37 protein-coding genes (2 of these 37 cut by a window edge) are annotated in these 57,671 nt (G+C 73.7%); 10 read left to right on the top strand and 27 right to left on the bottom strand.

Annotation, left to right across the window (positions count from 1 at the left end; genetic code table 11):
• The 5 genes from FB455_RS03725 to FB455_RS03705 form a co-directional block, all read right to left on the bottom strand.
• Positions 1 to 970: the 5' portion of an FG-GAP repeat domain-containing protein gene (locus tag FB455_RS03725; protein WP_013477248.1), read on the bottom strand. It extends 896 nt beyond the left edge of the window; 970 of the gene's 1,866 nt are visible here — the first part of the coding sequence; its start codon is at positions 968 to 970; its stop codon lies off the left edge, out of view.
• Between the two features lie 69 nt (positions 971 to 1,039).
• Complete coding sequence (locus FB455_RS03720; RefSeq protein ID WP_013285673.1) at positions 1,040 to 1,984, bottom strand: DUF1702 family protein; 945 nt, start codon at positions 1,982 to 1,984, stop codon at positions 1,040 to 1,042.
• 29 nt (positions 1,985 to 2,013) lie between these two features.
• Positions 2,014 to 2,259, bottom strand: coding sequence for a hypothetical protein (locus FB455_RS03715; RefSeq protein WP_013285672.1), 246 nt, complete (start codon positions 2,257 to 2,259; stop codon positions 2,014 to 2,016).
• Positions 2,260 to 2,287: 28 nt separating this feature from the next.
• Entirely contained in the window at positions 2,288 to 3,151 is an 864-nt protein-coding gene (locus tag FB455_RS03710; RefSeq protein WP_013477250.1) for a class I SAM-dependent methyltransferase, read from the bottom strand.
• A 79-nt stretch (positions 3,152 to 3,230) separates the two neighbouring features.
• A complete protein-coding gene (locus FB455_RS03705; protein ID WP_013285670.1) occupies positions 3,231 to 5,003 on the bottom strand; it encodes a DPP IV N-terminal domain-containing protein in 1,773 nt (590 codons plus the stop codon).
• Positions 5,004 to 5,286: 283 nt separating this feature from the next.
• On the opposite strand from FB455_RS03705, the gene FB455_RS03700 reads away from it, so the two are divergent.
• Positions 5,287 to 5,868, top strand: coding sequence for a nitroreductase family protein (locus FB455_RS03700; protein WP_145752215.1), 582 nt, complete (start codon positions 5,287 to 5,289; stop codon positions 5,866 to 5,868).
• Positions 5,865 to 6,683 (top strand): class I SAM-dependent methyltransferase, encoded by an 819-nt coding sequence (locus tag FB455_RS03695; RefSeq protein WP_145752212.1) that lies wholly within the window; start codon positions 5,865 to 5,867, stop codon positions 6,681 to 6,683. The genes FB455_RS03700 and FB455_RS03695 overlap by 4 nt, the downstream gene beginning before the upstream one ends.
• 27 nt (positions 6,684 to 6,710) lie before the next feature.
• On the opposite strand, the gene FB455_RS03690 is transcribed toward FB455_RS03695, so the two are convergent.
• Positions 6,711 to 7,565 (bottom strand): SRPBCC family protein, encoded by an 855-nt coding sequence (locus tag FB455_RS03690; protein WP_145752211.1) that lies wholly within the window; start codon positions 7,563 to 7,565, stop codon positions 6,711 to 6,713.
• Positions 7,566 to 7,696: 131 nt separating this feature from the next.
• On the opposite strand from FB455_RS03690, the gene FB455_RS03685 reads away from it, so the two are divergent.
• Positions 7,697 to 8,308, top strand: coding sequence for a PadR family transcriptional regulator (locus FB455_RS03685; RefSeq protein WP_013477253.1), 612 nt, complete (start codon positions 7,697 to 7,699; stop codon positions 8,306 to 8,308).
• 57 nt (positions 8,309 to 8,365) lie between these two features.
• Here FB455_RS03685 and FB455_RS03680 read toward each other — a convergent pair whose 3' ends face one another.
• Positions 8,366 to 8,986, bottom strand: coding sequence for a nuclear transport factor 2 family protein (locus FB455_RS03680; RefSeq protein WP_030268730.1), 621 nt, complete (start codon positions 8,984 to 8,986; stop codon positions 8,366 to 8,368).
• A 293-nt stretch (positions 8,987 to 9,279) separates the two neighbouring features.
• On the opposite strand from FB455_RS03680, the gene FB455_RS03675 reads away from it, so the two are divergent.
• Together FB455_RS03675 and FB455_RS03670 are read left to right on the top strand one after the other, a co-directional pair.
• Positions 9,280 to 9,924: a hypothetical protein gene (locus FB455_RS03675; RefSeq protein ID WP_013285664.1), complete on the top strand. Its 645-nt coding sequence runs from the start codon at positions 9,280 to 9,282 to the stop codon at positions 9,922 to 9,924.
• A gap of 14 nt (positions 9,925 to 9,938) precedes the next feature.
• Complete coding sequence (locus FB455_RS03670) at positions 9,939 to 10,970, top strand: hypothetical protein (protein WP_030268728.1); 1,032 nt, start codon at positions 9,939 to 9,941, stop codon at positions 10,968 to 10,970.
• A gap of 78 nt (positions 10,971 to 11,048) precedes the next feature.
• On the opposite strand, the gene FB455_RS03665 is transcribed toward FB455_RS03670, so the two are convergent.
• The 7 genes from FB455_RS03665 to FB455_RS03635 form a co-directional block, all read right to left on the bottom strand.
• Positions 11,049 to 11,432: a VOC family protein gene (locus tag FB455_RS03665; protein WP_013285662.1), complete on the bottom strand. Its 384-nt coding sequence runs from the start codon at positions 11,430 to 11,432 to the stop codon at positions 11,049 to 11,051.
• 127 nt (positions 11,433 to 11,559) lie between these two features.
• Positions 11,560 to 12,969: a peroxidase family protein gene (locus tag FB455_RS03660; RefSeq protein WP_486481494.1), complete on the bottom strand. Its 1,410-nt coding sequence runs from the start codon at positions 12,967 to 12,969 to the stop codon at positions 11,560 to 11,562.
• A 215-nt stretch (positions 12,970 to 13,184) separates the two neighbouring features.
• The gene (locus FB455_RS03655; protein WP_013285660.1) at positions 13,185 to 13,934 is read right to left on the bottom strand and encodes an SDR family NAD(P)-dependent oxidoreductase; all 750 of its coding nucleotides are present in this window, start codon (positions 13,932 to 13,934) and stop codon (positions 13,185 to 13,187) included.
• Entirely contained in the window at positions 13,931 to 15,403 is a 1,473-nt protein-coding gene (locus FB455_RS03650) for a DHA2 family efflux MFS transporter permease subunit (protein WP_145752207.1), read from the bottom strand. Before FB455_RS03650 ends, FB455_RS03655 begins: the two co-directional genes overlap by 4 nt.
• A 28-nt stretch (positions 15,404 to 15,431) precedes the next feature.
• Positions 15,432 to 16,781: a cytochrome P450 gene (locus tag FB455_RS03645; protein WP_013477256.1), complete on the bottom strand. Its 1,350-nt coding sequence runs from the start codon at positions 16,779 to 16,781 to the stop codon at positions 15,432 to 15,434.
• A 181-nt stretch (positions 16,782 to 16,962) separates the two neighbouring features.
• Entirely contained in the window at positions 16,963 to 17,550 is a 588-nt protein-coding gene (locus tag FB455_RS03640) for a copper resistance CopC family protein (protein WP_013477257.1), read from the bottom strand.
• Position 17,551: 1 nt separating this feature from the next.
• On the bottom strand, positions 17,552 to 18,130 hold the full coding sequence (locus FB455_RS03635) for a hypothetical protein (RefSeq protein ID WP_071095617.1): 579 nt from the start codon (positions 18,128 to 18,130) through the stop codon (positions 17,552 to 17,554).
• A 240-nt stretch (positions 18,131 to 18,370) separates the two neighbouring features.
• On the opposite strand from FB455_RS03635, the gene FB455_RS03630 reads away from it, so the two are divergent.
• Positions 18,371 to 19,525, top strand: coding sequence for a carboxypeptidase-like regulatory domain-containing protein (locus FB455_RS03630; RefSeq protein ID WP_145752205.1), 1,155 nt, complete (start codon positions 18,371 to 18,373; stop codon positions 19,523 to 19,525).
• Here the strand turns inward: FB455_RS03630 and FB455_RS03625 are convergent.
• From FB455_RS03625 to FB455_RS03605, 5 genes are all read right to left on the bottom strand, one after another.
• Positions 19,464 to 19,844, bottom strand: coding sequence for a VOC family protein (locus FB455_RS03625; RefSeq protein ID WP_013285654.1), 381 nt, complete (start codon positions 19,842 to 19,844; stop codon positions 19,464 to 19,466). The genes FB455_RS03630 and FB455_RS03625 overlap by 62 nt on opposite strands.
• A gap of 18 nt (positions 19,845 to 19,862) precedes the next feature.
• The gene (locus FB455_RS03620; RefSeq protein ID WP_013477259.1) at positions 19,863 to 20,105 is read right to left on the bottom strand and encodes a DUF5988 family protein; all 243 of its coding nucleotides are present in this window, start codon (positions 20,103 to 20,105) and stop codon (positions 19,863 to 19,865) included.
• Positions 20,106 to 20,304: 199 nt separating this feature from the next.
• The gene (locus FB455_RS03615; protein WP_145752202.1) at positions 20,305 to 21,042 is read right to left on the bottom strand and encodes an ABC transporter permease; all 738 of its coding nucleotides are present in this window, start codon (positions 21,040 to 21,042) and stop codon (positions 20,305 to 20,307) included.
• Positions 21,039 to 21,980, bottom strand: coding sequence for an ABC transporter ATP-binding protein (locus FB455_RS03610; RefSeq protein WP_013285651.1), 942 nt, complete (start codon positions 21,978 to 21,980; stop codon positions 21,039 to 21,041). Before FB455_RS03610 ends, FB455_RS03615 begins: the two co-directional genes overlap by 4 nt.
• Before the next feature lie 304 nt (positions 21,981 to 22,284).
• A complete protein-coding gene (locus tag FB455_RS03605) occupies positions 22,285 to 22,950 on the bottom strand; it encodes an HAD-IA family hydrolase (RefSeq protein ID WP_091328771.1) in 666 nt (221 codons plus the stop codon).
• 199 nt (positions 22,951 to 23,149) lie between these two features.
• Between FB455_RS03605 and FB455_RS03600 the strand changes: the two genes are divergently transcribed.
• Entirely contained in the window at positions 23,150 to 24,562 is a 1,413-nt protein-coding gene (locus FB455_RS03600; protein WP_123109858.1) for an acyl-CoA synthetase, read from the top strand.
• On the opposite strand, the gene FB455_RS03595 is transcribed toward FB455_RS03600, so the two are convergent.
• Positions 24,559 to 25,221 carry a 4'-phosphopantetheinyl transferase superfamily protein gene (locus tag FB455_RS03595; protein ID WP_145752199.1) on the bottom strand — a complete coding sequence of 221 codons (663 nt, stop codon included), beginning with the start codon at positions 25,219 to 25,221 and terminating at the stop codon, positions 24,559 to 24,561. The two genes, FB455_RS03600 and FB455_RS03595, sit on opposite strands and share 4 nt — an antisense overlap.
• A gap of 156 nt (positions 25,222 to 25,377) precedes the next feature.
• Here FB455_RS03595 and FB455_RS03590 point away from each other — a divergent pair, with 156 nt between their 5' ends.
• Positions 25,378 to 25,875, top strand: a complete 498-nt coding sequence (locus FB455_RS03590) for a cold-shock protein (protein ID WP_030268717.1) — start codon at positions 25,378 to 25,380, stop codon at positions 25,873 to 25,875.
• A 42-nt stretch (positions 25,876 to 25,917) separates the two neighbouring features.
• Here the strand turns inward: FB455_RS03590 and FB455_RS03585 are convergent, their stop codons facing one another.
• Positions 25,918 to 27,294: an AMP-binding protein gene (locus tag FB455_RS03585; RefSeq protein WP_145752196.1), complete on the bottom strand. Its 1,377-nt coding sequence runs from the start codon at positions 27,292 to 27,294 to the stop codon at positions 25,918 to 25,920.
• A gap of 1,274 nt (positions 27,295 to 28,568) precedes the next feature.
• On the opposite strand from FB455_RS03585, the gene FB455_RS03580 reads away from it, so the two are divergent.
• Both FB455_RS03580 and FB455_RS03575 read left to right on the top strand, forming a co-directional pair.
• Positions 28,569 to 31,424 (top strand): AAA family ATPase, encoded by a 2,856-nt coding sequence (locus FB455_RS03580; RefSeq protein WP_013477266.1) that lies wholly within the window; start codon positions 28,569 to 28,571, stop codon positions 31,422 to 31,424.
• A gap of 513 nt (positions 31,425 to 31,937) precedes the next feature.
• Positions 31,938 to 34,760 (top strand): LuxR family transcriptional regulator, encoded by a 2,823-nt coding sequence (locus FB455_RS03575; RefSeq protein WP_145752194.1) that lies wholly within the window; start codon positions 31,938 to 31,940, stop codon positions 34,758 to 34,760.
• A 121-nt stretch (positions 34,761 to 34,881) separates the two neighbouring features.
• Here the strand turns inward: FB455_RS03575 and FB455_RS03570 are convergent, their stop codons facing one another.
• The 6 genes from FB455_RS03570 to FB455_RS03545 all read right to left on the bottom strand — a co-directional run.
• On the bottom strand, positions 34,882 to 35,721 hold the full coding sequence (locus FB455_RS03570; protein WP_013285643.1) for an ABC transporter permease: 840 nt from the start codon (positions 35,719 to 35,721) through the stop codon (positions 34,882 to 34,884).
• Positions 35,718 to 36,770, bottom strand: coding sequence for an ABC transporter ATP-binding protein (locus tag FB455_RS03565; protein WP_013285642.1), 1,053 nt, complete (start codon positions 36,768 to 36,770; stop codon positions 35,718 to 35,720). The genes FB455_RS03570 and FB455_RS03565 overlap by 4 nt, the downstream gene beginning before the upstream one ends.
• Positions 36,771 to 36,857: 87 nt before the next feature.
• On the bottom strand, positions 36,858 to 42,293 hold the full coding sequence (locus tag FB455_RS03560; protein ID WP_486481503.1) for a type I polyketide synthase: 5,436 nt from the start codon (positions 42,291 to 42,293) through the stop codon (positions 36,858 to 36,860).
• Positions 42,294 to 42,363: 70 nt separating this feature from the next.
• The gene (locus tag FB455_RS03555; protein WP_145752190.1) at positions 42,364 to 51,861 is read right to left on the bottom strand and encodes a type I polyketide synthase; all 9,498 of its coding nucleotides are present in this window, start codon (positions 51,859 to 51,861) and stop codon (positions 42,364 to 42,366) included.
• 47 nt (positions 51,862 to 51,908) lie between these two features.
• Complete coding sequence (locus FB455_RS03550; protein WP_145752188.1) at positions 51,909 to 56,903, bottom strand: type I polyketide synthase; 4,995 nt, start codon at positions 56,901 to 56,903, stop codon at positions 51,909 to 51,911.
• Between the two features lie 36 nt (positions 56,904 to 56,939).
• A protein-coding gene (locus FB455_RS03545; RefSeq protein ID WP_486481502.1) for a type I polyketide synthase crosses the window boundary here: on the bottom strand, positions 56,940 to 57,671 show its final stretch. Its footprint extends 10,254 nt past the window's final position; the window shows 732 of its 10,986 coding nt (coding positions 10,255-10,986); its start codon lies beyond the right edge, outside the window; its stop codon occupies positions 56,940 to 56,942.

Here is a 57,671-nt window from a genome sequence, read left to right as displayed (position 1 = left end):
GCACCTTCGACTTCGGCGTCGACGCGGTCCGCTCGCCCCGGACCGGGCGCAGGTCGAGCCGCCCCGGCCGGGAGTGGTTCACCAGGAGGTGGTCCGGGCCGAAGTCGTTGGCGAGGTATACCTCGGGCCGCAGGTCCCCGGTCAGGTCCTGCATCCCGATGGCGAGCGTCCAGGAACGGGCGACCCGGTCGGGCACTCCGGTGGACGCGTCGAGCCAGGCCGGCGCCGTGTCGGGGGCACCGGGGCGGGAGAGGAAGGCCCGGTTCGTGCCGCCGTTGCCGGCGTCCGCCATGCCCGCCTGCATCCGCATCCGCCCGTCCCCGGCGGCCTCCGGATCGAGCACCCGGGCACCGTCCGGGAAGTAGTTGCCGACCAGGATGTCGGCCGCGCCGTCACCGTCCAGGTCGCCCACCGCGAGCGCGGTGGTGTTCCACACCTGCGGCGGCTGGACCAGTTCCACCGGGCGCCATCCCTCGGCGACCCGCAGGAACTGCACCGGGGAACGGCCCCAGTAGTAGACGACGAGATCGCTGTCGCCGTCCGCGTCGAGGTCCGCCGGGACGCAGCCCATCGGTGCGACGCGGTCGATCGGGCCCGGCGGCGCGACGAGCGACGCCGGCGGATAACGCTCCCCGGTGCCTGGTGCCGGGAAGACCCGCACCGAGTCGTCCCGCGGATCGACGAGGCACACGTCGTCCTGGCGCCGGTTGCCGTCGGCGTCGAGGAGCGCGACCGCGGCGCCCACCGCGGAGATCCAGGACCGGATGCCCGACAGCTCGGGCGCGACGTCACGAACGTTCCTGGCCCCGGCAGGGGCGGTGTTCAGCGGGCGTACGTCGAAAGCGAAGCGGGCGGCCAGCACGGCGGCCTCGCGAGGGCTCGGCGACGGCCGGACGGTGAGCACGCCGAGGACGGCGACCAGCACGATCACCAGTGCTCCGGGCAGCATGCGACGCGGTGACAAGGACATGGGGTTTCTCCCTGCTCGTGGCGGCGGGCGCCGCCGGCGGGTGCGGATCGGGACCGGTGGAGCCGAGGCTCAGCCGGCCGCCGCGGTTGCCCGGCGGCGGATCTCCCGCTGCCACCACCGGTAGGAGTCGATCTCAGGGCCGAGGGCGAGGGCGGAATCTCGGGAGTCCCGTGCCCAGTTGGCGGCCGTGTCGGCCGGTACGCCGGTGAGCGCGGCCACGGCCGCCGCCGTGTGCGCAGGCACATGACCGGCGGTGCGCCGGGCCTCGGCCGCGAAGGCGGCGCCCTGGGCCAGCGCGGCGCGCTCCTTGCCGTCCAGCGTCTGAAGGTGTTCGAACTGGCGGTCCGAGCAGCCGCCCGCGTAACAGACGGCAAGGCCGACACCGGCCCACAACTCGGGCCGCAGGCCCGGTGGGAACCCTTCTATCTGCCGGCCGATCGCCGGGACGTCACCACACTCGACGAACCACAGGCTGCGGCCCAGCCCTTGCCGGAGCACCGTCTGGACGGGATCGTCGCGGTCCGGCCGGCGGGCCAGCCGGCGGATCGCGCCCGGCCCGCCGAAGAAGCCGCGGGCGAACCCGGCGCCGTCCAGGGCGAGCCAGCGCAGCAGCGGGTCGAGCGGCAGCCGGCGGTGGACGGTCCGCCAGGGCAGCACGGCGGCCGCCCAGCCGGCCCCGACGTGGACGAGGTGGACGAAGCCCGCGCCGGGGCCGTCGAGCAGGTGCCCCAGCCGGGTCTGCCGGCCGTCCCGGCTCCCCGGTGCCGGGGCCCGGCGCGGCGTGGCGAGGTCGGCCAGGGCCGCGGCCAGCGCGGCCCCCTCGTACGCGAACCCGCGGTTGACGGGTTCGATCAGTGCCAGTTCCTCGTGGATGTCGCGGCGTCCGGCACGCCGCAGCCGGTAGCCCTCGACGAAGGCGAGCGCGCGGGTCTGCAGGAGCAGCCGGCTGGTCACCTCCCCGCGCCGGTGTCGCCGCCCGGCGAGTTCGACGAGCGCCGGCGACAGGGGCGGCACGAGTAGACGCCCCTGTCCCCTGCCGCTTGTCACCGGTAGGACCGATCGTCGTCCGGCCCTCCGCCGGCGGGGGCGAGCCGCCGGCCGTGCGCGTCCCGGGGGTCGCTCAGGGGCGTCACCAGCCGGCGGGTGATCACACCGAAGGCGGCGGCGACAGCGGCGTTCACGGCAGCGATCTGGGCGCAGGACCACCCGATCACCCCGAACGCGGCCAGGAGGTTGAACAGGGCGAAGAGTGCCACCTGGAGGATGACGGGCTCACGCTTGAAGATCATGTCTGCTCCGTTCGTTGTCGAGGGCGGGTCAGGCCGCCTGGCGGGCGGTGGCCCGACGGGGCCGACGGGCGAGCCCGTGCCAGTACGTGAGCTGCCCGCTCCGATAGGCGTCGAGATAGAAGTCGGTGGCCGTGCGCCACTCCGCGAGTTCCTCCGCCGTCACCACTGCGGCGAGTTCGCCGGCCCGCTCGGTGGTCGCGTCGGCGATGGTCTGGAAGCAGGCGACGGCGGTGTCGGTCGCGTCGACCAGGTGCACGTCCACCAGGCCCGCCGCGGTGAACAGGTCGTCCGACCGCGAACCGCCGGGCAGCGGGCGCAGCCCGTCGAGGTCCCAGGCGCGGCGTTGCGTCGCCGCGGTCATCTCCGGCCCCGCCAGGGTGTCCGCGAAGACCAGCCACCCGGCCGAGCACAACGCCCGGCGGGCGTTGCGCAGCGCCGCCACCGGGTCCGACAGCAGGGACAGCGAGTCGACGACCAGCGCCAGGTCGTAGAGCCGGTCCGGTTGCCACCTGGTCACGTCGCCCTCCACGAACGACACCCGGGCCATCCCCGGGCCCGCCTCGGCGCGTGCCCGGCGGGCGCAGGCGAGCTGGGCGGCGTTCAGCTCCACGCCGGTGACGGCGCACCCGGTCCGCTGGTTGAGGTACCGTGCGACCGCGCCGGTGCCGGAGCAGAGTTCGAGCACATGGGTCAGCGGGCCGACCCGGAAGGTCGCCGCGACGTCGTCGAGCAGGCGTGCCCCGGCGATGTTGGTGAACTCCCACCCGCCGTGGACCGGCTCGTAGACGGTCGTCCGCCAGAGCGGGCCGGTCACGGTGTCGTAGATGCGGTTCTTGTCGTCCTCGTCCGGGGCGGCGTTCTCCCGCGACGCCCCCGGCGGTGCTCCGGTCATCTCCTGCTCCTCCTGTCACACGCGTCGGCTGATCGCGCGGTCATCGCCCACCCGACCGGATGGGACGGCGTCACATCCGTCATCTGCGGCGGGTGTCGACGGGGCTGCGCACCGGACCGAGCGGCGGCTGCTCGATCACCCCCGCCGGCGCGGTCGCGGCGACCAGCGGGCGGCCGAGCGGCGCGAGCGGCGAGTCGGCGGCCCAGACGTTCTCCGCGAGCCAGTACTCGACTGTGGTGCGGGTACGGGTGAAGAGCACCTGCTCGCCGTCGGCGGACGGCACGGGGTAGCGGACGCCCGGCCCCGCCTCGGTCACCACCCGGCCGGTGCCGTCGGGTAGCTGCTCGTACAGTTCCTCGACCTTCGAGGCGACCATCGTCGACAGGATCCGGCCGTCCGCCGTGGACCGCGGGTTGTTCCGCTCCACGTAGTCCGGACCGGCCAGCGTCAGCAGTTCCCCGCTGTCCAGGTCGATGCGGTAGAAGCCCCAGGTCCAGTTCCCTCCCCGGGTGGACATGAAGACGACGCCGCGCCCGTCGGGGGTGAAGGCCGGCGCCTCGTCCCACCAGCTGTCCTCGGTGAGGTTGGTGATCCGGCCGCTGTCGAGGTCGAGGACGAGCAGGTTCGCCTCGAACGGCTCCGTCTCGCTGCGGAACACCAGGCGCCGCCCGTCCGGCGCGAAGGAGACGGGCGCGTGCAGTCCCCGCAGGTCGTCACGGTCGGCCGTCCAGACGCGCGGCTGCCCGCCCGCCACGTCGACCGTCGCGATCTCCCATCGCGAGGTGGGATCGGGCCGGAGCGCGCAGGCGATCGTCCGGCCGTCCGGGGACCACGAGGGGAAGGCGGCCTCACCGGCCGGCACCGGCTGGGACACCCCGGTCGCCAGGTCCAGGATGCGCAGCGCCGAGCGGCCGTCCGCCTCGGTGCCGTACACGATCCGGCGGCCGTCCGGCGCGAAGGACGCGTACCGGGGCTTCTCCTCGGCCGGCACGAGTTCCCGTACCGCCTTCGTCCGCCGGTCCCACACCGCGATGCCCGCGCCCTCGTCGACCAGCCGGTGGAAGAAGAGGTGGTTCCCGTCCCGGGTCCAGGTGGGCCACCGGTCGTCCGCGCCGGTGACGACGAGCGGCCGGCCCACCCCGTCGGCGAGCCGCTGCACCCAGATGACGGACCGCCCCTCGTCGCTGCGGGAGAAGGCGACCGCCGGCCGGGTCGGGCAGATGGTCGGCTTGTAGTCCCACGAGGAGCCGTCGGTGACCGGGATCGCCTCCCCGGTCCGGCTGTCCAGCAACCACACCGCTCCCGCGCCGGTGTCGTACGAGTGGCAGACCAGCCAGCGTCCGTCCGGCGCCCAGGAGCAGGCGCCGGCGCGGCCGGGCTCGGTGGTCACCCGGCGAGGCGCGCCGCCGTCGGCGGACACCACCAGGAAGTGCCGCCTGCCCCAGGGCCCGCCGACGTAGGCGACGGTCCGGCCGTCCGGCGACCAGGAGGGGTACTCCTCCTCGTGTCCGGCCGAGGTCAGCTGGCGGGTCTGGCCGTCGCTGAGCCGGTACAGCCAGATCGCCTTGTGACCACCGCGGGAGGAGGTGAAGGCCAGCTGCTCGTTGTCCGGCGACCACTGCGCCTCGATGTCGTCACCGGTGCCCCAGGTGCCCTGCTGCCATTTCCCCGTACGCAGATCGAAGAACCACAGATTGACCGATCCGTTTCGCTTGGAGGAGGCGACGAATCTGGTTCCGTCGGGCGATATCGCCCCGTCCCCGGAACCGTTCGGATCGGCGGCGAGAAGCCGGAGGCGGAATCCGTCCGTTCCCGCTCCGGCGATTCCTGCGCCCCGGGCCGCCCGCTTCACGACACCGGCCGGTCACGACGGACCGAACCATCGGATCGGCGACGGGCCGCTGAACTGAATCGCACGCCAAACCTCCCTGAATCACACGTCACTGGCTTGCGGCGGCATCCCGGCGCAGCGATCAATTCGTACCGGGGCGACGCGAGCCCGAACTTCTCGGATCTTGCTCGTATCGACGGACGACGCTTGAGCAAGATGCGAGTGGAACGCCGTCGTCCGGCGGCCTTGAATGGTGCGGAACCGCCGGGCGTCCGGCCGGCCGACCAGGGAGGGATCTCCACGCGTGAATGGACTTTCGGCCACGAACGGCGTGGTGCACCCGTTACTCACGCCCCCGGCCAGCACGCAGATCTTCGACGGTTCGGCGCTGCCCTGGACCCGGTTGGCGGGACTGCTGGAGGCCGCCCGGTGGACCGCCTCCAGCTGGAACCGGCAGCCCTGGCGCTTCGTCGTCGGGCGCAACGGCGACCGCACCTTCCAGGAGATGCACGGCGCGCTCACCCCGGCGAACCGCACGATCGCCGGCGACGCCGGGGCGCTGGTCCTGGCCCTGCGTCAGGTCCGCGGCGTCGACGGCGCTCCGCTGATCGGCACCGAGTACGAGCTGGGCCTCGCGGTCGCCCGGCTCAGCGTGCAGGCACGGGCCACCGGCTGGCACACCGTGCAGCTCGGCGGCTTCCGCCGTCGTGCCCTGGTGGCGGCGTTCGAGGTGCCTGCGGAGTTCGAGCCGTTCGTCGTACTCGCCGTGGGGCGGGCCACCGCCGACCCCTCCCGGACTCCCGTGCCCCGCTCCCGGCTGCCGCTGGCGGACATCGTCTTCACCGGCAGCTGGGGCGCGCCGTCGGTCGGAGAGGGGCTCTCGTGACCGGCACGCCCGACACGGCCGCACCGGCCACCGCCACCCCGGCCGTCTGCGCGCCGGCCTGGCCCGGCGACTGGGCCACCGACGGCCTGTGGCGGCTGATCTGGTTCGGGCCGGCCCACCAGGGCTGGGAGTTCGGCTCGTACGCCGGTCCGGCACTGCTCGACCGGGCGGTCGAGGAGCTGCCGCTGCACGCCTCGGACCGGGTCCTGCACCTCGGCTCCGACGGCGGGGAGACGTCCCGGTACCTCGCCCTGGGGGCGGGCTGTGCGGTGACCGCTGTGGAGCCGGACCCGGTCCGGCGCGGTCACGCCCGGCGCCGCGCCCGGGCGTTGCCGCCCGACGTCGCCGCGCGCGTACGGATCGCCGGATCCACGTCGGAGGGCGCCTCCGGCCCACCCTTCGACCGGGTGCTGGTGCTGCAACCGGCCCGCACCGGGGACGACCTGGGGGCAGTGCTTCGTCAGGCCGCCCTCGCGGCGCGCCCCGGGGGACGGATCCTGCTCGGCGAGCTGGTCCACCATCGTCCCGGCCGGCCCCGCGGCGCCGCCCCGAACGGGTTGGAGATCCGGCTGCGGCAGGCCGGCTTCGCCGGACCGCGGTCGGTCGACATCACGGACGAAGCGGTGGACGCGCTGCGCACGGCGCAACTGACCCTGATCCGGCGCCGCCACGAGGTGCTGCGTCACCTCCCGCCCGCCGCCGCCGACCAGTTCCTCGCACTGATCCTCACCGCGCAGGCCGACCTGCGCGAGGGCCGGTCCCGGTTCTGGGCGGTGAACGCGACCCGGACGTCCCCGGTACCCGGCCGGGTGTGACCCGTCGCCGTGCGGGCGGGCGCCGCGTCAGCCGACCGGCTCGTCCTGCCACACGCTGCGCTGCCAGTCCTGGCCGGACGCGAGCATCCGTTGCAGGTCGATGAGGAAGTTCTCCCAGCCGATCTGGTGTCGATCGGCCGGGCGGCCGCCCAGGTCGTGCTGCACCCGCACGGTGGTGCCGCGCCCGCAGGGACGCAGCGTCCACCTCACGACGCTGTCCCGGTGCCCACGTTCCCGCCAGGTGTACGCCAGCGACCGGGAGGGCTCCAGGTCGACGATGGACCGGGGACCGAGGTCGTCCCCCCAGCCGAAGTCGTACCGGCCGCCGACCCTGGGCGAGACCACCGCGGTGGCGGCGATCCACCGCTCCAGCTCCGCCGGCACCGTCAGCGCCGCGTACACCCGCCGGGCGGGGACGGCCAGTGTCGCCTCTGCCCGGGCGGTGCCGTGCCGGGGCCGCGCGAAGTCGTGCCGGACGACCGGGCGGCCCTCCAGGTGGTTGGCGAGGTTGCCGGCGGCCAGGCACCAGAAGTCCAGGGCGGAGGGGTCGTCGGGGCCGCCGCCCGGAGGTGACCACTGGACGAACCGGACGCCGGTGCGCCCGGTCGGCACCGACACCAGCTCGATCTCCACCGGCGAACCGGCGCCGGCCTCCCAGCAGAGCGCCAGCCGCCGGCCCGGTTGCGCATCGATCGTCCGCAGGGCGCCGCTGGCCCATCTCGGGGTGAAGCTTCCATCGGTACGGAAGCAGCCCGCGTCGGGCTGCGTCTCCACCCGCTCGGCGAACCAGCCGGCCAGCGCCTCGTGATCGGTCAGCGCGGCGTAGACGGCCGACCGGCGGGCGTTGACGGTCGTGGACACCATCAGACGTGCCGGTGCCATGGCAGCTCCCTCCACCGAGCGGTCCGACACGAGGTGGGAAGATCCTCCGGCAACTTCGCATCCCGCCGAGCGCCGCACTAGGACTAATAGTCATAGTGGAAGCCGCAGCCGCCCACCGCAAGGAGGACATCGTGGCAGATCCCCATCGGCCCGGGGCGCCCGGCCTGCCGGCCACCGCGTACGCGGTTCTCGGTCTGCTCTCCTTCGGGCGCGAACTGACCGGTTACGACCTGCGCAAGTGGTCCATGAACATGCGCTTCTTCTACTGGAGCCCGGCGCAGAGCCAGGTCTACAGCGAGCTGCGCCGGCTGCTGGCCCAGGGCTACATCAGCGAGCGGCAGGAGACGCAGCGCGGCTCGCAGACCAAGCGCCACTACCGGATCACCGACACCGGGGTGGCGGCCCTGCGGGCATGGCTGAGCCGGGACGAGGTGGATCCGCCGGTGATCAAGCACAGCGTGATGCTGCGCCTGTTCTTCGGTCACCAGGCGGACCCGGAGGAACTGCACCGCGCGCTGCACGGCTACCTGTCCTGGCTCCGGGAGCAGCGTGCCGACCTGGGCGAGGTCGGGCGTGGGCTGCTGCCCGACTTCCGGTACCCGCATCTGGTGGCCGTGTGGGGCCAGGCCTACTACGCCGCGGAGACCGCGGCGGTCGAAGCCGTGCTGGCCGAACTCGAACGTCTCCGGCCGCCGGCGACGCCGGCCGGGCCCTCTGCACCGCCGGGACCGCAGGACCACTGAGACCCTGGGCGCGCGACCGGGGCCCGTCCGTCCGGACGGGCCCCGGCGGGTCCGGCGTCAGTCCCGGGCGGATGCGCCACCCGGTGCCGGCCGGGAGGCCGCCGCGCCGGCGGACGAGCCGGCGGTGCCCGACGTCGGCGGCGCAGTGGCCGGGCCCCCGGCGGGCGCGGAGGACCCGCCCGCCTCGGGGCCCAGCAGCTGCGCGGCGAGCGCCGCACCGTCGTAGTAGACGCGCCACCGGAAGATCCGCCCGTCCCGGAACTCGAAGGTCTCGGCCACCTCGGCCTTCACCAGCCGGTTGGTCGGCGGGACAGTGCCGCCCGGCACCTCCAGCGGGCCGGTCTGCAGACCTCCGCCGGCGTGCTCACTGGCCACCTTCTCGCCGTCGGCGATCAGGTTGGTGATGAACAGCCGCGCCTCGGGCAGCGCGGTCTTGGAGATCGAGAACCAGCGGCGCAGTCCGTCCGGCCCGCGGTAGATCTGCCCGGCCGGCACGTCGTGCAGTTCGAAATCGTCGGTGACGCTCTCCACGATGGAGTCGAGGTCACCCTGGTTGTACCACTCGAAAATCTGGTGGATGAGTCGGCTGTTGCGCTCCGGTGCGCCGGGGTCCCCGAATCCCAGCAGCCCACTGAGCAACGTCCGGAGTTGTTCGCCGAACACGCGCAGGTCATTCACGTGGCTCTCCTATTCTGCTGTGCCGCTCCTCCATTCGTACGGCCGCCGCGGTCATCGAACTTCTCGCAGCTTGCCGCGCTTTCCGGGCCGGACGCGGACGGCCGGCGGACGGCCGCGCAGCAAGGGGGAAGAAGCCGCACGGGCGGTGCGCACCTACCAATGGATGGAGATCGGTGTGCCACGTCTCCGAACGGAGATCGGTAAACGATTCTTCAAGTCGGCTGAGGAGCGGCCCCGCCGATCTTCCTGGGGAAGCGCCCGCCCACGGCCGCACAACTGTGAGGAAGGACAGAATGCCTGCACTGCTGCATTCCCACGAAGTCAGCCAACTTCTCGAACTGGTCCAGGACCAGCCTGGTTCCACCTCCGTCTTCCTCGACCTGCTCGGCCAGATCAAGGACCGGGTGGCCGCCGCCATCGACGCCGACCCCCTGGTCGCCGAGCGTCTGGGCGGCAACCGGCACCGGCTGATCGACATCGAGTTCCGCGAGGAGGAGCAGAAGGTCGCCGACGCCCAGGTGTCGGTCCGCCTCGCCGAGGCGGTCATCTACGACTACGACCGCAGCGTCCTCATCATCGCCGTGCTGGACCTGCGGGCCGGCGTGGTGGAGGCGATCGTCGAACGGCCGGGCATCCAGCCCGCGCTGACCGCGGAGGAGCGGGAGGAGGCGTACGAGCTGGTCGTCACCGACGACCGGTACGAGGCGCTGCGTGCCCGCGGCCCGGTCGACATGGTGGCCCTGCCGGCCCGGGCGGCCCAGATCGAGGAGAACCCCCGCTTCGGCCACCGGCTCTTCCAGCTCTACTTCTGGTCCCGCGGTGACGCGCCGGCCCGGGTCGGGCAGGCGGCGGTCGACCTGAGCACCCGCGAGGTCGTCCCGACCGACGAGGCGCGGGGCACCGCGTCGGGGCCGCAGACCCAGGCTCCCCACAACTGACGAGGAGACAACCAATGCCTGGCGGTTACATCACCCACGCCAACTGGACCTTCGGATACTCGATCAACACGATGCAGGGCACCGGGCTGCGGCTCGCCCACGCCCACTTCGACGGCCGACCCGTCCTGTTCCGGGGCGAGCTGGCCTTCACCCTGGTCGACCACGGCCCGACCCACGGCGTGGCCAAGAACGGCCTCGGCGCCCGGGGCGGCGGGTCGCCCCTGGTGCCGCTGCTGCCCACGGCGCCCAACGCGGCCGGGAGCGACCTGCCCCCGACGGCGATCGCCACCAACGACAGCCAGTACGACGCCGCCGCCAATCCGACCGGCGCGGTCCACGTCGAGCGGTACGGCCCCAGCGGCATCGAGCCGGCGAAGGTCGCCTTCTGGGCGAAGTTCCAGGCCGGTGACTACCAGTACGTGCACCGCTGGGAGCTCTTCGAGGACGGCGTCATCGCCGCCTCGGTGGGTGTCGGCGGGCGGCCGGCCGCCGGCCCGGTGGCGGGCCTGCCGCACACCCATCACCACTACTACCGGCTCGACCCGGACGTGGCGACGATCGGCGGGAACACCGTCCAGCTCGGCACCCGGGGCGGGGCCGCCGCGACCCAGTGGCAGAACGTGGCGCGTGGCGCCCACACCCTGGAGCCCGGCTCCCGGCTGCGGGTGGCGAGCGAGGCGCCCAAGCCCAACGGCCTGCTCCGTTCCTACGAGCTGCTGCCGGGGTCGAACATCGGCCCGGACGGCCGCACCAGCAGCGCCGACCTCTGGGTCGCGCCCTACCGGGGCAACCTGGACGACGGCTACGAGGTCGGCACCGACGACAGCGTTCTGACCTCGAGGTACGCGGCTGAGACGGGCGCCTCGGTGGGCGAGGAGAACGACCTCAGCCTGTGGTACGCGCTGCGGCAGCACGTCGAGCCGCGGACGGCGGGCGAGGAACACCGGATCGTGCCCTACCGCTTCACCGGCTTCCGGCTGGACCCGCGCGACTTCCTCGACGACACTCCGAACCGGCTGTACCGGACCTCACCGCCCTCGCCGTGAGGCGGGCGGCCTGATCCGAGGTCGAAAACAGGGGTGGGGCCCTCGGCGGCCCCACCCCGTCGTCGCGTCCCCGGACGGTCAGCCCGTCGGCGGCTTGAGCCGGTCGGGGGCCGGCTCCCACAGCTCGATCCGGTTGCCTTCGGGGTCGATCGCCCAGCCGAACCGGCCTTCCGGATAGTCCTCGGGCTCGGGGCTGACCTCCACGCCGGCGGCCCGCAGCTGCGCGAGCATCGCCGCCATGTCCCGGACGCGGAAGTTGAGCCGTACCGCCTGCCCGGTCTCCTCCTCGACGTCGGCGCCGTACGGCGCGAAGACGGTGGGGCCCTGCTCCTGCCACCAGTCCCGGTCCTCGTCCGGAGTGGGCGGTGGCGTGAGGCCGAGGTGGTCGACGTACCACTTCGTCATCGCCGTCGGGTCCTTGACCCGGAAGAAGAGACCACCGATGCCCGTCACACGTTCCACAGGGAACCTCCGTCTGATCCGCCCCGCACCCGACGGGGCCGGGCGCTCACGTCTCGTGCACTATGACTGTCAGTCATAGTGCACGAGACGCACGATCCACGCCAGCCGGACACGGGTGGGCGGGCCGTCAATCTCCGGAGCCGCGCCCAGCCGGCACCAGACCGGCGAACCGGAGCAGTTCCACCATGCCGAAGACACCGTTCTGACCGGCCAGAGTGGGTCGCCAGGCGGGGTAGGCGGAGCAGTACGACATCGGGTCTCCCTTCAGGATTCCCAGCAACACCTCCGCCACCAGCCGCCCGCCGACCGGGCCGAGCCGGTGCCCGCCGGTGAGCACCTCCGCCTCCTTCAGGATGTAGTACCAGAGGTAGGCGGGACCGTCGAAGTCCAGCAGCTCGTCGGAGAGCGGCACCTCTCCCATGGCGCGTGCGACGTCCTGGCCCGACGGCAGCTGCTGCGCCTCGCTGCGCAGCATGTTCCGCACGGCCAGCGAGCCGAGCGACTTCGCGAGCGCGCCCTCCTTCGCTCCCGGCACCGCGCTCACCGGCAGGTTGAGCAGCGCCGACGTGAGCGAGGCGCCGAACGCCTTGGCCCGCTGGGGTACCCGGTTCGGGTCGGTCCGGAAGAACAGCGACCAGTCGATCGAGTGCTCGGGCAGGATCCGCCCGCCCCGCAGGTCCGCCCGCGGACTCGGGGGCGCGTTCCGGTCGGCCGGGAACAACGGCGCGCTGAACTTCTCGTTGATCTGGTAGCGGGGCAGGATCGTCGAGTGCATCACCCGGAACGCGGCGACCGCGAACTCCACCGGGATGTACGGCACCGGACGGGGGTCGTAGAAGCGCAGGCCGTTCTCGAAGATGTCGTCGACGATGTGCTGCCCGACGAAGAGCGGCAGGTACTCGTGCACCACGATCCACTGGAAGTGCCAGCGGACCAGCTGCTGTGCCTTGTAGGTGAGTTCGTTGTAGTAGTTGTCGAGGGAGAGCAGATCGTCGAGCCGGCCGGCCGGCGCGTCACCCGGGGCCGCCGGTCGTGACCGGACCCGGTCGCCGACCGCGTCGGTGAGGCTGCCGTCGGCCAGCCCGTCCACCACGCGGTTGTGGAACTTGATGAACGCGAGGTGGATGTGGGCGATCAGCATGTTCTCGTCGTTGCGCGGATCCCCGATCAGCGGCACCCCCTCGGCGGTTCGCGCGAAGTCGGTACCGCCCGGCCCGAGTACCAGTTTGGTGCCGTGCGACGCCTGGTCGTAGAGGTAGGGGTCGACTGTCGGCCCGGCGCCGTAGAGCGCGTCGAGGTCGAGCCGCGGCGGCCGGAACGCCTGGATGGCCTCCGGGTCGACCTGCTGGTTCAGGACGGTGGTGGGGTCGAAGGTGATGTTGTGGTCGATGAACTGGGCGAGGTAGACGAAGCCGGTGTCGACCGGGCCGAGCTTGTCCGGGGTGATCTTTCCCGCGTCCAGCCGGCCTCCCGGAAGCCCGTACTCCTCGGCCAGCGGCAGGCCGGTCGGGCGACGGGGCGGCAGGTTGGGAAACATCCGGCCGAACCGGCCGTGCTGTGCGGTGTTCCCCGGGGGAACGTGGAGGCCGCGGTGCTGTGTGACGCCGTGACGCATGGCAGTCCCTTCATGAGGCTGACGCGAAGGGGCGCGACACCTGGTCGCGCCCCTTCGCCATTGATAGCCACCGTCGGGTGCCGGGGTCTTCTCCCGGCTTGCGGATCCGCCACGCAGCCGCGGACGCGCCCGGCCGCTCAGCCGGCGAGGAAGCCGCCGTCCACGGCGAGCACCGCGCCGGTCACGTAGCTCGCCTCGGCCGAGGCGAGGAAGACGGCCGCGCCGACCAGGTCCTCCGGCTCCGCCACCCGGCCGATCGGGATCCGCTGGGCCAGCATGGCCTGGACCTCGGGGGCCTGCAGGAGCGGCTCCATCATCGGCGTCCGGGTCGCTCCGGGGATCAGCTCGTTGACCCGTACGCCCTGCGGGGCGAACTCGGCGGCCCAGCTCACCGTCAGCATGTGCAGCGCCGCCTTCGCGGCGGCGTACACCGCACCGCCCGGAGAGCCCCGGTGGGCGCCCGCGGTGGTCACGTTGACGACCGACCCGCCGCGCTCCACGAGGGACGGCAGAGCGGCCCGGGTGACGAACAGCGGCGCCTTGAAGTTGATCGCCAGGACCTCGTCGACGTTCTCCTCGGTCACCTGGCCGGCGGTGCCCATGCTCATCACGCCGGCGTTGTTCACGACGACGTCGACCCCGCCGTGGCTGTCCAGCACCGCCCGCACCAGCCGGCCGGCCTCACCGGGCCGGGACAGGTCCGCGAGGACCGCCTCGGCCCGCCCTCCGGCGGCCGAGATCCGCTCGACCACGGCGTCGGCGCGTTCCTTGTCCCGGCCGTGCACGACCACAGTGGCGCCCTCGGCCGCGTATCCCGCGGCGATGGCCCGGCCGATGCCGGAGGTGGAGCCGGTGACCAGCGCTACTCTTCCCTCGAGACGGTTCATGACGGCACTCCGATCGACGTGTGGTCCGGGCTGTCGGTCCGGTCCGGCGACGCGGTGGGTCGCGGCGGCCGGATGACGAGGGTGAGCAGCGCGGCCGCGACGAGGATCACGGCCGCGACCTGGAAGGCGAGCACCGTGCCGCCGATGGCGGCGGCGTCCTCGCCGGCGCCGTCGGAGACCATCTGCCGCGACCTCAGCCCCGCGAGACTGACCAGCAGCGCCAGGCCGACGGCACCGCCGATCTGCTGGGCGACGGTCAGCATCCCCGAGCCGAGGCCGGCGTCCTCGGCGGTGGTGGCGGACATCGCGGCGGTGGCGAGGACCGGCACGGCGAGCCCGGCGCCCAGCGCGACGAGCACCATGCCGGGCAGGATGTCCGGCAGGTAGCGTTCGGTCCCGTCGATCCAGGACAGGTAGAGCAGTCCGGCCGCGGTGAGCAGCGGTCCCACGAGCAGCACCGGCCGGGGGCCGAGGCGCCCGACCAGGCGCTGCGAGAGCGAGATGCCGATCAGCAGGCACACGGCCATTGGTACGTACGCCAGGCCGGTCTGCAGCGGCGACCAGCCCAGGCGCTCCTGGACGTGCAGGGTGAGCAGGAAGAACATCGCGAACAGGCCGGTGGTGAAGAGCATCATGGTGCCGTTCGCCGCGCTGCGCGTGCGGTTGGCGAAGAACCGCAACGGCACGAGCGGGTACGCGACCCTGCGTTCCTGGAGCACGAACGCCGCGAGCAGCACCACGGCCACCGCCAGCGGAACGAGCGCGCGAGGGCTGCCCCAGCCGGCGCCGGGCGCCTCCAGCAGCGCGAACACCAGGGCGGCGAGGCCGACCGTGGCGGTGACCGCGCCCGGGATGTCGACCCGTTGGCGAGCGGCCGTCGCGGCGGGCGGAACCAGTGCCGGCACCAGCGCGAGCACGACGACCGCCACCGGCAGGTTGATCAGGAAGACCAGCCGCCAGGAGACCAGGTCGGTGAGCAGACCGGACAGCACGTAGCCGACGATTCCGCCGAGGGCGGCGATGCCGCCCCAGAGGCCGATGGCCTTGGCCCGCTCCGCGCCCTCCGCGAAGATCAGGGTGATCAGGGCGAGCGCGGTCGGCGAGGCCAGCGCGCCGCCGACGCCCTGGAGGAACCGTGCCGCCACCAACTGCCAGGGCTCCTGCGCGACGCCGCAGGCGAGCGACGCCACGGCGAAGACGGCCACACCGGCGAGGAACACCCGACGGTGCCCGACCAGGTCCCCGGCACGTCCACCGAGCAGGATCAGGCCGCCGAAGGCCAGCAGGTAGCCGTTGACGACCCAGGCCAGGCCGGTGGCCGAGTAACCGAGGTCCTCGCGGATGGACGGCAGCGCGACGTTCACCACCGTGTCGTCCACGACCAGCATGAACTGCACGAAGCAGAGCAGTGTCAGCGCCCACCAGCGCCGGCGTACGGGTGAACGGGGCTCATCGGCCGCAACGGCCATGTCTCCTCCTGGGTTAGTGCACGACGTCTCACGCGCGGCGTGACTCGACGACCATGGGCAGGCTGTTGGGCAGGCCGCCCTTGGCGACCGACGGCTTCACGACGTGACCGGGCACCGGCCGCAGGCGCAGCCGGCGGACGAGCGTGGCGAACACGACGAGCATCTCGGTCATGGCGAACTGCTCGCCGATGCAGATGTAGCGGCCGGAACCGAACGGCAGGAACGCGTTGCGGGGCACCTCTGCCGCACGTTCCGGCAGCCACCGGTCCGGGTCGAACCGGAGCGGATCGCGGTAGATCCGGGGGTCGCGGTGGATCGCCTGCGGGCTGAACATGATGGTCGCGCCGGCCGGCAGGGCGTACCCGCCGAGTTCGACGGCCCGGGTCGTCTGGCGGGTCAGCACCCACATCGCGTACAGCCGCAGCACCTCGCTGAGGAAGCGCCGGGTGTACTCGAGCTTCGGCAGGTCGGCCGCGGTGACCGGCCGGTCGCTGAGCACGTCCGTCAGCTCCTCGTGCAGCCGGCGCTCGACGTCCTCCCGCTGGCCCAGCTCGTACGCCGCCCACACCAGGGCACCGTTCGTGGTCTCGGTCGCGGCGGTGGCGATGGTCATCACCTCGGCGTGGACCTGCAGGTCCGGCATCGGCTCGCCGGTGTCCTCGTCACGGGCCGCGAGCAGCATCGACAGCACGTCCCCGTGGTCGACACCGTCGCGCCGGTACGCCTGGATCATCCGGTCGATGATCTGGTGCAGCCGGTGCAGCGCCCGGTCGAAGCGGCGGTTGCCCGGGGTGGGAAGGGCCGCGAGGGCCGGCATCATGGTGCGGACGGCCACGCCGCTCACCGCGATCGGGATCGACGTGCGGAACTCCTCGACCGCCTCGCGCCCGATGTCGGAGGCGAACAGCGCCTTCGCCGCGACGGTGAGGGCGATCTCGCGCATCTCCTGTTCCATCACGATCCGGTCGCCGTCGCGCCAGCCGGCGATCCGCTCGCCGGCGATGGCGCGCATGACGTCGACGTAACCCGCGACGCGTTCCTTGTGGAACGCGGGCTGCATGAGGCGGCGCTGGCGGTGGTTGAAGTCGCCGGTCGAGCACGAGATGCCGTTGCCGAGCACGAGCTTCGCCTTCTCGACCAGAGGGCCCTTGCCGGCGAAGGCCGGGGCGTCGGTGACCAGCACGCGGCGCAGCAGGTCGGCGTCGTTGACCACGTAGACCGGTTTGCGGCCGAGGTAGATCCGGACCACCGGCGCGGTGTCCCGGGCGCGCTCCATCAGCCGGAGTCCCTGGCTCATCAGCAGCGGTGCGTGCCCGGCTATGGGCAACCGGCCGGGCAGCACCGGCACCTCTGGCTTCGTCGTGTCTGCGGCGACCATCGGATCCTCCCCGGCGGTTCGCGCCCCACCCGGCTGGCAGCGCCGGCCGGGATGCACCGCGGGCGAGCGGCGATCAGCCGACGGGACGGCGGCGCACGGAATCCGTCGCCGCCCGACGCCCTCTATGACTAACAGTCATAGTGGAGTATGACTATCAGTCAGTGCAACCCCGGCGCGCCGTTCACCTGCCGGGCGAGGGGTCGTCCCGCCGGCGCCGGTGGAGCAGCCGCAGTCCGACGACCAGCAGCACCAGCAGGTCGGCCCCGAGCAGCACGAGCACCCACGGCTCGGCCGACGCGCCGTGCGAGTGCCCGCCCCCCGCCGGATCGACCTGGACACGCGGATCGGGCCGGTCGCCGACGACTGCCGGCGGCGCGTCCCCACGTACGTCGAACCGGATCGTGCCGGCCAGCTCACGGCCGGCGCCGAACTCCGCGTGATAGGCCACCAGGTACGTCCCCTCGCCGGCCGGCGGCACGGCGATGCTGACCTGGCGTCCACGAACGACCGGGCGGCCGACCTGCGGCGCGATCCCGGGCGCGGCGACCGAGAGGTGCGTCCCGGAGCCGGCCGGCGGACGGTCGAAGGTGAGCGTGACCGAGGACGGCGGCCGGCCGACGACCGCCCGGTCCGCGGGCGCCGCGGAGACCATCCGGACCGGTGCCGCGGCGGACAGGATGCTCAACAGCGGTACGCCGAGCGCGAGCGCCGCCACCGCCGCACCGGCCGCCCAGCCCGTGCGGGCCGGCCGGGCGGCGGGGACGGGCACGTCAGGCCCCCGCGGGAGCGGGACGACGACAGCTGCACCGCATCAGTGCCCGCTCGTGCCACGTCGGACGCAGGTGCAAGCCGATCGCGATCACCATCGGCGCGAAGACCACGGCGTTGTAGAACAGGTGCAGCTCGACGCGCGGGAACACGACCTGGGCGAGGCTGGTCGGCACCGGGCGACCCAGCAGGTACTGACCGGTGAGCGACTGGACGAGCAGCAGCAGGTGCTCCAGGTGGTGCCACACCTGCACGCCGAGGGCGATGCCCCACCACAGCCGGGCGCGGCCGACGAAGCCGTCCCGCAGCAACCAGAAGCCGGCGAGCATCACCAGGGCGTATCCGTAGTGCAGCCACTCCGACTCGATCAGCCACGGGAAGGGCATGCCCAGCAGACCACGGGCGTCGGGCCGGCTCCAGCCCAGGATCCAGATCTGCGCGGCCTGCACGAGGTGCTCGGCCCAGTGGGCCAGCACGACGAACGTGAACACGTTGATCGCGGCGCGGTGCCAACTGGTGTTCCACGTCGTGACGAGCGACGTGGGGTTCACCGGCTGGAGCCGCCGAGGACGGTCGGACATCGGGCCTCCGGGGATCGGCGCTGACGGCGTGGCCGTAGCGGTCGGACGGCTTCGACGGTAGGAGCGGACCGGGTCCGGAACCTCTTCCCGCTTGCTGTCCGTCCCGGCCGGACGGTCCCGGCCCGTGCGGGCTGCCGGCCGGCCGCCGGAGGCGGGTCGCGCGGCCGGCGCCGGACCGGGCATAGTGGGCCGCGGCGCCATCGACCGGCGTCGCCGGCTCGGGGGAAGAGGTGGTGGGGTGTGACGACGCGCTCACGTGTCCGGCTGGCCCGGGCGGCCGCACTGGTGGCGCTGGCCGGAGGGACGCTCGTGGTGGCGGTGGCGGTGGCGGCGGCACCGGCGACGGCCGCGCCGGAGACGGTGAGCATCCTGAGCGTGTCGGCGGAGAACGTGAAACCCCGCGAGACGGTACGTGTGCAGTTCCGCGTCACCAACGACGGACGCCGCGCCGAGACGGCGATCGTGGTGGTGGGCGGCGGCCTGCGGTGCGCCACCGGCTGCCGGGCGGAGCCGAATCTCCGGCCCGGTCAGAGCCGGACCTTCGACGCGACACTCGTGGCCCCTGACGCTCGCCCGGGCGAGACCACCGGCCTCAACATCTCGGTCGGCGTGCGGCTCGCCGGGCAGAACAGCTACGCGTACAAGATGGTCTACGTCCACGGGCCGGGCGCCTCGCCCTCCGGCGAGGCCGAGCCGGCGGCGGGGGTGAGGGGGGTCTCCGGCCGGGTCGGCGACGCCGACGAAAAGGCCATCGGCGGGGCGGATCTGACCATCCGGGACAGTGCCGGCCACGAGTACCGGACGACCAGCGACCGCAGCGGCCGGTTCTCGATCACGTCCAGGGCCGGCAGGACGATCGCCGAGGGATCCATCACGGTCCGCGCGACCATGGACGGCTACCGCACCGCCCGCGCGACCGTACGGGGCCGGGCCGGTGACGTCGCGACCGTACGGTTGACCCTCTCCGCGGTGCCGGCGCCGACCACGACGTCGCCGTCGCCCACCGCGGAGGCGAGCCCTCTCGCCGAGGCGGCTGACGACGACACCCCCGCGGCCGCGCCGCCCACACTCACGGCCACCGGCGACGAGGGCGGCAGTACGTCGATGTTCCTGCTGGGCGGCCTGCTGGTCGCCGCGGGCCTGGGCGCGCTCGCACTGGTGATGGTGCGGCGCAGGAGCGCACCGGGCGCGGCGGCGGAGGCGGCCGCTCTCCCGGCGGCCCGGCTGCCGGCCGGCGGAGACCTGGCCGACGCGCCGACCGCGATCCTGCACATCGGGCCGGCCGGCGGAAGCCCGGCTGTCCCGGGTCCGCCGGGGCGCGCGAAGGCTCGCCCTACGCCGTCCGCTGCGGGCCGACGACGCTCCAGCAGAGGCCGGCAGGGTCGCGCAACATGACCTGGTGCGACGGGGCAGCCGGCGGCTCGAGGTGGGCGCCCGCGGCCACCGCCCGCCGCAGCACCGACTCGGGGTCCGTCCGCTCGATGGTCAACACCTCGTCACGGTCTGCGGCCACCGACGGGTCGCCCGCCTCCCACCACTCGCTCACGGTCAGGTGATGGCCGCCGACGGCCAGTTCCGCGTGCACGACATGCCCGTCGAGCAGGCACTCCCGTTGGATGGCCACGGCGTCGAAGACGTCCGTGTAGAAGGCGATCGCCTCGCTTGTGTCGCTGACCGTCAGGTGCGGTCCCGTACGCTGGTCCTGTGCCCGCATGAGACTGCTGTCCCTTCGCTACTCGGCGATCCGGGTCCGACCGGTCCAGCGGAAGACCACCGGCTCGACCGCCGCGGCGGCGTTGCCCCGCTCGAAGTGCTCGTACCCGCCGTAGTACAGGATCTTGATCTTCTTCTCGGCCGTGGACACCCGACGGCTGCGCAGGTCGGCCGGCAGGTCGGCCGGGCCGCCTTCCAGGACGACATCGATGACGCCGGCGGCGTCCCGGGCGACCGGATCAGCTTGCGAAACGTCCTTCATGGCACGACCTCCGTCGCATTCCGCACACCTTACGAGCCGCTACAGGGGCGACGGCGGCTCGGTCCACACAGGTCCAACGACACCCGATGCCGGGTGAACCGAACGTAGTGCAGATCACATTTCGCCGGCACCCTTAGCGCACCCCTAGATACGCCCTGGGCAGCGACGATGCCCAGACCAGCCCTGTCGGGCGGCGGGCTCACTCCCAGCGGAAGAAGCGCGTCGCCCCCAGGGAGGCGACGGCGGCCGTGACGGCCAGGGCGATCAGCTGCGGCAGTTCGGGGTCGGCGCCCGCCCACGCCGCGCCGATGGTGTCGACCGTCGCGCCGAGCGGCGAGTAGTCGGCGACGACGGCCAGGGCACTCGGCATCCGGTCGCGGGGCAACCAGGCACCGGCCAGGAAGAGCAGCGGGAAGAACAGCGCGGGGCCGATCGACTGTGCCGCCCTGGCCGACGGCGCCAGCGCCGCGATCAGCAGGCCGACGGCGAACAGGCACGCGACCCCGAGGAGGAAGGCCAGCACGAACCCGGGCAGGTTGGCCGGCGCCCGCTGGTCCAGCAGGAACCGCACGGCGATCGCGGTGACCACCGCACCGAGCACGCCCATCACGAGGTTGACCACGACCTGGGCGACCAGCAGCAGCGCGGGCTGCACCGGGGTCGTCGCCAGACGGCGCAGGATCCGGCGTTCCCGGTAGATGCCCAGCGCCATCGGCAGGGTGAAGAGCGCGAGCATGCCGATGGTGAGAGCCAGCGCGAGCGACGGCAGGAACGTCTGCTCGGCGTGCTGCCCGGTGTCGGCGGCCGTACCGGCACGCTGCGGCAGGCCGAAGACGAGCATCAGGCCGATCGGCAGGGCGAAGACGAAGAACAACGACACGGGCTCCCGGAGGAACAGCTTCGTCTCGACGGCGATCAGCTTGGACAGGGCGCTCACGACGACCTCCCGTCGGTCGGGGACTGCGCGGCGGTCCGGCCGCCACGGCCGGTCAGGGCGACGAAGGCGTCGTCGAGGCTGGGCTGCTCGACCCGCAGGTCCGTGTAGGTTGTTCCGCGCCCGTTGAGCACCGACAGGACCGACTGGAGCACGTCCTTCGTGCCGGTCACCGTCACCTCCGCGCCGTAGCGGCTGACCCCGGTCACGTCGGGCGAGGCGAGCAGCAGGGCGTCCTCGACCGGCTCCGCCGGGCGGAAGTGCACACGGTGCTCGCTGCCGACGCGGGCGAGCAGGCCAGCGGGGCTGTCGATGGCCACCACCCGCCCCTTGTCGATGATCGCGATCCGGTCACAGAGTCGTTGCGCCTCCTCCATGAAGTGAGTGACCAGCACGACGGTGACGCCGCGGTCGCGAATCCGCTCGACGAGATCCCAGGTGTCCCGGCGGCCCTGCGGGTCGAGGCCCGTGGTCAGCTCGTCGAGGATGGCGATCTCCGGCCTGCCCACCAGCGCCAGGGCCACCGACAGTCGCTGCTTCTGCCCGCCGGAGAGCTTCTGGAAGTAGGTGTTGCGCTGCTCGGCCAGGCCTAGGTCGGTCAGCAGCTCGTCGATGTCGGCCCGGTTGCGGTAGAAGGACCGGTACAGGTCCAGCGCCTCCCGCACCCGCACCTTGTCCGGCAGCTGGCTCTCCTGGAGCTGGGCGCCGACGCGCTGGCGCACCTCGGTGCGGTCGCGCACCGGGTCCAGCCCGAACACCCGGACGGTCCCGCCGTCGGGACGGCGCAACCCCTGCACGCACTCCACAGTGGTCGTCTTGCCGGCGCCGTTCGGGCCGAGGACGCCGAAGATCTCGCCCTGCTCGACGGTGAAGGAAACGTCGTCGACCGCGACCTTCTCGCCGTACCGCTTCTGCAGATGATCGACCTCGATGACCGGCATCTGGGGTGGTCCTCCTTCATGTGCGGTTTGCCGTCGGAAAGGGCGGACCCCTCGGCTGATCGCGGCGTCGGTTCGCGGGAACGGGCCGGACCCGGGCCGACCGACGCCCGACATCATCCGCGCAACCGATGCGCCGATCAACTGATCGGGTGACGAATCGGGGGTGTCGATGTCGGGGAACGATCCTCCACAGGGGTGCCGCCCGGCGACAGGGGTGTCGCCCGGTCACGCCAGGTGTCCGTGCGTCCGTCCGGGCGGGCGGCGGCTCCGGGCGGCTTCTCGCCCACGGATCCGGTGTGGCTCGTCACCGCCGTGCCGGGCACAGCGGCAGCAACTCGTCGAGCCGGGTCAGAACGACGTCCGGGCCGGCCGTGCGCAGCGTCTCCTCGTCGGACTCGCCCCACAGCGCGGCCACCGCCGTCACCCCGGCCGCCCGCGCGCTGGCCAGGTCGCTGGGCGCGTCGCCGACCATCAGCGCCTCCGCGGGCCGGGCCCCGAGCAGGTGCAGCGCCCGCCGTACGATGTCGGGCGCGGGCTTCGGGCGGGGCACCTCGTCCGAGCCCACCACGTGGTCGACGAGCGGCAACAGGTCGAGCCGGCCGAGCAGGTCCCGGGCGCGTACGCCGCTGCGGCCGGTGGCCACGGCGAGCCCGATCCCCCGCCGACGCAGGGTGCGCAGCAGCTCCGCCGCGCCGACGACCGGGCTGACCCGGTGTGCAAGGCGGTTGCTCTCCCGCACGAACGGCTCGGCGAGCGCCGCTGGCAGACCCATCAGCTCCAGCACCTCCGGCAGGTACCGGCCCGGGTGGCGGCAGTACTCCTCGACCGGGGCCATGCCGTCGCCGACCACCTCGGCGTAGGCGAGGGCGAACGCCTCTCTGGCCACGGCGAGGCTGTCGACCAGCACCCCGTCGAGGTCGAACACCACCGCCCGGACACCGTCGGGTGCCGCCGTCGCCCTCGCGACCACCGATGTCACCTCCCCGCCCGCACGACCGCCACGGCCGGTAGGGGTGGCAGGCCGCGGAGGCCCCCGACTACGGTCAGGACCGTTCTCCCGGCCCACCGGCGCGGCGCACTCGCCCACCCGGATCCGGCGGTACCCCACGACCCTACCGGCGTCGCGGCCCCCGGCAGGGCTCGGACCGGGCCGCTGAGAGGATCGCACCATGCCGCTGCTGGGCTGGCTGACGAAGGGCACCGACGAGCACCCGGACGCGATCCGGGTCGACGGCCGGGCGGTGTCCTGGGTGGAGCTTCGCCGCCTTGCCACGGCGGTGGCCGACGAGCTGCGCGGCGTCGACCGGGTGGCGATCGAGGCCACCGCCACCCTGGAGACCGTGGTCGGCGTGGTGGGCGCGCTGACGGCCGGGGCGGCGGTCGTGCCGATCCCGCCGGACGCCGGGCCGATGGAGCGCGATCACATCCTGCGCGACTCGGGCGCGACGGCGCTGCTGGCCCCGGCCGGCGCGGAACGCACCGTCGGTGACGCCGGCCGGCCCGTCGTACCCGTCGACCTGACCCGCCGGTCGGACACCGTCCACCCCGAGCCGGATCCGGCCTGCACCGCGGTGATCCTCTACACCAGCGGCACCACCGGCGCCCCGAAGGGCGCCGTGATCTCCCGCCGCGCGATCGCCGCCTGCCTCGACGGGCTGGCCGACGCCTGGGCATGGACGCCGGACGACCTGCTGGTGCACGGCCTGCCGCTGTTCCACGTGCACGGGCTGGTGCTCGGCGTGCTCGGACCACTGCGGCTGGGCAGCCGGCTGCACCACGTGGGCCGCCCCCGCCCCGACCGGTACGCCGCCGCCGACGGCACCATGTACTTCGGGGTGCCGACGGTGTGGTCCCGAATCGCCGCCGACCCGGACGCGGCCCGGGCGCTGCGTCCGGCGCGGCTGCTGGTCTCGGGCAGCGCGGCGCTGCCGGCGGCGGTCTTCGCCGACCTCGCCACCCTCACCGGTCACCGGGTCGTCGAGCGGTACGGGATGACCGAGACCCTGATCACTGTGAGCGCCCGGACGGACGGCCCACGCCGGCCCGGCACCGTCGGGCTGGCGCTGCCCGGGGTCCGTACGCGGCTGGTCGGCGACGACGGCACCCCGCTCCCGGCCGACGGGGCGACGATGGGCGAGCTTCAGGTCACCGGCCCCACGCTGTTCGACGGCTACCTCAACCGTCCGGACGCCGACGCGGCGAGCCGTACCCCGGACGGTTGGTTCCGCACCGGGGACGTCGCCACCGTCGACCCGGACGGCTGGCACCGGATCGTCGGCCGGGCGTCGACCGACCTGATCAAGAGCGGTGGCTACCGGATCGGCGCCGGCGAGGTGGAGGACGCCCTGCTGACGCACCCGGGGGTCCGTGAGGCAGCCGTGGTGGGCACCCCGCACCCCGACCTCGGTCAGCAGGTCACCGCGTACGTGGTGGGCGACGGGGTGGGCGAGGCCGAGCTGATCGACTTCGTGGCCCGGCACCTTTCGGCGCACAAGCGACCACGCGAGGTGCGCCTTGTCGACGCCCTGCCCCGCAACGCCCTGGGCAAGGTGCAGAAGACGCGGCTCAGCGCAGACGGTTAGGACGCGACCGCCGGGATGCTGATCGCGGTGACCACCAGCCCCCGCTCGACCAGGAACCTGCCCGCGAACGCCCGCACCTCGGCCCCGCCGAACACCGGACCGGGCACCAGCAGCCGGGCCTCGAACGTGCCGGCCGGGTCGAACACGATGTCCGCCTCGGAGAAGTCCAGCCACTGGCCGGTGAGCGGGAACCACGCCTTGTACACCGCCTCCTTGGCGCTGAACAACAGGCGGTCCCAGCAGACGGCGGGGCGGACCGCGCCCAGCGTGACGGTGCGCGACCGTTCGGCCGGCAGGGCGATCGCTCCAAGCACCCCGTCGGGCAGCGGGGCGTGCGGCTCGGCGTCCACCCCGAGGCTGGCGAACACCGCCGTACGGCCGACGACCGCCGCCCGGTAGCCATCGCAGTGCGTCATACTGCCGACCACGCCGTCCGGCCAGAGCGGGGCACCGCGTGCGCCGGAGACGATCGGCGCCGGGGCGAGGCCCAGCTCGCCGAGGGCCAGCCGGGCGCAGTGCCGCACTGTGGTGAACTCCCGGCGTCGCTTCTCCACCGACCGTGCCACCAGCGCCTCCTCCTCGGGGAACAGGGTCACGCCGGCGGGATCGGTGAAGGACTCGGACACCGCCACGGTGGGGGGCAGGATCTGCTCGATCACGTTGGCCGATGGTAGGCGCTGCGGCACCCCTCGCCGCGGCGGGCCTCGGCGATAGGTGCACCATAGGGGTCGGGTACGGGTGCCGGCCTGCACGGGACAGGTGCCACTCTGGGCGCCGTCCCGGTCCTGCGGGCGGGGCACCTGGATTTGGGGCGGATGGACGCGGGAATGGCGATGCTTACTGGCAAAGTGGTGCGGTTCGACGAGGTGCGGGGCTACGGGTTCATCGCCCCGGACGACGGCAGCGACGACGTGTTCGTGCACGCGAACATGCTCGACGGCGACAAGTGGGCACTGACGCCCGGCGTCCCGGTCGAGTACGACGCGGTGGAGACCGAGCGCGGCCCCAAGGCCGTGCTGGTGCGGGTGTCCGGCGTCGCCCCGGGTGCGGATCGCGTCCCGGCGGCCGGTGCCGGGCTGTCCGCCCGGGCCGGCGTCACGGTCGGCGGCGGGCGCAGCAGGGACAGCGGGCAGGCCACGGGCGGCGCGGAGGACGACGAGGGTCTGTGCGACGTCCTCTCCGAGCGGGCCTTCTCCGCGGAGACCACCGAGGCGCTGGTGACCTCCGTGTCGGACCTGACCGGAGCGCAGATCGTGGCGGTACGTGCGAGGATGCTGGAGCTGGCCCGGCGGCACGGCTGGGTGGAGGGCTGACCGTGGCGGGGGCGGGTCACCGCCGCCCGCTGTCCGGCCGGCTCAGCCGCGGGCGATCAGCAGAGACTTCCTGATCCGCCCGAAGGCGCTGCGCGGCAGCTCGTCGACGAAGTGCACCCGCCGGGGGCGCTGGCCCGCCGAGAGGTACCGGCCGACGTGGTCGATGAGCACCTGCGCGGTCACCCCCTCGGCGACGACGTAGGCGGTGACCTGCTCGCCGAGCGCGTGGTGCGGCGTGCCGACGACGGCGGCGTCGCGCACGCCGGGGTGGCTCAGCAACGCCTCCTCGATCTGCCCGGTGGGCATCCGCCGGCCCCGGCTGTGCACCACGTCGAGCCCGCACCGCCCGATGATCCGGTACGTGCCGTCGGGGGCCACGCTGGCCAGGTCCCCGGTGGCGTGCCAGCGACCGGCGGCGAGGCTCCGCCCGCCGACGTACCCGCTGAACAGCGTCGGCCCGCAGACGCTCAGCTCGCCCGCCGACTGGCCGTCGGCCGGCACCGGCCGGTCCTCGCGGTCCAGCACGCGCGTCTCGACGCCGGGCAGGGGGGTGCCGACAGCGCCCGGAACCGTACGGTCGCCGGCCCGCCCGGTCAGCGCGACGAGCGTCTCGGTGGTGCCGTAGGCCTGCACCGGCCGGTGCGAGGTGAGCAGTCGGAGCCGCTCGGCCACGGCGCGGGCCAGCGGACCGTCCGCGGAAACGAGGATCCGCGCCGCGGACAGCGGCCGGGCCCGGTGGCCGTCCAGCGCTATCCTCGCCCACTGGTCGGGCGACGCCAGGTGCATGGAGCCGACCGGCCCGGCGGTGCCGGCGTCATCGAGGTGGACGAAACGGCTTCCGGCCCGCAGTGCGCCGAGCAGGCCGACGACCAGACCGTACGCCCGGAACAGCGGGGTGCCCTGGACGACCACGTCCTCCTCGCTCCAGTGCCACGCACGGGCCAGAAGGTCGAGGTCGGCGGCGATGGCGCGGCGCGAGATGCGCACCCCTCGTGGCGGCCCTGATGCGCCACCGGTGTAGAGGATGACGGCGTCGCTGCCCGGGGCGGGCTCGGGGTGCCGCGTCGAGGCGTGTTCTCGCAGGTCGACCGGGATCGTGGACAGGCCGTCGGCCCCGGACGGGGCACGGCCGAGGATCACCGTCGCTCCGGACTGCCGCAGGATGCGGCGGCGTTCGCGTTCGTCGGCGCCGGGAGGCAGCGGTACGAGCGGCGCCCCGGCGAGGAGGGCGCCGAGCATTCCGACCACCGCTTCCAGCGTCGGTGTGCCGTCGACCGCGACCGCGGTCGCGCCCCTGATCCGATCAGCGACGGCGGTGACGCAGCCCAGCAGGGCCTCGCTGGAGAGGGCTTCTCCGGCCACCGTGACCGCGTCGGCCCGATCCGCACCGAATCCACGCAGCACCGGCAGCAGTGTCATCTCCGCTATCCCCTGCGCGGGGCCGCAACGAGTCGCGGCGGCAGCTGGGACATCACGACGGCCACAGAACCCTTCAGGTCTCGGGCCTGCACGGCCCCATGTCCGGCTATCCAGACGGTGGAGACCGGGTGCCCCGAAATTAGGGCCGGGCTATCGTCGGGCACAACCCCTAGCCGCCGAGTCCGAATCCCCCTGTCCGGGCCTACTGGCCAGCTAGGACCGGATCCCGGCCGTCCGGACACAACGGCCGGCCCGAGCGCTCACTCCGGCTCGGCGAACAATACAGAGACCGCATTTGTCTTCAGCGAGCGAAAACCGATCGGAAAACGTCTTTCTCAATGCCCGGCAACTCGCCGTCACGACTTTATCGCATTGACGCGTCCCGCATGAGATCAGCCTTCAGGCCGAATGGGACCGCAGACCTCCGCAACCAACAGGACACTCGGACGCATAATTCCTTTTCATACATAATCGCAGAATCTCCCAAACGTCCGAATCGTGGCCCACCGACGCACACCAAGCCTCGACCGCCGGCAGGATCGGACAGGCATCGATCGCAGTTCCGGCATCGATGCCTTACATCGCAACAATCGAGCGCCTCCGGCAATTGCCGGAGGCCCGACCAGACCCCGCAGCCCCACCCCGGGGGCGGACGACACCTCCACACCAGCTGCCGGCACCAGGCCCGCCCGCGCCGGGATCGGCACGGGCGGGGTCACGAACGCCGAGTTCAACGACGATGACGCTCAGCTCGACGTCTCCGCACGCCGCAACCGCGGGCGGCTTCGAACACCTCGGCGAGAGCGACCGGCAACGCCCGGACGCCGGATTAGCACGGAAAAGCCCATTCGCCAATCAGCAGGCGGGCCGAATAAGCGGAACCATCGGCTCATGGGAGCGCTCTGTCACGGTACGGGACCAGCCGGCGACTTTCCGTCGCCACCCCCGGTCCGGGTCACCCGAGACAAGTAACCCATGTTTGCTCATCCTTTACACAACTCGGCTTGCCGCCCAATTGCCCAACTGCCATACTCCCACCATCAAGGAGGTCGATAGGAAGTGTCGACCCCGCGAGAGCTGGGGAATTATCGCCGACGCACACGGGAACACGGCTCGCAGCAGCCAACCGGTCAAGTCGGTCGATGGCGCACCGGCAAAGCTCGACACCCGTCGATACTTGCCGATAATGGAATGGGTCAAGAATTGCCGGTCTCCAATTTGGTCGAGCTGTCGGGCCGCACCGGGCACGCGGCCCTCCCCCGGAGGGGGCGGTGATGGAGCTGACCGAGCGTTCAAGCCAGCTCGGCCTGCTGGAGCGCCGACTCGCAGACCTGCTCCGCGGCGGCACCTCGCCGACCGACCGGCCGGTGACCGTGCTGACCGGCCCGGTCGGCTCCGGCAAGACCGCGCTCTCACAGACCTTCGCCCGGCGCGCCTGCGACGCCGGAGCACGGGTCATCGGCGCGAGCGCCTCCCGCGCGGAGCGCAGCGTACCGCTGGAGGTCGTCCGGCAGCTCGTCCGCGCGGTGCCGTCGTGCGCCGCGGACGCCCCCGACATCCGGGCCCGCCTCGCCAGGCTGCTGGACGCGGGCGCCCTCGCATGGAGCGACGCCGATCCGGCGGACGCGGAGAACGCCCGGCTCACCGCCGCCATCGGGCGCGCCCTGCTCGAACTGACCTCGCGGGGGCCGCTGGTCATCGTGGTGGACGACATCCACCACGCGGACGTGCCGTCGCTGCGCTGTCTCGATTACGTGGCCCGGCGGCTCTCCGGCCTGCCCGTGCTGATGGTCCTGACGGAGGCGCCACGCACCCGGCCGTGGCAGGCGGACGTGCACGCCGAGATGCTGCAACCGGCGAAGCTGCACCGCATCCGCCTGCCGCTGCTCACCGCCGAGGGGACGTTCCAGCTGCTCGCCCAGCGGCTCGACATCCCGCTCGCCCGCAGCATCGCCGAGGAGAGCCACCGGATCAGCGGCGGGAATCCGCTCCTGGTGCATGCGCTCGCCGATGACCAGGCAGCCGCGCCACGGTCCGCCGACGCCCCGGCGGTCGGCGAGTCGTTCCGGGAGGCCGTGCTGAGCTGCCTGTACCGCTGCGACCGCCTGGTGCTCAACGCCGCCCGGGTGCTCGCCGTGACCGGCGAGCCGCTGCACGGCAGCCTGCTGCCGCATCTCGTCGACGCCCGGTTGCACCCCGCGCTGGGCGCTGTCGACAAGTCGACCAGCGCGGGGCTGATCGACGAACAGGGGTTGCGCCATCCGGCGGTGACCCAGGCCGTGATCGACGGGATGACCGCCGAGGAACGCGTACGGCTGCATCTGGGAGCAGCCCGCCTGCTGCACGACGACGGCGCGCCCCCGGCCCGGATCGCGCCGCACCTGGTGGACATCGGCGAGCTGGCCGAACCCTGGATGGCGCAGACCCTGCTGGACGCCGGCGAGCAGGCGCTGCTCGACGGCGAGGTGGAGACCGCCCTGCGGTACCTGCGCCGGGCGCACCGCAGTGGCGTCGGCGAGTGTCTGCGGGCGCGGATCCGCTCCGCGCTGGCTCGCGCCGAGTGGCGACTCGACCCGCAGGCCACGATCCCCCACCTGGTCAGCGTCGCCACCGCCATCCGGGCCGGGCACCTCGGCAGCCAACAGGCCGCCGGTCCCATCCAGTACCTCCTCTGGCACGGTGAGATCGACAAGGCCGTCGACCTGGTCAGGCACCTGAGCGAGCGGTCGGATCCCGCCGATCCGCAGTCCGCGGCCGAGCTGCTCGTCATCACCGGCTGGATCTCGACGCTCTATCCCGGGGTCATGGTCGACCGGCCCGCGCCCGCCGTGGCCGCGCGGGATCCGCTCACGCTGGCCCGGGTCAAGCACGGGCTCAGCGGAGTCATCCTGCTGTCCGGCGTGCTGGCCCGGGGTGACGCGGGCGTGGTCGAGGCGGCCGAGCGGACACTGTCGACCACCGGGCCGGACGACGAACCGCACATGTGGAGGGTCATCTGCGCCCTCATCGCCATGATCTACGCCGACCGGCTCGACCTGGCCGACGACTGGTGCGACCGGCTGGACCGCCACCTCGCCACCCCACACCACCCCACCCCCTCGGCTACGCTCACCGCCCTGCGGGCCGCCGTCGCCGGCCGGCTCGGCGACCTCCCCCGCGCCGGCAAGCTGGCCGACGAGGCACTGGGGCAGCTCTCGCCGAAAGGCTGGGGGGTGGTGATCGGGATACCTCTCGCCGTCCGGATACGGGCCCTGACCTTCATGGACCAGCTCGACACGGCGGCCGCCTGCCTTCAGGTGCCGGTGCCGCCGGCGATCTTCGAGACCCCGCTCGGGCTGCACTACCTGCACGCCCGCGGGACGCACGCCCTCGCCGCGGGAAGCCCCGAGGCCGCGCTGGCCGACTTCCAGCTCTGCGGGCAGCTGATGCAGCGGTGGCGGCTGGACTTCTCGGGCCTGGTGCCGTGGCGCACCGAGTCGGCTCGGGCACTGCTCCGGATGGGCCGCCGTCAGCAGGCGCGCAAGCTGGTGCGCGACGAGTTGGCCCGGCTGCGGCCCGTCCATGTCCGGTACCGGGCCGCGGCCCTGCGGGTTCTGGCCGCGACCGAGGAGGGACAGGAACGGATCCCGCACCTGCGCAGCGCCGTACGGCTGCTGCGGCAGTGCGGCGACCGGATGGAACTGGCGCACAACCTTGCCGACCTCGGTCACGCCTACGAGCAGGCCGGCGACCGGCGGCAGGCCCGCGCCGCGACCCGGTCGGCCCGGGCTCTCGCAGAGGAGTGCGGCATCCCGACGTTGTGGCCCAGCGCCCTGTCCACCAGAGACGGTGCCACCGGCGGCCGGGCGGGTGCGGCGGTCGTGGTCCAGGGCCTGACGGACACCGAATCCAGGATGGCCACCCTGGCCGCCCAGGGTCACACCAATCGTGAGATCGCCGAGAAGCTCTTCCTGACGGTCAGCGCGATCGAACAGCGAATGACGCGCATCTACCGGAAGCTGGACGTCAACTCGCGCAGCGAACTCGCCGGACGGCTGCGGTTCGACCGCCCCGGTACGACGGTGCTGGATCCGCTGACGCGGGGCACGGACCCCCCGGGCGGCCGTCCGTCCGGCCCTCGGCCGCGCTGATCCCGATCGGGCTTACGCACGGAACAGCCACCGGGTGTCACGCGACCGTCGCCCTCGCCGGCCGTCGCGAAGAGTCTGCTCACCACCACTGTGGGTACCACCAGGCGTGCGCCGGGAGTCGCGGTGTGGCACCATCAAGCCGTACGCCCCGACACCGGCCGCTCACCGGCGTGTCGCCTCCCCCGGGCCGATCGGCTCCAACACCCCTCACCCCGAGTCGCGCAACCCCTAAATGCCTTCTGGGGCCGCAGGTTTGGGTGCGAAACGATGGGGTCTCACGCCCGTTGTCGCACCATCATGCCGGTGCCAGACTCGCCTCGACACGCGGACCGTACGGCAAGAAGACCGGTCCGACGAAGGATTTCAGGTCCACCCGGCGTGGCCGCCCGGCGCGCTCCACCCCTACCCGTCGAGACGCGGGCGGAGGGGCGGCTGTCTCCGGCAGGGGTGGCGGTGTCGGGCCGCACCGGCGTTTCCAGGCCCGCGCCGCGTACAAGGAGGGCTTACGCGCAGGTGTTGGTTCAGCAAGAGGAACAGATCACCCGTCTGCGGCGCGTGTTCCACGCGTGCGAGGAGCAGCAGCGCGGACACGTCGCGCTGGTCACCGGTGCCGTGGGCAGCGGCAAGACCAGCCTGCTGGAGTCGTTCGGCGAGTGGACGGCCGGCTCCCGCGGGCAGGTGATGAGCGCGACCGGCTCGCGGGCGGAGCGCGGTCTCCACCTGGGAGTCGTCGGGCAGCTGTTCCACAGTGCACGACTCGCCCCGGAGACCGCCGCCCACGTCGAGAAGCTGCTGCGCGACGCCACCTCCGCGGTGCCGTTGCCCGAAGTCGGCGGCGAGGCGTCCGACGGAGACCGGGCCTGGGCACCCCTGCTGCACGGCCTCTTCACCACCCTGATCGACCTGACTGCCAACGGGCCCCTGGTCCTCCTCGTCGACGACGTGCACCACGCGGACCCGGCCTCGCTGCACTGCCTTCTCTACGTGACCCGGCGGCTGCGCCACGCCCGGATCATGGTCGTGTTCGCGGAGGCGTCGACGCTGCGCCCGCCGCACCCGCTGTTCCGCGCCGAGCTGCTCAGCCAGCCGCACTTCTCCCGGATCGGCCTGCCACCGCTGACCGTCGACGCCGTCGCCCGGCTGGTCGAGGGCGCCGTCGACGACGCCGACACCCGCGCGACCGCGGAACACTACGTCCGGATGACCGGAGGCAATCCGCTGCTCACCCGGGCGCTGCTCGACGAACGGGCCGGTGGCGAGGGCAGCGACCACGACGTTCCGTCCGTCGGTGACGCGTTCGACCAGGCCGTGCTCGGGTGCCTCTACCGCCACGAGCCCGGGGTACGCCGGGTGGCCCAGGCGCTCGCCGTGCTCGACCGGCCCGCGTCGACCGAACTGCTCGGCCACCTCCTCGACGTGATGCCCGCGACCACGGTCCCGGCGGTACGGGTGTTGCGTACCTCGGGCCTGATGGAGTGCGACCAGCTACGCCACTCGCGCATCCTGCGCTCGATCCTGGCTGACATGTCGGCCGACGAGCGGCGCAGCCTGCACCAGCGGGCCGCCGAGGTGCTGCACGACCGCGGCGCCGAGGCGAGCGTGGTCGCCGAGCACCTCGTTGCCGCCGGTGCGGCGGTGACCGGCTGGAGGGTGCCGGTGCTCCAGGACGCCGCCGGTCACGCGCTCTCGTCGGGCCGGCCCGACGTGGCGGCAGCCTGCCTGCGGCTGCTCGCCCGCGCGCCGGTGGACGAGCAGCAACGCACCGCCACCACCGAGATGCTGGTGAATGCCCGCTGGCAGATCAACCCGTTGACGGTGAACGGGCAGCTGACGGAGCTGGTGCAGACGGCGCGGGCCGCCGGCTGGTCCACCGATGCGAGCCTCTCCGCCGTGCCGTACCTGCTCTGGCAGGGCCGCATCGATGAGGCTGCCGAGGCCGTCAGCGGCTTCTCGGCGGACGAGGAGCAGGGCCCGGCCGCCCCGCCCGGCCGCCTGCGGATCATGCAGCTTCTGATCTCCCTCTCCCACCCGGACCACCTGGCGAACGTGCGGCAGACCCCGGCCACCTGGAGCCGCGCGGCCGGCGCCCCGACCACCGTCAGCCCGCTCCTGCAGGCGGTCACGGTGCTCGGCGCCGCGCTGACGCCGACCGCCGACAACGACACGGTGACGACCGCCGAGCAGATCCTGCAGCGCCACCACACGGACGACGGCGCCCTCGGCCTGCTGACCGCGCCCCTGCTGGCGCTGCTCTGGGCCGGCCGGTCGGACCGGGCCGCGGTCTGGGGCGACGTGCTGCTCGACCGGCCGGTGGCTCAGCACGCGCCGGGCTGGCGGGCCGTGATCCGGGCGATCCGGGCGGAGGCGGCCCTGCGCGTCGGCGATCTGCCCGGTGCCGAGCACCACGCCCGTGCGGCCCTGGAAGACATGCCCGCCCCCGCCTGGGGTGTGGCGATCGCCGGACCGCTGTCCACCCTGATCGCGTCCGCGACGGAGTCGGGCCGGTTCGCCGAGGCCGACCGGTGGCTGGCCCACCCGACCCCGCCCGGCATGTTCCGCACCCCGTTGGGCCTGCACTACCTGGCCGCACGCGGCCGGCACCACCTGGCCGTACGCCGGCCGCACGCCGCCACCACCGACCTGCGGCGCTGCGGCGAGCTGATGCGTACGTGGGGGATCGACGCGGCCGGACTGGTGCCGTGGCGGCTGGAGCTGGCCCGGGTGCAGCTCAGCGTCGGCAACAAGACGCAGGCGATGCAGCTCCTGCAGGAGCAGTTGCGGGTGCCGCACGGGGTCGACGACCGGACCCGGGGCCGTACGCTGCGCCTGCTCGCCACCACCGCCGCCCAGGACCACCGGCGCAAGCTGCTCTCCGAGGCGGTCAACCTGCTCCAGTCCAGCGGCGACCGGTTGGAGCTCGTCCGCGCCCTCGGCGACACCGGTCAGACACTCCAGCGCGCCGGAGACTCCGCCCGCGCCCGGCTGCTCGTCCGCCGCGCCTACCAGCTCGCGCAGGACTGCGGGGCGTCGGTGCTGGCTCAGCGGCTGATCCGCCGGGAGCCGGGCAGCGGACTGCCGGCGTACCCGGCCGCCGCCGAGCTCCAGGAACCGGACGACGGGCTGAGTGACGCCGAGCGGCGCGTCGCCGCGCTGGCCGCACAGGGCCACACCAACCGCCAGATCTCCAGCCGGCTCTTCATCACGGTGAGCACTGTCGAGCAGCACCTGACCCGGGTCTACCGCAAGCTCGACGTGAAGCGCCGGACCGACCTCCCGTCCCGGCTCGTCATGTACGCCGAGACACTGGCCGACGAGACACAGAGCGCCACGTCCTGACGGCTGTCGCAGGGGCGCGGTGGAACCGCCCCCTGCGACAGCCACCGCGACCGGCGACGACGCAGCGAGGGCCCGAACCGCAGAAGCGGTTCGGGCCCTCGGCGGACGCATCCCGGGCCGGTCAGTCCATGGCGCGGCGCATGAAGCCACGCATGCCGATCGCCGAGAACGCCACGAAGACCCCGGTGAGGACACACATGCACAGCCAGAGCGGCAGCGACTCGACCCCCGGCGGGCCGACGAGCGACCGGGTCGCCTCGCTGATGTAGGTCAGCGGGTTCAGCGAACAGATCACCTGATACCAGCGCAGCGAGTCCAGGCCGAGCAGCGGGAACTGGGTGGCACCGGTGAACATGATCGGGGTCATCACCACTGTGAACATGATCTGGATGTGCTGCGTGGGCACCAGGGTGCCGAAGGCGAGACCGACCGCCGCGCCGACCAGCGCGCCGATCGCCAACACCCCGACCACCTTGAGCACCACCGCCCAGGGCCAGGTGACACCGAGCATGAGCATGCCGACCGGGATCAGCACCACGCCGGCGATCAGGCCGCGGATGCCGCCGAAGACGATCTTCTCCAGGGCCACCAGCGGAATCGCCATGGGCGACAGGAGGCGGTCCTCGATCTCCCGGGTGAAGGAGAAGTCCATCATCATCGGCAGCGCGGTGTTCTCCAGGCCGATCAGGAAGGCGTTCAGCGCGATGACGCCGGGCAGCAGCACGTTGGAGAAGTCGTCGCTGGCGTAGCCCAGGTCGCTGAGCACCTTGCCGAAGATCAGCAGCATGAACAGCGGCTGGATGAAGACCTGGAGCAGGAAGCCGACCAGCTCCCGGCCGGTGACGAACAGGTCCCGCGAGAGCACCGCCCGAAACGTGGCGAACTGGTCCAGCGCGCGCACCGGCGGCGGCGACGAGGCCGGCGACGGCGCGGACGGGGGGGCGGGGGCGGCGACGCTCACCGAAGTTCCCTTCCGGTCAGGTGGATGAAGACATCTTCCAGGCTGGGCTGGCCGATGTTCAGGTCACGGACCTCGCAGCCCAGGTCGGCGAGGATCTTCATCGCCATCGGGATGGCGTTGGCCGGCTGGCCGCTGGTGTAGACCCGGAAGGAGAGCGGGGCATCCGGGTCGGCGGGGGCGTCGGGGGCCGGCGCGGGCATCGGCATCGCCGGCATGCCCGGGAACGCCGGCGCGGCGACGGGCGCCGGGGCGGTCACCTTGAAGTGTTCCACCTGCTCCACGTCCGGGATCGCGTCGAGCGCGGCCCGCACCTGCTCGGCGGGGGCGCCGGGGGTCACCACGAGGGTCAGGGTGCTGCTGCCCGGCAGCGTACGGGTCAGCGCGGACGGGGTGTCCAGGGTGAGCAGCTTGCCGTGGTCGACGATGCCGACCCGGTCGCAGAGCTTCTCCGCCTCGTCCATGTCGTGCGTGGTGACCACCACGGTCACCCCGGACCGCTTCAGCTCGGCGACCCGGTCGTGCACGAAGAGCCGGGACTGCGGGTCGAGGCCCGCGGACGGCTCGTCGAGGAAGAGCACCCGGGGCGAGTGCATCAGCGCGCGGGCGATCATCGTGCGCTGGGCGAGGCCGCCGGACAGGAAGTCGGTGCGGTGGTTCGCGAAGTCCTTGAGCCCCATCTGGTCCAGCAACTCGTCCGCCCGCCGGATGCGCTGCGCCCGGGGCACCCGGTGGTAGGCCGCGTGGAACAGCAGGTTCTGCCGGACGGTCAGCGCCCGGTCCAGGTTCACCCGCTGCGGTACGACCGCCAGCAACTGCCGGGCGACGGCGGGCGAGCCGATCACGTCGGCGCCGCACACCTGGGCCCGGCCCGAGGTGGCCCGCACCCGTGTGGTCAGCACCCCGATCGTCGTCGTCTTGCCCGCACCGTTCGGCCCGAGCAGGCCGAAGACCTCACCGGCGGCGACGGAGAAACTCAGCCCGTCCACCGCCGGTGGCATGTTGGGCTGGTACCGCTTGACCAGCTCCGTGACCACCACTGCCTCGTCCACGTCGTCATGCTCCGTCCTGGAACGTCGGTCCGATAGATGTATGTGCGCCGATAGGGGGCGCTAGGGGCACGCCAGGGGCGGAACCGGTCACAGGCCCCGCGCGACCAGCCAGCGCTGGACCGTGCCGGCGAGTTCCGGACCCCGGTCGGCGACCATGCTGAAGTGGTCGCCGGCCGCGTCGACGGCCTCGTGCGGGTAGGGCCAGCGCGACCGCCAGCCGTCCGGTTCGCCGTCCCACTCCCCCAGCGGCTCGGTGGCCCGCACCAGCAGGGTCGCCGCCGCCGTCTCGGTCGGCTGCCAGTCCAGGAACAGCGGCAGGTAGCCCGCCCACGCCGTCGTGCGCCAGTCGTCCATCGGCGTGTACGCGGTGTCCCGGTCGATCATCCCGTCGAGAAGCTGCGGCACCCACCCGCCGAGCACCTCGCTGTCAGCCGGGTAGGTGTCCATGAGCACTACCGCGTCCGGCGGGCGGCCCTGGCGTTCCAGCTCCCCGGCGAGCAGGTTGGCCACCATCGCACCACCGGAGTGACCGGCCAGCACGAACGGGCCGGCGCCGACGGTACGCAGAACCGTGTCGGCGTGCACCCGCAGCAGCGCGTCGAGGTCGGCGGGAAGCTCCTCGCCCGCGCCGAACCCGGGGTTGGGCAGGGCCCACACGTCACGTACGCCCCGGAAGCCGGCGGCCAGCCGGGCGTACTCGTGCGCGCCGGACAGCAACGACATCGTGCAGCAGCACACCAACTGCGCCCGGGCACCGCCCTCGGCCAGCCGGAGGATGCCGGCCGGGCGGGTGAGCTGCGCCGGCTCGCGGAAGCTGGGGCGGAACTGGGCGAGCTTGACCAGCAGTTCGGCATACCCGGCCGGGTCCTCGCGCGCCTTCGGCTGGTTGAACAACCCGCCGAGCAGTCCGCCGCCGGCACCATTCCCGGCAGATCCCCCGGCGTCGTCCGCGCCGTCCCCGGCCGCCTCCGCGCCGAGGAGCTGGCCGATCAGGTGAACGGCCAGCGCCGTAGGCGTGGGGTGGTCGAAGAGCAGGGTCGTCGACAGATCCGCCCCGGTCTCCTGGCGCAGCGCGTCGCGCAGCTCCAGTGCGGTCAGCGAGTCGAAGCCGAGTTCCAGGAAGTCCCGGTCGGCCTCGACCGCGTTGGGTGAGGCGTGCCCGAGGACGGTGGCCACCCGCGCCCGGACCAGGTCCAGCAGGATCCGGTGCCGGTCGCCGGCCGGGACGCCGGCCAGCCGCTCGCGCAGCGCGCGAGCGGGATCGGTCGCCGCGGCATCGCCGGCCTCCGGCTCGGCACCGGCGGTCGCCTCGGGCACGCCGCGCAGCAGCGCGCTGGGCCGTACGGCGGTGAAGGCCGGCACGAACGCGGGCCAGTCGAGGTCGGCGACGGCCAGTTGGTCGTCGCCGCGGACCAGGGCCTGCCCCAGCGCGGACAGGGCCACGTCGGCGGGCAGCGGCCGGACCCCCCGGCGGCGCAGCTGCGCCGCATCGGTGACCTCGTCCGCCCAGGGCACCCACGCGACGACGGTGGCCGGGCGGCCAGCGGCACGCCAGCCGGCGGCCAGCGCCTCCAGCCCGGCGCCCACGGCGGCGGCGACCGCCGCTCCCCCGCTGCCCCAGACGGCGGCCGTCGAGGTGAAGACGACGAACTCGTCGATCGGTAGGCCGGCGCAGGCCCGCCCGAGCAGTTCCACCGCGGTGGTACGGGCGGCCACGGCGTCGGCCAGGTCGTGCGGATCCAGCACCGCCACCGGGTCGCCGGCCCCGTCGGAGTCGGCGACGTGCAGGACGGTACGGATCTCGCTGCCGGTGGCGGCCAGCCGGTCAAGCGCCTCGGGCAGCCCGTCCAGGTCGTCGACGGCGGTGACGGTGACGTCCGGGCCGAGCGGGTCGGCGTCCGCCACCGGCCCCACGAGGACGAGGTGCGACGCGCCCCGCTCGGCGAGCCAGCGCAGCAGGTGTGGGGTACGCACCTGCGCGGAACCGTGCACCAGGACCGCGCCGCGGGGCCGCCAGTCCGTATCGGTGGCGCCGGCCGGGGCCCGGTGGAGCCGCCGGGCGTACACCCCGCCGGTGCGTACCGCCACCTGGTCCTCGTCGCCGCCGGACGCGACGACCCGGGCGAGCGCGGCGAGCGCGACGTCGTCCGGCTCCGCCGGCAGGTCGACCAGCCCGCCCCACGAGCGCGGCTGCTCCAGCGCCAGCACCCGGCCCAGCCCCCAGACGTACGCCCCGGCCACGCCGGGAGCGGCGTCGTGCGCGTCGACGGCCACCGCGCCCCGGGTCACGGTCCACATCGGCGTACCGTTCCCCGCAGCGGCGAGGGCCCGCACGAGCGCGGCTGTCCCGGCGAGCGCGCCGGTCCCCGTGCCGGCCGCCCGTTCCTCCGCCGCCAGCAGCGAGACCACGACCGACCAGGTGCCGTCGGCGAGCAAGGCCCGGGCCACGGCGTCCAGGTCGTCGCCCACGGTGACCAGCGTCGGGTCCAGGCCCTCGGCGCGCAGCACGGTGAGCACCGCGGTGGCGTCGGTGCCTGCCCCGGCCACCAGCAGGCATCGACCGGCCGGCGTGGTAGGGGCTGACAGGTCGACGCGTTCCCAGTCGGCGCGGTAGCGCAGCCCGTCCAGTTCCGATCCGCGACGCCGCCGGTCCCGGTAGGAGGCGAGGGCGGGCAGCAAGTCGGCGAGCGCGTCCTGCCGGTCGGCGGGCAGGCCGAGCGCGGCGGCCAGCTCGGCGGGTCGTCCCTGCGCCACGGCCGCCCAGAACTCCTCGTCTTCGCCGGTCGCGGCGGGCGGGACGAGATCCACGGTGGGCGGGTCCGGCCAGAAGCGCTCGCGGTCGAAGGCGTAGGTGGGCAGTTCGACGCGCGCGGCGTCGCTGCCGTCGAAGGGAGCCGCCCAGTCGACTCCGGCACCGCGCAGGTCGACCGCGGCCAGCGCGGCGAGCAGCGTGGTCGCCTCCGGCTGGTCCCGGCGGGCGAGCGGCACGAAGGCCGCCGGTTCCATGTCGGGCAGGCACTCCCGGGCCAGCACGGTCAGGGCGCCGTCGGGGCCGAGTTCCACGAAGGTTCCGACGCCGCCGGCGGCGAGGGTGGCGACGCCGGCGTGGAAGCGGACGGTGTCCCGGACGTGGTCGACCCAGTAGCCCGGGTCCGTGGCCTGGGCGGCGGTGAGCGGCTCGCCGGTGCGGTCGGAGACGATCGGAAGGTTCGGCGGGTGCCAGGCGACCTTCTCCGCGACGATCCGGAAGTCGGCCAGCATGGCGTCCATCCGGGCGGAGTGGAAGGCGTGGCTGACCCGCAGCCGACGGGACCGCCGGTCCTCGGCAGACAGCCGCCGCCCCGCCGCGAGCACGGCCTCCTCGTCGCCGGAGAGCACCACCGACCGGGGGCCGTTCACGGCGGCCAGGGACACCCGCTCGTCGAGCAGCGGGACCACCTCCGCCTCGGACGCCTGTACCGCCAGCATCGCCCCGCCGGGCGGCAACTGCTGCATGAGCCGGGCCCGGGCGGCCACCAGGGTCGCCGCGTCGGCCAGCGACAGCACCCCGGCGACGTGCGCCGCGGCCAGCTCGCCGACCGAGTGGCCGAGCAGGAACTGCGGGCGTAGCCCCCAGGCGGTGACCAGCCGGTATGCGGCGACCTCGTAGGCGAACAGCGCCGGCTGGGTGAACTCGGTACGGTCCAGCAGATCCGCGTCGGGCGAGTCGGCCCCGGCGAAGACCACCTCCCGCAGCGGCCGGCTCAAGTGCCGGTTCAGCTCCCCGGCCACCTCGTCGAAGGCGGCGGCGAAGACCGGGAACCGGCGGCACAGCTCGGCGCCCATGCCGGGGCGCTGGGCACCCTGCCCGGTGAAGAGGAACGCGACCTTGCCGGCCCGGCGGGCCACGCCGCGCACCACGCCGGGGGTGTCGCGCTCCTCGGCGACCGCGTGCAGGCCGGCCCGCAGCGCGTCGCGGTCCCCGCCGATCACCGCCGCCCGGTACGGCAGGGCCGCCCGGGTGGTGACCAGTGAGTACGCCACGTCGGCGGCGGTCAGGTCGGGGTGATCGGCCAGATGCGCCAGCAGCCGCCGCGCCTGCCCGGCCAGGGCCGGCGCGGAGCGGGCCGAGACGATCCACGGTGCCGGCGGGGCGGGCGTACCGGCCGGCCGGACGTCGTCGGTGTCCGTCGCGACGGCCTGCTCGATGACGACGTGTGCGTTGGTGCCGCTGATCCCGAACGCGGAGACCCCGGCCCGGCGTGGCTGCCCGGTCTCCGGCCAGGGCTGCGTGCCGGTCAGCAGGGACACCGCCCCGGCCGACCAGTCGACGTGCGGGGTGGGCTCGTCCACGTGCAACGTGGGCGGCAGCACCCCGTGCCGCATCGCCAGCACCATCTTCATCACCCCGGCCACACCCGCCGCCGCCTGCGTGTGCCCGATGTTCGACTTGATCGAGCCGAGCCAGAGCGGCCGGTCCGCGGACCGACCCTGCCCATACGTGGCGATCAGGGCCTGCGCCTCGATCGGATCACCCAAAGTGGTACCCGTGCCATGCGCCTCGACCACGTCCACCTGGTCGGCACTCAGCCCCGCGTTCGCGAGAGCCTGCCGGATCACCCGGCGCTGCGACGGGCCGTTCGGGGCGGTCAGCCCGCTGCTCGCGCCGTCCTGGTTGACGGCACTGCCGCGCAGCACGGCGAGGACCGGATGGCCGTTGCGGCGGGCGTCGGAGAGCCGCTCGACGAGCAGCATGCCGGCCCCCTCGGACCAGCCGGTGCCGTCGGCGGCGGCGGCGAACGACTTGCACCGGCCGTCGGTGGACAGGCCCCGCTGCCGGGAGAACTCCACGAAGACGGTCGGGGTGGCCATCACCGACACCCCGCCGACCAGCGCCATCGTGCATTCGCCCAGCCGCAGCGCCTGGCAGGCGAGGTGCAGCGCGACCAGCGACGAGCTGCACGCGGTGTCAACGGTGACCGCCGGCCCCTCCAGCCCGAGGGCGTACGAGATCCGGCCGCTCGCCACGGCTGCGGCGCTGCCGGTGCCGAGGTAGCCCTCGACGCCGCCGGTGACCCCGGTGAGCAGAGCCGCGTAGTCACCCTGACTGCTGGTGGCCGCGTAGACGCCGGTCGGCGCGCCGCGCAGCCGGGTGGGGTCGATGCCGGCCCGCTCGAACGCCTCCCAGGCGGTCTCCAGCAGCAGCCGCTGCTGCGGGTCCATGGCGAGTGCCTCGCGGGGGCTGATGCCGAAGAACGCCGGGTCGAAGTCCCCGGCGGAGTAGAGGAACCCGCCCTCGCGCACGTACGACGTGCCCCGGCTGTCGGGGTCGGGGTCGGGGTCGTAGAGCGCGCCCAGGTTCCAGCCCCGGTCGTCCGGGAACGCCGACATCGCGTCGCTGCTGGCGGCCACCAGGTCCCAGAGCTGCTCGGGTGACCTGACACCGCCAGGGAACCGGCAGCTCATGCCGATGATCGCCACCGGTTCGCTGAGCGCGGCGGTGAGCTGCTGGTTCTGCTGCTTGAGCTTCTGGTTGTCGAGCAGGGACGCACGCAGCGCGCCGACGACCTCGTCCAGGGAAACAGTCATCGGGCGCTCCTCAGGGCCGGCCGGGTCACGAGTCGGAGCCTTCCAGGGCCATCCGGACCAGGCCGGCGACGTCGAGTTCGCGGATCTGGGTCTCGGGTGCGGGCGACGTGACCGGGACGGCGGGCGCCACGGCCGGCGTGCCGGCACTCGTACGGGCCAGCTGGAGCAGCTGGTCGAGCAGGCCCGCCTGCCGCAGCTCGTCGAGCGGGATCGCGGCGAGGGCCCGGCGCACCGACTCCTCGTCGCCGCCGTCGCCGTCGTCCCCCTCGCCGTCCGCGAAGAGCTGCTCGTACAGGTGGCCGGCCAGGCCGTCCGGGGTGGGGTAGTCGAAGACGACGGTGGTGGGCAGGTCGTGCCCGGTCGCCGCGGTGAGCAGGTTGCGCAGTTCCACGGCCGTGAGCGAGTCGAAGCCGAGGTCCAGGAAGCCCCGGTCGGTCTCGATCGCGTCGGCGGAGGGGTGGCCGAGCACCTTCGCCGCGTCGACCCGCACCATCTCCAGCAGTGCGGCCCGCCGCTCGTCGTCGGGCAGCGCCCGCAGCCCGGCGAGCAGATCCCGGGAGCCGGGCGCGACCGCGTCCGGCGCCTCGGCGGGGGTGGCGGCCAGTCCGCGTACGGCCGGCAGGTCGGCCAGCAGCGGACTGGGCCGCAGCGAGGTGAACAGCGGCTGGAAGGTGGCCCAGTCGACATCGGCGACTGTGACGCAGCTGTCGCCGGCCGCCAGGGCGTGCCGCAACCCGGCCATCGCCACACCGGGTGGCATCACCTGCAGGCCACGGCGACGCAGCTGCTCCGCCGCACCCTCGGTGTACATGCCCGACTCGGTCCACGGTCCCCAGGCGATGGAGGTGGCCGCCAGGCCCCGGCCGCGTCGCCGCTCGGCGAGCGCGTCCAGGTAGGCGTTACCGGCCGCGTACGCGCCCTGTCCGCCGCTGCCCCACACCGCCGAGATGGACGAGAAGAGCACGAACACGTCCAGTTCGGCGTCGCCGAGCAGCTCGTCGAGGTGTTCGGCGCCGCTGACCTTCGGGGCGATGACGTACGCCAGGTCCTCCAGGGTGGTGTCGGCCAGCGGCACCACCTCGCTGACCCCCGCGGCGTGCACCACCGCGCGCAGCGGCGGCCCCTCCCGCCGGAGATCGGCCAGGAGGTCGGCCACGGCGGCGCGGTCGGCGGCGTCGCAGCGGACCACCCGGCAGTCCACGCCGAGCCCGGCCAGCTCGGAGAGCAGCTCGGCGGCGCCCGGGGTGTCGGTCCCCCGCCGGCTGGTCAGCACCACCCGTTGCGCGCCCTCGGCGGCCACCCAGCGGGCCACGTGCCCACCGAGCGCGCCGGCGCCTCCGGTGATCAGCACCGTGCCCCGGGGCTGCCACGGCGTGAGCTCCCCGTCGGTGGTGGCCGGTACGAGCCGCCGCACCAGCACCCCGGACTCGCGGACTGCGAGCTGGTCCTCCACGCCGCCGCCGGTGAGGATGCCGCCGAGACGCATCGCCGTCCACGGCTCCAGGTCGGTGGGCAGGTCGACCAGCCCGGCCCAGCGGGCGGGCTGCTCCAGCGCGGCCACCCGGCCCAGGCCCCACAGCATCGCCTGCCGCGCGTTGGCCGGGGCGTCGCCGTCGCCGAGGCCGACGGCGCCCTGGGTGACGCACCAGAGCCGGACCGAGGCGTCGAGGTCGACGAGCTGCTGGAGCAGGTGCACGGTCGCGGCGAGGCCGCGCGGCAGCGCCGGGTGCTCGGCGTGCGGGGCGTCGTCCAGGCCGAGGAAGGACAGGATCGACAGCGGCCCGTCGCCCGCGCCGAGCGCCTCGGTGAGCACGTCGGCGAACCCGCCGCACAGCTCCTCGGAGTCGGCGGCGGTGTCCACGGGCACGATGCTCACCTCGGCGCCCAGGGCCCAGGTGCAGGAGTGCAGGTCGGGGTCGTCCGCCCGGTCGGCGGGCAGCAGCACCAGCCACCGGCCGGGGTCCTGCTCCTGCGGGGTCTCCGCGATGGGCTCCCAGACCACCCGGTAACGGGTGCCGTCGACCAGCGCCTGCTCCCGGCCGCGCCGGCGCCACGCCGACAGGGCGGGCAGCACGGTGCCGAAGGGCTGGTCGCGGTGCACGTCGAGGTCGCGGGCCAGCGACTCGAGGTCCTCGGCCTCGACCGCGGCCCAGAAGCGGCGCTCGACCTCGGTGGCCTCGTCGGCGGCCACGAGGGCGGCCCAGGGCGGCGGCTCCGGCCAGTAGCGCTGCCGGTCGAACGCGTAGGTGGGCAGCTCGACCCGCTGGGCGCCGGTGCCGGCGTAGAGGACGGACCAGTCCGGGGAGACGCCGTGGGTGTGCAGCGCGGCGAGCGCGCGCAGCAGGGTGGTCGGCTCGGCGCGGTCCCGGCGCAGGGCGGGCACCACCAGTGGGGCCCGGCCGCCGGCCGGGGCCTCGGCCAGGACGGCCTGGGCGAGGGCGGTGAGCACCCCGTCCGGGCCGATCTCGACGTAGCCGGTGACGTTGCGCTCGCGCAGTGCCACGACGGCGTCGGCGAAGCGCACCGCCTCGCGGGCGTGGCGCACCCAGTAGTCGGGCGTGCCGATCTCCGCCGCGTCGACCGGCGCGCCGGTGACGGTGGAGACCATCGGGATGCTCGGAGCCGCGTACCGCAGCCGTCCGGCGACGGCGGCGAGGTCGTCGAGCACCGGATTCATCAGCGGACTGTGGAACGCGTGGCTGACCGTCAGGCGCCGGACCCGGACGCCCCGGCCGGCCCACTCGGAGGCCAGTTCCTCGACGGCGTCGCCGGCCCCGGACACCACGACGGCGGAGGGGCCGTTGACGGCGGCGACGGAGACCCGGTCGGCCCGCTCGCCGAGCGTGGCGGTCACCTCGGCCTCGGTGGCGGCGACGGCGAGCATCGCCCCGCCGGCCGGTAGCGCCTGCATCAGCCGGCCCCGGGCGGCGACCAGCTCGGCGGCGTCGGCCAGGGAGAGCACGCCTGCGGCGTGGGCGGCGGCGATCTCGCCGATCGAGTGCCCGGCGACGGCGTCGGGACGGACCCCCCACGCCTCGAACAGCCGGAACAGCGCCACCTCCACGGCGAACAACGCCGGCTGGGTGAATTCGGTGCGGTCCAGCGCCTCGGCCTCGGGCGTGCCGGGCTCGGCGAAGAGCAGTGGCTTGAGCGGGCGGGGCAGGTGCGCTTCGAGGGCGGCGCAGGCCTCGTCCAGGGCGGCGGCGAAGACGGGGAACGCCTCGGCCAGCTCGCGACCCATCCCGGCCCGCTGGGCGCCCTGCCCCGAGAACAGGTACGCCACCTTCGGCCGGGGCACCGCCACGCCGGTGACCACCAGCGGCGCGTCCTTGCCGGTGCCGAGGGCGCGCAGCCCGGCATCCAGCGCGATCCGGTCGGTGGCCAGCACGACGGCCCGGTGCTCCAGGGCGGCCCGGGCGACGGCCGACGACCAGCCGACGTCGACCGTACGTGGCGCCTCCAGCCCGGTGAGCTGCTCGGACCAGCGCTGCGCCTGGGCGGCCAGCGCGGACGCCGAACGGCCCGACAGCAGCACCGGCACCACCGGCAGCCGCGCCGGGTCACCCGTCGGCTGCTCGGCTTCGACCGGCTCCGGGGCCTGCTCCAGGATGGTGTGCGCGTTGGTGCCGCTGATGCCGAACGAGGAGACGGCGGCGCGGCGCGGGTGGTCGGTGACCGGCCAGGGGCGGCCCTCGCCGAGCAGCTCGACCGCGCCGACGCTCCAGTCCACCTGGTCGGTCGGCTCGTCGACGTGCAGGGTCTGCGGCAGGTAGCCGTGCCGCAGCGCCAGCACCATCTTGATGATCCCGGCGACACCGGCGGCGGCCTGGGTGTGACCGATGTTCGACTTGATCGAGCCGAGCCAGAGCGGCTGCTCGGCGGGCCGCTCCCGGCCGTACGTGGCGAGCAGGGCCTGCGCCTCGATCGGGTCGCCGAGCTTCGTGCCGGTGCCGTGCGCCTCGACGGCGTCCACGTCGGCCGGAGCGAGGCCGGCGTTGGCGAGCGCCTGCCGGATCACCCGCTGCTGCGACGGCCCGTTCGGGGCGGTGAGGCCGTTGGAAGCGCCGTCCTGGTTGACGGCGCTGCCCCGGATGACCGCGAGCACCGGGTGACCGTTGCGGCGGGCGTCGGAGAGCCGCTCGACGAGCAGCAGGCCGAGGCCCTCGCCCCAGCCGGTGCCGTCGGCGGCGGAGGCGAACGCCTTGACCCGGCTGTCCGGGGCGAGGCCCCGCTGCCGGCTGAAGCCGACGAACACCCCGGGGGTGGACATGACGGTGACGCCGCCGACCAGGGCGAGGGAGCACTCCGAGCGGCGCAGCGCCTGGCAGGCCCAGTGCAGCGCGACCAGCGACGACGAGCAGGCGGTGTCCACCGAGACGGCGGGCCCCTCCAGCCCGAGGGTGTACGACACCCGGCCCGAGAGGACGCTGCCGGCATTGCCGGTCATCAGGTGCCCCTCGGCGCCCTCGGCGCTGAACATCAGGTTGCGGTAGTCCTGGTAGTTGGTGCCGACGAAGACGCCGGTGGCGCTGCCGCGCAGCGTGTGCGGGTCGATCCCGGCCCGCTCGATCGCCTCCCAGGACGCCTCCAGCAGCAGTCGCTGCTGCGGGTCCATGGCGAGGGCCTCGCGGGGGCTGATGCCGAAGAAGCCGGCGTCGAAGTCGGTGGCGCCGGTGACGAAGCCACCCTCCCGGGCGTAGCTGGTGCCCTCCTTGTCCGGGTCGGAGTCGAAGAGCCGGTCCAGGTCCCAGCCCCGGTCGGTGGGGAACTCCCCGATGGCGTCGCCGCCGGAGGCGAGGAGCTGCCACAGCTGCTCCGGGGTGTCCGCCCCACCCGGCAGGCGGCAGCTCATCGCCACGATGGCGATCGGGTCGTCGTCCTCGGCCGCGGTGGCCGGGGCGGGGGTGGACACGTCGGGCACGATCCCGGTGAGCAGTTCGCCGAGGTGCGCGGCGAGCACCGTCGGGTTCGGATAGTCGAAGGCGAGCGTCGCGGGCAGCCGCAGGTCGGTGGCGGCGGCCAAGAAGTTGCGCATGTCGACTGCCGTCAGCGAATCCAGGCCGAGGTCGCGGAAGGGCTGGGTGGCCGGGATGTCGTCGGCGGCCCCGTAGCCGAGGGCCGTCGCCGCGCACTGCCGCACCAGCTCCAGCAGTGTCGCGGCGCGCTCCCCCGGCGCGAGCGCGGCGAGCCGCCGGGCGAGGGCCGACGGTACGTCCGTCTCCTCCTCGGCGGCCTCCTGCCCGGCCGGCTGCGTCGCCTCCTGGGCCTCGGCGAGGTCGCCGATCAGCGGGCTGGGCCGCACCAGGGTGAACGCGGGGGCGAAACGGGCCCAGTCGATGTCGGCGACGACTGTGGTGGGCTCGTCGCGGCGCAGCGCCCGGGCAAGGGCCTCGACGGCCAGTTCCGGGTCCATGCCGATCATGCCGCCCCGGCGCAGCCGCTCCTGGGCGCGCTCGTTCTCGGCGGGCAGGCCGGCCCCGCGCCAGGCACCCCAGGCCACCGAGAGGGCGGGCAGTCCCTCGGCCCGGCGCCGCTCGGCGAGGGCGTCGAGGAAGGCGTTGGCCGCCCCGTACGCGCCCTGCCCGGCGTTGCCGGTGGTGCCGGCCACCGAGGAGAAGAGCACGAAGGCGTCCAGGTCGAGGTCGCGGGTCAACTCGTCCAGGTGCAGCGCGGCGACGCACTTCGACGCGGCGACTGTGTGCAGGCGCTGCGCGGTGACGGTGTCGACGATGCCGTCGTCGAGGACGGCGGCGGTGTGCAGCACGGCGCTCAGCGGGGCGTCGGCGGGGACGGCGGCGAGCAGATCGGCCACCTGTGCCCGGTCGGCGACGTCGCAGCGGGCCACTGTGACCCGTACGCCGAGGTCGGTCAGCTCCGCCTCCAGCTCGGCGGCGCCCGGGGCGTCCGGGCCGCGCCGGCTGGCCAGCAGGACGTGCGCGGCGCCGGAGCGGCCCGCCCAGCGGGCCAGATGCCCGCCCAGTCCGCCGGTGCCACCGGTGATCAACACGGTGCCGCGCATCCGCCAGGTGTCGTCCGCGTCGCCGGAGGCGGCCGGCTCGGGTTCGGTGATCCGGGTGAGGCGGCGGACGAAGACGCCGGAGGCGCGGACGGCGAGCTGGTCCTCGCCCCGGCCGGACTGCTCCGCGCCGTCGTCGCCGAAGGCGTCTTCGCCACCGCTGGCGCCGAGCGCCGCGCAGAGCAGCGCGCCGGCCTGCGCGTCGAGCACGTCGGGCAGGTCGAGCAGGCCGCCCCAGCGGGCGGGGTGTTCCAGGGCGACGGCGCGGCCGAGCCCCCAGACGGAGGCGGCGGCGGGGCGTGGCGCCGGGTCGTCGGCGCAGGCCACGACGGCTCCCCGGGTGGCGCACCACAGCGGCGCCTCGACGCCGAGCAGCCCGAGCGCCTGCACCAGCAGGGCGGTGCCCGAGACGGCCAGCGAGGTGGCCGGGTGCTCCGGGTGCGCCCGCTCGTCCAGGCCCAGCAGCGAGAGCACGGCGACGGGTCCGCCGGGGCCGGCGAGCGCGGCGCTGAGCCGCTCGGCCAGCGCCGCCGGATCGCCGGTGGCGTCCAGCTCCACCGGGACGACGTCCGCGCCGAAGTTGCCGAGGGCCGACAGCACGTCGGTGACCAGCGGGTCGTCTTCCAGCGCCGCGGGCACCGGCACGAGCCAGGTGCCGGCGAGCCAGGTCAGCGGCAGGTCGGGCAGGGCTCGCCAGGTGACCCGGTAGCGCCAGCGGTCGATGTCCGGGGCGGCGTCGGCCGCGGCGAGGAAGAGCGGCGGCGCGGGCCAGTACCGGTGGTGGTCGAAGGCGTAGGTAGGCAGGTCGACGGTGGCCGCGGCCGGAAGCACCTTCGTCAGGTCGACGGGCAGGCCGACGGTGTACGCGGTGGCCAGGTTGGTCAGCAACCGGGTCACGTCGTCGTCACCACGACGCAGACTACCGATGGTGTGCCCACTCACACCGGCGTCGTCAAGAATCGCAGTCACCGGCATCGCCAGCACCGGATGCGGACTGATCTCGACGAACGTGGTGTACCCGGCGGCCACAGCCGTCCGCACGGCCGCGTCGAAGAGCACAGTCTGCCGCAGATTGTCGTACCAGTAGTCAGCGGTCATCACCGCCGGGTCGACCCAGTCCCCGGTGAGAGTGGACACGAGCCGGGTATGACCGGCCCGCGGACTGACACCGGCCAGATCCGCGCGAAGCTGCTCGGCGACCTCCTGCACCGCGGGTGAATGCGACGCGTAGTCCACCGGGATCAACCGGGCACGGACACCCTCGGCCCGGCACGCCTGCACAAGGCCGGCGACACGCTCCGGCGGACCGGACACCACGACGGTGGACGGACCGTTGACCGCCGCGACCCCGACACCCGCAAACGCGGGCAGCCGCTCGGCCACCGCGTCGACCGGCAGGTCCACCGACGCCATCGTCCCCGTACCACGCAGCACGGCCAGAGCACGCGAACGCAGCGCCACCGTCCTCGCCGCATCCTCCAGACTCAGAATGCCCGCCACACACGCCGTACCGATCTCACCCTGCGAATGGCCGATCACCACCTCCGGCACCACACCCGCCGCGCGCCACACAGCCGCCAGAGCGACACCGACGGCCCACAGCACCGGCTGCACGACCTCGACCCGCTCCAGCCACGACTCGTCCTCACCCGTGAGCACCGACACGAGATCCACATCGAGATACGGCGCCAAAGCCCGCCGGCACTCGGCCAAACACTCGTCGAACACCGGCACACGACCCACCAGGCCCGCCGCCATCCGCACCGACTGCGCACCCTGACCCGGAAACACGAAAACCGGACCCGCACCCGGACCCGACGCCGCCCCCGCGACCACATTCCCCGCCGGCTCACCGGCAGCGAAAGCGTCCAGCCCAGCGAGCAACCCCTCAGCAGACGACCCGACGACGACCACCCGATGATCGAACGCCGACCGGGTGGTCGCCAACGACCACCCCACCGCCACCGGATCGACCTCACCCCGCTCACGCACGTGCCCCGCGAGCCGGACAACCTGCCCAGCCAACGCAGCCCTCGACCGCGCCGACACCGGCCAGACAACCACATCCGAAGCGACCAGACCGGACCCGGACACGGACTCGACAACACCCGACTCGACCGGCTCGGTCGGCTGCTCGATGATCACGTGGGCGTTGGTGCCGGAGATGCCGAACGAGGAGACGGCGCCCCGGCGTACCCGGCCCGTCTCGGGCCACGGGCGTGCCTCCGTGGCCAGTTCCACCGCGCCGGCCGCCCAGTCGACGTGCGGAGACGGCGCGTCGACGTGCAGCGTCGCCGGCACGAGGCCGTGCCGGATGGCGAGCACCAGCTTGATCACGCCGGCCACGCCCGCGGCGGCCTGGGCATGGCCGATGTTCGACTTCACCGAGCCGAGCAGCAGTGGCGGGGCCTCGCCACGGTCCTGCCCGTACGTGGCGATGAGCGCCTGCGCCTCGATCGGGTCGCCCAGCTTGGTGCCGGTGCCGTGCGCCTCCACGACGTCGACGTCGGCGGTGGAGAGCCGGGCGGAGGTGAGGGCCTGGCTGATGACCCGCTGCTGCGCCGGCCCGTTGGGCGCGGTCAGCCCGTTCGACGCGCCGTCCTGGTTGACGGCCGTGCCGCGTACCACCGCCAGGACGCGGTGGCCGTTGCGGCGGGCGTCCGACAGCCGCTCGACCAGCAGCCAGCCGACCCCCTCGGAGAACCCGGCGCCGTCGGCGGCGGCGGCGAACGACCGGCACCGCCCGTCGGTGGAGAGTGCGCGCTGCCGGCTGGATCCGATGTAGAGGCCCGGAGTGGCCATCACCGTCACCCCGCCGGCCAGCGCCAGGTCGCACTCCCTCGCCCGCAGCGCCTGCACGGCGAGGTGCAGCGCCACCAGAGACGACGAGCAGGCCGTGTCGATGGAGACGGCCGGTCCTTCGAGCCCGAGGGCGTACGACACCCGGCCCGACGCGACGGCCGCCGCGCCCCCGGTCATCGAGTGCCCCTCGTCGCCGTCGGGCGACATCATCAGCAGGGTGCCGTAGTCCTGCCCGTTGGTGCCGACGAACACCCCGGTCCGGCTGCCGCGCAGCGAGGCGGGATCGATGCCGGCGGCCTCTACCGCCTCCCAGGAGGTCTCCAGCAGCAGCCGCTGCTGGGGGTCCATGGTCAGCGCCTCGCGGGGCGAGATGCCGAAGAAGGCGGAGTCGAAGTCGCCGGCCCCGTCGACGAACCCGCCCTCCCGGGCGTACGAGGTGCCCGGGTGGTCGGGGTCGGGGTGGTAGAGGCGCTCCAGATCCCAGCCCCGGTCGTCGGGGAAGGGCGCGACGGCGTCCCGGCCCTCCCGCAACAGCTCCCACAGGTCGTCGGGGTTGCGCACCCCGCCCGGCAACCGGCAGCTCATCGCCACGATCGCCACCGGCTCCAGTTCCTGGGACTGGGCCTCGCTGAGTCGGCGGCGGGTGTCGTGGAGATCAGCCATGACCCGCTTGAGGTAATCGCGGAGCTTGTCTTCATTGGCCATCGGAGTGCCGCTTCCTCGAAAGAGACGGGAGAGAGCTGGAGCTGGGGTCAGGAGATGCCGAGGTCCTTGTCCACCATCGCGAACAGTTCGTCGTCGGTGGCGTCGTCGAGATGCCGGCCGATGTCGGCGCCGCCGCTGTCCTGGCCGAGCCGGGAGAGCATCGCCTGCAGGCGTACGGTGGCCCGCACCCGGGCCGCCTCGTCCCGCGCGACCACGTCGAGGCCCTCGGCGATCCGGTCCAGATCGTCGAGGAGCGCGTTCGGGGTGACCACGTCGTCATGGGCGACCTCGGCGTAGAGGTACTCCGCCAGGGTCGTCGGGGTCGGGTAGTCGAAGACCAGGGTGACCGGGAGGGCCACGGCGGTGGCCGAGCCGAGCCGGTTACGCAGCTCGACGGCGGTGACGGAGTCGAAGCCCAGCTCCCGGAACGCCCGATGCTCGTCCACCGACTCGGCGGACGGGTAGTTGAGCACGGCGGCGACCTGGCTACGGACCAGGCCGAGCAGCACGGCGAACCGCTCGGTGGCGGGCAGCCCGGCGAGCCGGTCCCGCAACGACTCCGGGCCGTCGCCGACCTCCACACTGGCCACCGCCTCGGCGGCGGCGAGCCGCCGGACGTCCGGCAGGTCGCTGATCAGCGGACCGGGCCGGGTGGCGGTGAACGCGACGGAGAACCGTTCCCAGGCGATGTCGGCGATGGTGAGGAACGCCTCGCCGTGGTCCACGGCCTGGTGCAGCGCGGTGATCGCCGCCTCCGGGGTCATCTCGGGTACACCGTGGCGGTGCAGCAGATCGCCGAGCGGCCCGTCGGCCATACCGCCGCCGGCCCACGCCCCCCAGGCGATGGAGGTGGCGGTGAGGCCGAGGCCGCGACGGTGCTGGGCGAGCGCGTCGAGGAACGCGTTGCTCGGGGCGTAGTTGCCGACGCCGGAGCTGGCCACGCTGCCGGCGAAGGACGAGAACATGACGAACGCGGACAGCTCGTGGTCGAGGGTCAGCTCGTGCAGGTTGTACGCGACGTCGACCTTGGCCTGCAGCACCCGTTCGATCTGCTCGGGCCGGATGTCGTTGATCATGGCGTCGTCGAGGACGGCGGAGGCGTGCACGACCACGGTGAGCGGGTACTCGGCGGGGATCTGGTCGATCAGCTCGGCCAGGGCTTCGCGGTCGGAGGCGTCGCACTCGGCCACGACGGCCTGGGCGCCCAGCGCGGTGAGGTCGTCGACGAGCTGCTGCGCACCGGGTGCGGCCATGCCCCGGCGGCTGACGACGACGATGTTCTCCACACCGCTGCGGGCCAGCCAGCGGGCGGCGTGCCCACCGAGCGCGCCGGTGCCGCCGGTGACGAGCGCCGTGCCGTACGGCTGCCACGGGTTGGCGGGCTGGCTGTCGCCGAGCGGGACGCGGGTGAGCCGGCGGGCGAGCAGGCCAGTCGGCCGTACCGCGATCTGGTCCTCGTCCCCGGCGGTGGTGAGGGCCGCGACGAGCAGGTCGGCGCAGCGGTCCTCGACGGCCTCGGGCAGGTCCACGAGCCCGCCCCAGCGCTGCGGGTGCTCCAGCGCGGCGACCCGGCCGAAGCCCCAGACCAGCGACTGCACCGGGGAGCGCAGCAGGTCGGCCATACCGACGGACGCGGCGCCGGAGGTGACGCTCCACATCGGCGCGCGCAGGCCGATGTCGCCGAGGGCCTGGAAGAGCGCGACGGTGGCGGCGAAGCCGCCGGGCACGGAGGGGTGCAGCGGGTGGGCCAGTTCGTCGAAGGCGAGCAGCGAGACCACGCCGGCGACCTCGGCGGTGGCGTCGCCGCCCGGTGCGGCGGCCAGCGCCTCCCGCAGCAGCTTGCCGAACTGGTCGCGGTCGACGTCGGGCGTGGAGACGGCCACCGGGACGAGGGTCGCGCCGGCCGCCGCGAACGCCTCGACGCAGGCGTCCTGCCATGGCTCGATGATGTCGCCGGTCGGCAGGACCACGACCCAGGTGCCGTCCATGCCGCGGTTGGCGACGCCGGTCAGCGGCTTCCAGGTGTCCTGGTAGCGCCAGCTGTCGATGTCGGCCTGCCGGCGCCGCTGCCGGCGCCAGGAGGCGAGCATCGGCAGGGCCGGCAGCAGCGCGTCGAGGACCTCGTGTGCCGGGGTCTCCTCGGTGGCGATGGTCTCGGCGAGGGCCGTGACGTCCCCGCTCTCGACGGCGGCCCAGAAGCCCGCGTCGCCCGGGTCGCCGCTCATGCCCGACAGCAGGCTCTCCAGGTCGGGCCCGCCGCTGCCGTCGAGCCAGTACCGGTGGTGGTCGAAGGCGTAGGTGGGCAGGTCGACGGTGGCCGCGGCCGGGAGCACCTTCGTCAGGTCGACGGGCAGGCCGACGGTGTACGCGGTGGCCAGGTTGGTCAGCAACCGGGTCACGTCGTCGTCACCACGACGCAGACTACCGATGGTGTGCCCACTCACACCGGCGTCGTCAAGAATCGCGGTCACCGGCATCGCCAGCACCGGATGCGGACTGATCTCGACGAACGTGGTGTACCCGGCAGCCACAGCCGTCCGCACGGCCGCGTCGAAGAGCACAGTCTGCCGCAGATTGTCGTACCAGTAGTCAGCGGTCATGGTGAGCGGGTCAGCCCACTCGCCCGTGAGGGTGGAGACCAGCCGGGTGTGGCCGGCCCGCGGGGTGACGCCGGCCAGGTCCGCGCGAAGCTGCTCGGCCACCTGCTGCACGGCCTCGGAGTGCGACGCGTAGTCCACGGGGATCAGCCGGGCGCGGACGCCCTGCGCCTGGCACGCCTGCACGAGGTCGGCCACGGGCTGCGGCGGGCCGGACACCACGACGGTGGACGGCCCGTTGACGGCCGCGACACCGACACCCGGGAACTCCCCCAGGCGCTCGGCAACCGCGTCGGCCGACAGGTCGATCGACGCCATCGTCCCGGTCCCCCGCAGCACCGTCAGCGCCCGCGACCGCAACGCCACTGCCCTCGCAGCGTCCTCCAGGCTCAGGATCCCGGCGACACAGGCCGCGCCGATCTCGCCCTGCGAGTGACCGATCACCGCGTCCGGGACGACGCCCGCCGCGCGCCACACGGCCGCCAGGGCGATGCCGACGGCCCACAGCACGGGCTGCACGACCTCGACCCGCTCCAGCCACGACTCGTCGTCACCGGTCAACACCCCGACGAGGTCCACGTCGAGGTACGGCGCCAGGGCCCGCTGGCACTCGGCCAGCTTCGCGTCGAACACCGGCGTACGACCGACGAGCCCGGCCGCCATCCGCGCCGACTGCGCCCCCTGACCCGGGAACACGAAGACGGGACCTGCGCCGGCGCTGGTGACCGTACCGCTGACGAGGTTCCCTGCCGGCTGGCCGGCGGCGAGGGCGTCCAGCCCGGCCAGCAGCTCGTCGGCGGTCGACCCGACGACGGCGGCACGGTGGTCGAACGTCGAGCGGGTGGTGGCCAGCGACCAGCCGACCGCCGCCGGATCGATCTCGCCGCGCCTGCGCAGGAAGTCCGCGAGCCGGGCCGCCTGCCCGCCCAGGGCGGTCCTCGACCGGGCCGAAACCGGCCAGAGGGTCACGTCCGAGGCGACCAGGTCCGGCCGGCGCGCGGGCTCGACGGCGCCGGTCCCGTCCGCCTGCTCGCCGTCGACGGTCGCCGCCTCGGCGACGCGCGGGCGGTACTCCTCGAGGATGACGTGGGCGTTGGTGCCGCTGACCCCGAAGGAGGAGACGCCGCCGCGGCGGGGGCGGTCCAGCTCCGGCCACGGCTTGGACTCGGTGAGCAGGGAGACCGCCCCGGCCGTCCAGTCCACGTGCGGGGACGGCTCGTCGATGTGCAGGGTCTCCGGCATGACGCCGTTGCGCAGCGCCATCACCATCTTGACCAGACCTGCGACGCCGGCGGCGCTCTGGGTATGGCCGATGTTCGACTTCACCGAGCCCAGCCACAGCGGCCGGTCCGCCGGGCGGTCCTGCCCGTACGTGGCGATGAGCGCCTGCGCCTCGATCGGGTCGCCGAGGGTGGTGCCGGTGCCGTGCGCCTCGACCATGTCGACGTCGGCGGTGGAGAGCCGGGCGTTGGCGAGGGCCTGGCGGATGACCCGCTGCTGGGAGGGGCCGTTGGGGGCGGTGAGCCCGTTGGAGGCGCCGTCCTGGTTGAGGGCGCTGCCCCGGATCACGGCGAGGACCGGGTGGCCGTTGCGTTCGGCGTCGGCCAGCCGCTCCACGACGAGCACGCCGCCGCCCTCGCCCCAGCCGGTGCCGTCCGCGCCGGCCGCGAAGGCCCTGCACCGGCCGTCGACGGACATGCCGCGCTGCCGGGAGAAGACGACGAACACACCGGGGGTGACCATGACGGTGACGCCACCGGCGATGGCCAGGTCGCACTCGCCGCGGCGCAGCGCGTTCACGGCGAGGTGCAGGGCCACCAGCGAGGAGGAGCAGGCGGTGTCCACGGTGACGGCCGGGCCGTTGAGGCCGAGGGTGAACGAGATCCGGCCGGACGCGACGCTTGTGGTGTTGCCGGTGCCGATGTACATGTCGACGCCCTCGGGCACGTGCGGCAGACCCATGCCGTAGTTCGAGGTGCTCAGCCCGACGAAGACACCGGTGGAGCTGCCGCGCAGCGACAGCGGGTCGATGCCGGCCCGCTCGACGGCCTCCCAGGACGTCTCCAGCAACAACCGCTGCTGCGGGTCCATGGCGAGGGCCTCACGCGGCGAGATGCCGAAGAGGGACGGGTCGAAGTCGCCGGCACCGTCGAGGAACCCACCGATGCGGGTGTAGCTCTTACCCGGCTTGTTGGGATCGGGGTCGTAGAGCGCCTCCAGGTCCCACCCCCGGTCGTCGGGGAACTCGGTGAGCGCGTCCCGGCCGTCGGCGACGAGCTCCCACAGGTCCTCCGGCGACCGGACGCCACCGGGGAAGCGGCAGCTCATGGAGACGATGGCCAGCGGCTCCTGATCCCGGGCCTCGACGGTCTGCAGCTTGCGCTTGGTGTCGTGCAGGTCTGCGGTCACCCGCTTGAGGAAGTACCGCAGCTTGTCGTCGCTCATCGGGTGGCCCCTGCCTCGATCCGAAGGTTGGTCATCTCAGGAGATTCCAAACTCTTTGCTGATGAAGTCGAAGATCTCGTCGTCGCTGGCCGAGTCGAGGTCTGGCCGGTCCGGTTCGACGGAGGGCCCGGCCGCAAGGTCGGACGCCTTGGCGAGCAGGTCCTGCATCCGGGCGGTGAACCGGGCGCGGGCCGCCGGGTCGAGCGGGATGGCGGTGAGCAGGCTCTCCACCGTGTCGATGCCCTGGAAGAGCGGTTGGGTGGAGGGCGCCGCGTCGGCGGCGATCTCGCTTGTCAGCTTCTCGGCGAGCGCCGTCGGCGTCGGGTAGTCGAAGACGAGCGTCGCCGGCAGCCGCAGGCCGGACAGGTTGTTGAGCCGGTTGCGCAGGTCGACGGCGGTGAGTGAGTCAAAGCCCAGGTCGGTGAAGAGCCGGTTCGGGTCGACTGCGTCAGGGCCGGCGTGGCCGAGGACGGCGGCGATGTTCGCCCGTACCACGTCGAGCACCACCTTGAGCCGCTCCGGGGCGGCCAGTCCGGCGAGCCGCTGGCCGAGTTGGACCCCGCCGGAGCGGGCACCGGTGGCGTCCACGGAGCGCCGCAGCGGCACCCGGACCAGGGCCCGGAGGATGGGCGCGAGGGTGCCGCCCTCCGCCTGCCCGCGCAGCGTCCCGACGTCCAGGCGCATCGGCAGGACGGCCGCCGCGTCGAGCCGCCACGCGGCGTCGAAGAGATTCAGCGCCTGCTCGGTGGCCAGGCCGGTGGCGCCCTG

The organism is Micromonospora sp. CNZ296 (genome assembly GCF_007827635.1).
The sequence above is the reverse complement of the archived record's forward strand: the minus strand, read 5'-3'. Positions and strand labels throughout refer to the sequence as shown.

Bases quoted from the DNA above. Each gene is read 5' to 3' on its own strand.
- FB455_RS03715 (WP_013285672.1), bottom strand. From the start codon at position 2,259: ATGATCTTCAAGCGTGAGCCCGTCATCCTCCAGGTGGCACTCTTCGCC.
- FB455_RS03710 (WP_013477250.1), bottom strand. From the start codon at position 3,151: ATGACCGGAGCACCGCCGGGGGCGTCGCGGGAGAACGCCGCCCCGGAC.
- FB455_RS03690 (WP_145752211.1), bottom strand. From the start codon at position 7,565: ATGGCACCGGCACGTCTGATGGTGTCCACGACCGTCAACGCCCGCCGG.
- FB455_RS03675 (WP_013285664.1), top strand. From the start codon at position 9,280: ATGCCTGCACTGCTGCATTCCCACGAAGTCAGCCAACTTCTCGAACTG.
- FB455_RS03670 (WP_030268728.1), top strand. From the start codon at position 9,939: ATGCCTGGCGGTTACATCACCCACGCCAACTGGACCTTCGGATACTCG.
- FB455_RS03660 (WP_486481494.1), bottom strand. From the start codon at position 12,969: ATGTTTCCCAACCTGCCGCCCCGTCGCCCGACCGGCCTGCCGCTGGCC.
- FB455_RS03655 (WP_013285660.1), bottom strand. From the start codon at position 13,934: ATGAACCGTCTCGAGGGAAGAGTAGCGCTGGTCACCGGCTCCACCTCC.
- FB455_RS03650 (WP_145752207.1), bottom strand. From the start codon at position 15,403: ATGGCCGTTGCGGCCGATGAGCCCCGTTCACCCGTACGCCGGCGCTGG.
- FB455_RS03645 (WP_013477256.1), bottom strand. From the start codon at position 16,781: ATGGTCGCCGCAGACACGACGAAGCCAGAGGTGCCGGTGCTGCCCGGC.
- FB455_RS03635 (WP_071095617.1), bottom strand. From the start codon at position 18,130: ATGTCCGACCGTCCTCGGCGGCTCCAGCCGGTGAACCCCACGTCGCTC.
- FB455_RS03625 (WP_013285654.1), bottom strand. From the start codon at position 19,844: ATGCGGGCACAGGACCAGCGTACGGGACCGCACCTGACGGTCAGCGAC.
- FB455_RS03620 (WP_013477259.1), bottom strand. From the start codon at position 20,105: ATGAAGGACGTTTCGCAAGCTGATCCGGTCGCCCGGGACGCCGCCGGC.
- FB455_RS03610 (WP_013285651.1), bottom strand. From the start codon at position 21,980: ATGCCGGTCATCGAGGTCGATCATCTGCAGAAGCGGTACGGCGAGAAG.
- FB455_RS03600 (WP_123109858.1), top strand. From the start codon at position 23,150: ATGCCGCTGCTGGGCTGGCTGACGAAGGGCACCGACGAGCACCCGGAC.
- FB455_RS03590 (WP_030268717.1), top strand. From the start codon at position 25,378: ATGGACGCGGGAATGGCGATGCTTACTGGCAAAGTGGTGCGGTTCGAC.
- FB455_RS03585 (WP_145752196.1), bottom strand. From the start codon at position 27,294: ATGACACTGCTGCCGGTGCTGCGTGGATTCGGTGCGGATCGGGCCGAC.
- FB455_RS03580 (WP_013477266.1), top strand. From the start codon at position 28,569: ATGGAGCTGACCGAGCGTTCAAGCCAGCTCGGCCTGCTGGAGCGCCGA.
- FB455_RS03555 (WP_145752190.1), bottom strand. From the start codon at position 51,861: ATGGCCAATGAAGACAAGCTCCGCGATTACCTCAAGCGGGTCATGGCT.
- FB455_RS03550 (WP_145752188.1), bottom strand. From the start codon at position 56,903: ATGAGCGACGACAAGCTGCGGTACTTCCTCAAGCGGGTGACCGCAGAC.